The organism is Streptomyces sp. NBC_01474, from assembly GCF_035918215.1.
Lineage (GTDB): Bacteria > Actinomycetota > Actinomycetes > Streptomycetales > Streptomycetaceae > Streptomyces > Streptomyces aureus.
The window spans coordinates 2,915,808-2,973,478 of the sequence record NZ_CP109449.1 but is presented as its reverse complement, the minus strand read 5'-3'; the positions used below and the strand labels follow the sequence as shown (position 1 = coordinate 2,973,478).

Below are 57,671 nucleotides of genomic sequence, written 5' to 3'. Positions count from 1 at the left end.
CCCGCTCACCCGGCCGGACCGAGATAGGCGTCCCGTACGGCCGGGTCGGCACGGACCGCCGCCGGGGTGCCCTCGGCCAGCACGGTCCCGAGGTCGAGCACGACTATGCGGGAGCAGAGGTCCATGACGAAGGCGACGTTGTGCTCGACGAGGAGCACGGCGCAGCCCTGTTGGTCTGACAGATGACGGATGACGGATTTCAGCTGACAGATTTCATCATCTGTCATTCCTGACGCGGGCTCGTCGAGCAGCACCACCCGCGCCCCCTCCACCCCCGCCCGGGCCAGTTCCACCATGCGTGCCTGGCCTACCGGGAGCGCCCCCGCGTACTCCCCGGCCAGCGCGTCGAGGCCGCACGCGTGCAGCATCGACGACGCCTGCTCGCGACGCCGGCGCTCGTACGTCCGTCTGGTCGGCGCCGCCAGCAGATCGGCGGCGAGCCCGCCCCCGCCGCCCCGCCACTCCTGCGCCACCAGCAGGTTGTCCGCGACCGTGAGCTGGCCGAAGAGCTGCTGGCGCTGGAACGTGCGGCGCATCCCGTGGCGGGCCCGCCACACGGGGGAGCGGCGCGTGATGTCCTCGCCGTCCAGGAGGACGCGGCCCTCGTCGGGGCGCCGGATGCCGGAGACGACGTCGAAGAAGGTGGTCTTGCCTGCGCCGTTCGGGCCGATGAGGCCGCACACCTCGCCGGCGCGCAGCGTCATGCCGACCCCGTCGAGCGCGTGGATCCCGCCGAAACGGACGCCGACTCCGGCCGCTTCGAGCACGGGTCCCCCGGTGGTCCCGGTCATGGCCGCACCGCCCCTTCCTCTTCCGCGTCCTGCGCCGTGCCCGGTCCGCTCGCGGCGAGCCCCAGGTAGGCCTCGGTGAGCCGGTCGGCCCGCACTTCGGCGCGCGGGCCGCACCACGAGACGCGGCCCCGGTCGAGATACGCGACGGTGTCGGCGACGCCGAGGATCTCGGTGGCCTTCTCCTCGACGAGGAGCAGCCCTGTTCCGGCGTCGCGGAGTTCGGTGAGCAGCCGGAACACGTCCTCGACGATGCGCGGCGCGAGACCGAGGGACGGCTCGTCGGCGATGAGGACCCGGGGCGGCTCCTGGAGGAGCGGGGCGAGGGCGAGCAGCTGCTGTTCACCGCCGGAGAGTGCGCCCGCGGTGACGTTGCGGCGGGCGGCGAGCCCGGCGAAGCGCTCGTACACGGCCTCGCGCGCGTGCTTGTCGGGGAGGTGCAGGGTGAGGTTCTCCTCGATGGTGAGGGCGGGGAAGATGCCGCGTCCTTCGGGGGCGAGGAGTACGCCGGCCCGCGCCCGGCGGACGGGGCCCTCGCGTGTGACGTCCCGCCCGGCGACGTACACCTGCCCCCGCAGGGGTGTGAGGAGTCCGGCGGCGGTACGGCACGTCGTGGACTTCCCGGCGCCGTTGGGGCCGAGGAGGGCGACGATCTCGCCGGGGTGCACGGTGATGCGGACTCCGTGCAGGACGGGCGCGCCGTCGTATCCGGCGTGCAGGCCGCGCAGTTCGAGGGCCGGCGGGGTGCCGCTTTCGGGGGCGGGCGTGGGGGCCGGGCCCGTTGCTTCGGAGGTAGTGACTCCTGCCCCCGTCTTCGTACTTCTGCGTCTGTGCCGTCGTACGGAGATCGCCGCGCAGTAGCCGTCCGGGTCGTTGGCGAGTGCGAGGCCCGCCAGGCCGAACAGGACGACCGGGAGATGGACGGAGTCCGTGACGTGGTCCGCGACGAGGTGCGGCACGATCGCGTAGACGAGGCCCGCTACGACCGCGAACTGCGGGCGCCGTACCCCTGCCGCGACGACCACCGCGAGCCAGATCAGACCCGTCATCGCGGTGAAGTCGGTAGCGGTGATGCGGGTGTTGTACGACGCGTACATCACGCCCCCGAAGCCCGCGAGGCCGGCCGAGAGGGTGAAGAGGAGGAGTTTGGTGCGGATGACGGAGACTCCGGAGGCCATCGCTGCGGCGGGCGCCGAGCGCACGGCGAGCATCGCGCGGCCCGAGGGGGAGTTGCGCAGTGCGCCGAGGGCGGCCACGGCGGCTGCGCACAGGACGACCATCGCGACGCCCATCGCCCGGTCGTCGCTCAGGTCGACGGGTCCGAAGACGGGGCGCGGGATTTCCCAGCCGGTGTCGCCGTTCCTCAACCAGCCCATCTGGAAAAGGACTTGGTCGGCGAGGAAGGCGAGGGCGAGTGTGGCGAGGGCGAGGGTGCGGCCGCCGAGGCGCAGCGCGGGCAGTGCCACGAGCGCCCCGAGGACGGCCGCGACGCAGGTGCCCACGAGCGCCGCCGCGATGAACGGCCAGCCGTGGCTCATCAGGAGCCCGGCCACGAGCGCCGCGCCGGTGACGAAGGTGGCCTGCGCGAGGGACACCATCGCGCCGAGCCCCGTCACGACGGTGAAGGAGACGAAGACGAGCGAGAGGGCGAGGCCCTGGGCGAGGATGCCGCTCCAGAACGGGGTCGTCACGGTGTAGAAGGCGGCCGCGAGCAGCGCGGCGGCCACCGCCCACGGGCCCCATTTCCGTGCCCAGGGGCGGCCCGCGAGGTAGTCGACGGGCGGGGCGTCGGCGGCGGCCGTCCCCGCCATGCGCTGTCGCCGGGTGAGCAGCAGCAGTCCGGCGAAGAGGATCAGGAACGGGACGGCGGTGCGGAACCCCGTGACGCGTTCGGCGAAGGAGGAGTAGCCGGCGACGAGGTTCTGCAGGACTCCGAGGCCGAGTCCGCCCGCGAAGGCGAGGGGTACGGAGGCGAAGCGCCCGAGGACCGCGGCGGTCGCCGACACGAACAGGAACAGGGTGAAGTCGTGTGCGGACAGGCCGAGCAGCGGGGTAGCGAGGACGCCGGCGAGGCCCGCGAGCCCGGACGACAGCATCCACGCCACGGTGGAGAGCCGGTCGGCGCTCATGCCGCGCAGTTCGACGAGTGAGCGGTTGTCGACGGCGGCCCGCAGGCGCAGGCCGAGGGTGGTGTGGCGCATCAGGATCCACAGGCCGAGCGCGACCGTGGCGGTCGCCACCCATGTGATCAGCTGGTCGGAGTCGATGCCGACGCCGTCCATCAGCTGCCAGTTCTTCGCGGGGCTCGGGCCTACGCCCGGCAGCCCGAACTGGTTCTCGGCGGGCTTGACGGACACGCCCGCGTCGTCGAGCAGTTCCACCACCCACAGGCCGAGCGCGGGCAGTGCGACGAGGAGGCCGATGGTCGCGACGATCTGCGCGGTCTCGCCGACGCGCGCCAGCTTGCGGAACATCAGCCTGTCAAGTCCCCAGCCCAGCAAGGGAGATGCGACACAGACGAGGAGGAGCGCGGTCGGTACGGCGGGCCAGCCGAGGCCGGAGTGCAGTTCGTAGAAAGCGAGCGCGCACAGGTAGGCGGTGGCGCCATGGGCGAAGTTGAAGAGGCCGGAGGCCGAGTACGACAGGACGAGGCCGGTGGCGAGGAGCGCGTACAGCGCACCCGACACGAGCCCGCTCAGCACGAAGGCCAGCAGGTCGGACATGCGGGGCGCCCCCTACTTGAACGGGATGGGCTCGTAGCACTTGAAGGGTGACGAGACGTGGTACGCCCCGTTCTTGAGCTGGACGAGGGCGCCGCAGCCGAACGACTCCTTCTGTCCCTTGGGCAGGGCGCGGTCGCCGACCATGGTGCCGGTGTCGGAGAACCCGTTCGCGGCCTTCTGGAAGGAGGCGACGGTGAGGTTCCGGCCCGCTTTCTGCGCGATGGAGAGGAACAGGTCGGCGGACATGTAGCCGGTCATCATGTGCATGTTGAGGGGCACGTCCTTTCCGCCCGACGCCTTCTTGATGTCCGCCTTGAACTGCTTCATCGTCGCCGAGCGCGTCTCGAAGGGCTCGAAGGTGAGCAGGATGTGCACCCCGTCGAGTGCCTCCTTCGTGGCGCTCTTGGCGAGCAGCCCCGGGTCGTAGTCGGTCGGGTCGGTGAGGACGCCGCGGTACCCGGAGCGCTTGACGGCGGTGAACAGGCCGATGTTGTACGGGGTCTGCATGACGGAGACGACGATGTCGGGCGCCTTGCCGCCGTCGCTGCGCAGGATCTCCTTGGTGTACGCCGACCAGTCGCTCGGCACCGAGGTCGCGGGCACGGACGACTTGGCGAAGGTGACCTTGTATCCGGCGGACGCGAAGCTCTGCTTGTAGGTGCGGATGGCGAAGGTGCCCGCGTCGTTGTCGTTGGCGAGGATGGCGACGGTCTTCCCCTTGGCGCCGTGCGTGACCTGCTTGAGGCCCTCGGGCCAGGTCTGCGAGATGGTGCCGCCGGGCATCGGGACCATGCAGCCGCCGAAGCCGTAGATGTAGGTGGGTCCGCAGAAGGACGGGATGGTGCCCCAGCCGAACGTGGGGACCTTCTGCTTCTGGAGGAAGTCGGCGCCGGAGAAGGTGACCGAACTCATCGGCGAGATCGCGAACACCTTGTCCTGCTGGACGAGTTTGCGGGCCGCGGCGAGGTTCTTGGCCGGGTCCTGGCCGTCGTCCTCCGCACCCAGGTAGTCGATCTTCCTGCCGTTGATCCCGCCTTCGGCGTCGGCACGGGCGAAGCGGGCCCTCGCGCCGAGGTCGGTGTCCTTCTTGCTGTAGCCGCTGGCGGTCGTCATGGAGACGATGCCGCCGACCTTGATGGCGTCATCCGTCACTCCGCGTACCGAACTCCCCTTGCTGTCAGGGGAGTTGCCGGTTGCGGCGGAGTTGCAGGCGGTGGCGAGCAGCAGTGCCGCCACAGTGGCGGTGATGGCGCGGACATTTCGCGACACGATGGGCCCCCTCCGTCGGGTGAGGGTGATTCTGTGCGCGACCTGATGAACCGTCAATAACTGACGCATCGGTAATTGATGAACCGTCAGAAACGGCTCACGCCCGGGTCAGGGCCTTGTGGCGGGGTTACCGTCGGGAACGTACCGGCGCGCGATCAGCCCCGGTACAGCGCCTCGACCTCCTCCGCGTACGCCGTCTCGATCGCCTTCCGCTTCAGCTTCAGGGACGGTGTGAGCAGCCCGTGCTCCTCGGTGAACTGGTAGGCCAGTATCCGGAACGTACGGATCGACTCGGCCTGCGAGACCAGGGTGTTGGCCGCCACGACGGCCCTGCGCACCTCGGTCTCCAGGTCCGGGTCGTGGACCAGCTGGGCGGGCTTCAGCGGCGGCTTGCCCCGCATGCCCAGCCAGTGCTCGACGGCCTCGGCCTCCAGCGTGACGAGCGCGGCGATGTACGGGCGGTCGTTGCCGACGACGATGCACTGGGCGACCAGCGGATGGTCGCGCACCCGTTCCTCCAGCTGCTGCGGCGAGACGCTCTTGCCGCCGGAGGTCACGAGGATCTCCTTCTTGCGGCCGGTGATCGTCAGGTAGCCGTCGTCGTCCAGCGAGCCGAGGTCGCCGGTGGCCAGCCAGCCGTCGTGCAGGGTGGCGTCGGTGGACTTGGGGTCGTTGAGGTACCCCTGGAACACATTGCCGCCGTACAGCCAGATCTCGCCGTCGTCGGCGATGTGGACCGTCGTGCCGGGGATGGCCTGGCCGACCGTGCCGTAGCGGGTCTGCTCCGGCGGGTTCGCGGTCGCCGCGGCCGTGGACTCGGTGAGGCCGTAGCCCTCGTAGATCGTGACGCCGGCGCCCGCGAAGAACAGGCCGAGGCGGCGGTCCATGCCCGAGCCGCCCGACATGGCGTGCCGCACCCGGCCGCCCATCGCCTCGCGGACCTTGGAGTAGACGAGCTTGTCGAAGATCGAGTGCTGCATGCGCAGCGACGCGGACGGTCCGGGGCCGGTGCCGAACGCCTTGGCCTCCTGTGCGTCCGCGTACTTGACGGCGCACTCGACGGCCTTGTCGAACGGCCCCGACTTGCCGTCCTTCTCGGCCTTGCGACGGGCCGCGTTGAAGACCTTCTCGAAGATGTACGGCACGGCGAGGATGAACGTCGGCCGGAACGACTGCAGGTCGGGCAGCAGGGCCGCCGCATTGAGCTGCGGCTGGTGGCCGAGCTTCACGCCGCCGCGGATCGTGGCGATCTGCACCATGCGCCCGAAGACGTGCGCGAGCGGCAGGAACAGCAAGGTCGAGGCCTCGTCGCCGCGCTTGGAGTGGAACACCGGCTCCCAGCGGGTGATCATCGTGTCCGCCTCGAACATGAAGTTCGCGTGGCTGATGACGCAGCCCTTGGGGCGGCCCGTGGTGCCCGAGGTGTAGATGATTGTGGCGATCGCGTCGGGGGTGACGGCGCGCCGGTGACGGTGCACCACCTCGTCGTCGATGTGCGCGCCGGACTCGATGAGATAGGGGACGGGATCGGCGTCCAGCTGCCACATCCGGTTGAGCGTGGGCAGGCGGCCGATGACGGTGGCGATCGTCATCGCGTGGTCCTCGTGCTCCACCATCGCGGCCGACACCTGAGCGTCGTGCAGGGTCCAGAAGACCTGCTCGGCGGAGGCGGTGGGGTAGATCGGCACGACCTGGGCGCCGATCGTCCACAGCGCGAAGTCGAAGAGGGTCCACTCGTAGCGGGTCCTCGACATGATTGCGACGCGGTCGCCGAAGCGGACGCCCTGCGCGAGCAGCCCCTTGGCCAGCCCGAGCACTTCGTCACGGAATTCGGCGGCCGTCACGTCCTGCCAGCGGCCCGCATCGTCCTTGCGGCCGAGCGCGACGCGCAGCGGATCCTCGAGGGCATGGTCGAACACAGCGTCGGCCAGGCCGCCCACCGGCGGCGCCGACGCCAGAGGAGGATTGGTGAACTCGCGCATGTTGCTCCTTGTGGCGCTCCGCACAGCGCCGGTGACGGTACCCCACCGCGCGCCCCGGCGGGAGGGGTCCAAATGGGCCGGAGCGCGCGGAATATGCACTGGTCAGCCGGTGAAATACGGCCACAAGGGGAAGGGCGGGACAGAATTCTTACGGTTCAGTAAGTTTCGGTGGCGTAATCTCCACGGAATCTGTACGGGGTGGTTACCGGGGGTCCGCTGAGGGCTTTTTGGGCGGACTGGTCGCTTCCGATTTCTCCACGGACGGTTCACGACCATCCCTGGCGGCGGCCGACGCGGTCGCTCCCTGCGGACGGCGGGCCCGCCCTGCGGCGGGCGAAAGACCCTAATGGCTGCGGTGCAGCCGGTCGCCCCCGTCGAGGATCGCCTGGGCCAGCGCCTGCGCCGCGTCGCCCTGGGCGCTGGCGTGCCGCGGCCCGTGCAGCAGGACGAAGTCCACCTCGCCCAGCTCCGGCAGCCCCGCCCGCTCCGGTACGCGGACCAGGCCGGGCGGGATCAGGCCACGCGAGTGCGCCATCACGCCGAGGCCCGCCCTGGCCGCCGCGATCAGGCCGTTGAGGCTGCCGCTGGTGCACGCCACCCGCCAGGCGCGGCCGTGCCGCTCCAGGGCTTCGAGGGCCAGGGCCCGCGAGATGCCCGGCGGCGGGTACACGATGAGCGGCACCGGACGGTCCGGGTCCAGGCGCAGCCGCTCGGCGCCGATCCACACCAGCCGGTCGTGCCACACGGACTCGCCGCGCGGGTCCTCCGGGCGCCGCTTGGCGAGGACCAGGTCGAGCTTGCCCGCGTCGAGCTGCTCGTGCAGCGTCCCGGAAAGCTCGACCGTCAGCTCCAGGTCCACCTCCGGGTGGTCGTGCCGGAACGCCTCCAGGATCTCGGTGAGCCGGGTCAGGACGAAGTCCTCCGACGCCCCGAAGCGCAGCCGCCCCCGCAGCCGCGTGCCCGTGAAGAACGCCGACGCCTGCTCGTGCACCTCCAGGATCCGGCGCGCGAAACCGAGCATCGCCTCGCCGTCCTCCGTGAGCTCCACGGTGTGCGTGTCCCGCGTGAACAGGGTCCGCCCCGTGGCGTCCTCCAGGCGCCGCACATGCTGGCTGACCGTGGACTGGCGCAGGCCGAGGCGGCGGGCGGCCTGCGTGAAGCTCAGCGTCTGGGCCACCGCGAGGAACGTACGCAGCTGCGAGGGGTCGTACATGTCCCCGACCCTACCCGTGCTCATCGCGAAACGTGATGACAGTCAGTGCGGTATGCAGGATTCCCGATCGCGGTGATCAGGAGGACGATGGAGAGGGCACGACCTGAACCGACAGCAAGGAACATGGAACCCGTGAAACGCCTGACTTGGCCGTCCTGGATGCCGGTCGACCCCTACATCATGGCGCTCATAGGGACGGTGGGCCTCGCGGCGCTCCTGCCCGCGCGTGGCGGTGCGGCCGATGTCGCGTCCGGCGCCTCGACCACCGCCGTCGCGTTCCTCTTCTTCCTCTACGGGGCGCGCCTGTCGACCCGCGAGGCGCTCGACGGGCTCAGGCACTGGCGGCTCCATGTGACCGTCCTCGCCGCCACGTTCGTCGTCTTCCCGCTCCTCGGCCTCGCGGCCCGCGGCCTCGTCCCCGTGATGCTCACGCCGTCCCTCTACGACGGGCTGCTCTTCCTCACCCTCGTCCCCTCGACGATCCAGTCGTCGATCGCCTTCACCTCGATGGCCCGCGGCAACGTGCCCGCGGCGATCTGCGCGGGGTCCTTCTCCTCGCTCGCCGGCATCGTCATCACGCCGCTGCTCGCGGCGGGGCTGCTCGGCAACAGCGGCGGCGGGTTCTCCGCGGACTCGCTCGTCAAGATCGTGCTGCAGCTGCTCGTGCCGTTCCTCGCCGGGCAGTTCCTGCGCCGCTGGGTCGGCTCCTTCATCACGCGGCACAAGAAGGTCCTGAGCTACGTGGACCGCGGCTCGATCCTGCTCGTCGTCTACACCGCGTTCAGCGAGGGCATGGTCCAGGGCATCTGGCACCAGGTCAGCGCCGTGCGCCTGGGCGGGCTCCTCGTCGTCGAGGCGGTGCTGCTCGCCGTGATGCTGGCGGTCACCTGGTACGGCGGCAAGGCGCTCGGCTTCGGGCGTGAGGACAGCATCGCGATCCAGTTCGCCGGGTCGAAGAAGTCCCTGGCGGCCGGACTGCCCATGGCGAGCGTCCTGTTCGGGGCGCACGCGTCCCTCGCCGTGCTGCCGCTGATGCTGTTCCATCAGATGCAGCTGATGGTGTGCGCCGTGATCGCCAAGCGCCGGGCGCTCGACCCCCTGGAGCAGGTCAGCGCAGGGGAGCGAGCCGCAGAGCCACGAACCGCGGCCGGTACAGCGACACGTTCCCGCTGACCTGCGCCTGCGCGGTGGCGGGCGCCGCGTCCAGCCAGTTGACGTCGTAGCTGAGCAGCAGACGCCCGTCACCACCCCCGAGCGCGGGGTGCGCCTGCGGGTTGTACGCGGCCGTGCCCTGCGGGAGCGCCCCGTCCCGCGGCAGCGGCGCATCGAAGCCCTTCGCGGGGCCGTGCCAGGGCCCGGTCGGCGTACATGCCCAGTAAGAGGAGACACGGGTCAGGCCCGCGGTCCCGGCGGCCATCGTGAACAGGACGTAGGTACCGCCGTCGCGCACGACGGTGAACGCGCTGCCGACCCCGCGCCGTTCACTGTCGCCGAGGACCGGCCGTGGCCGTGGAGCCCGCGTCCAGTCCGAGCCGTCCCAGTAGCGCCACGCCCCCGGCTCGGCGAGCCGGCCGTGCGGCACCCGCGCGACATAGGCGTGGCGCGTGGCCCCCTGCCCGTCGTCACCGCCGAACACATACGTCCATCCGCCCCGGTCGAGCGCCGTCGTGCCGAACAGGACGCGCCGCGCCGGGTCCGGCACACCCCGCTGGTCGAGGACCGTGACGACGCTCTCCACGCGCAGGCCGGGCAGCGACAGCGTGGCGACCTCGGTGGCGGCGGGCATGCCGTAGATCCAGGGACCCGTCCCCGTCGTACGGGTCCACAGCAGGACGCGGACGACCTGCTCGGCGGAGCCGGGGGAGCGGGGCTCGACGCGGGCCGCGACGGGCCAGCGCCACTGCTGCGGCGCCGGGTCGGGGAACAGGGGCGCGGGGAGCGTGCGTTCCAGGGCGCCCGAACGGCCCATCACCACGGCCGAGTTGCGCACCAACGGCGCCGAGATGTCCCGCCAGGCGTGGGGCCGGCCCGCCGGGTTGGGCGGCGCGTGCACCTGCCCGAGATAGGTGTCGGAGAACAGCCACAGGACCCGCCCGTCCGGGAGCCGCGCCGAGTGCGTGCCGTCGCCGCCGGTCCAGTCGTCGCCCCGCGACGCGTCGTCGCCGTAGCGGGCGAACGCGCCCGTGAGGCCGGGGTCGGCGGACCACGAGGCGACGGTGCGCGCCGCGCACGGGCGACCGCCCTCCCGGTCGTCGTCCGGGAGGGTGGTCAGCAGCGCGGCGGCGCACACCAGGGCCAGCAGCAGGCCGATCCCCGCCCTCATGCTCCTGCGGCGCACCGCCTCCGTGTCCGCGGGCACCTTTCGGACGCTAGTGGCCGCCGCGTACGCGGTCCATGGGCAGCCACAGGACGGTGTCAGGGGTCACAGTGGTGATCGGGGTGTCGAGCTCCTCGTCGCTCAGCGCCCGGTCGTGGACGCGGACGTCGTCGATCGCGCCGGTGAAGTGTGCCCGGCTGTCCATCCGTTCGCCCACGTGCACGCCGAACGGCGAGTTACGGCTGACGGAGCCCGGCACGTCGGGCGTACCGACCGACGTCCCGTCGACGGTGAGCGTCAGCTGTCCTCCGCCGCGCCGCAGTACGGCGTGGTGCCACTGGCCGTCGTTGTACGCGGCGGTGGTGCGCACCGAGGCCGTTCGCGGGGCCGCGGCTCCGTCCCGCGTGGTGATCAGGCCCGTGATGCGGTTGCTCGCGGGCTCGGCGCGCAGCCACACCTGCGGCTGCGTGGTGCCGATGCCGCCCATCCACAGCAGGGGCTGCTCACCGGTCGTGGCGGAGTAGCGGAACCACAGCGACGCGGTGAAGTCCTTAGTGCCGAGCGGCAGCCGGTCGCTGTACGGGAGCCGTACGGCGTCGTCCGTGCCGTCGAAGGAGAGCGCCCCGCCGAAGCGGCCGGCGGTCGGGGAGGCGCCGCCGAGCACGGCCGCGTCGCGCGCGTGGCGGGCCCGGTCCTCCGTCGTCGGGTCGGCGCCGCGGCGTGGCGTCAGCCAGCGCTCGGTGAAGCGAGCGAAGCGGATCTCGTCGCGGGCGTCGACCGCGCCGCCCTCGTACATGAGGCCCACCTGGTCGCGGGTCGCCTGCACGAGGTCCGAGTAGCCGGACCAGTCGGTCGTCACCACGGTCGAGCGGTCGAAGCTGTCCCAGGTCCGCCCGCCGTCGTACGAGGAACGGACGGTCATGGTCCGGCGCCGGTCGGGGTCGCCGGGGCAGGCCAGCAGGAGCCGGTTGCCGGCGCGCAGGACCGAACCCTGCACCTGCGGGGTGTAGAGGTCGGGGATCGCCGTGAAGCGCCGCGTGAACGAGTCGCCGCCGTCCCGGCTCCACGTGTGTGTGCGGTGACCGAGGTCGGTGCCGTCCTGCTCGCGCCCCGACACGTACAGGGTGCCGCCGGGCAGTTCGGCGACGGTCATCTCGGACGGCTTCTGCCGGAAGGTGCCGTCGTCCGCGATCGGCCAGGAGTCCTTCGCGCCGACCCGCCAGTGGCTGCCGCCGTCGTCGCTGACCATGAGCGCGGCGTGGTTCGCGGTGACGCGACTGCCGTTCCAGGTCTCGGCGTTGACGGTGAAGACGAGCCGGCCGCGGTGGCGCCCCTGGGTGAGCTGGATGCCGTGCACGGGTCCGGTCGCGTACCAGGAGTTCCAGTCCTTCGGCAGGATCTCGTCGCTCAGGTCGCGCGGCGCCGACCAGGTGCGGCCGTCGTCGTCGCTGTACTGGAGGTGCGGGGTGCGGTCGCACGGCACGTCGCAGTTCTTCCCGTCCGTGCGGCCGGTGTTGTACGTCTCCGCGAGCAGGATGCGGCCCGTCCTGAGGTCGACCACGGGGGCGGGGTTGCCGTGGGTGTCACCTGCGCCCTCGTTGACGACCTGGAGCGGGCTCCAGGTCCGGCCGCCGTCCTCGGACCGCTTGACGACGATGTCTATGTCGCCCGCGTCGGAACAGTCGTTCGTCCGCCCCTCGGCGAAGGCGAGCAGCGTCCCCTGCTTCGTCTTCACGACGGCGGGAATGCGATAGCAGGCGTACCCGGGATCCTGGGAAGCCTTGAAGAGGACCTGTTGCTCGAACGGCGGTTGCGTCGCGGCTGCTCGGGCCGCCTGCGCCGCGCCGGCCGGTTCGGCGGCGTGCGCGGGCAGTGCGGCTCCCGCGGCGACGGCGAGCAGCGCGACGACGGATGTGCCCAGGGATCTCAGACGTACGCGGAGACTTGACGGCATGGTGCGGCCACCCTTTCAACGGCTCATGTCAAGGCTGATGTCACGGCTCATGCGTCTGGACATCCAGACATCCCACGTCCAATGTCCGGATCACAGACGCTACTTGGGACGCTCGGCACGCCACAAGCACCGTGCATCAGGGGATCAGGACGACCTTGCCGAGATGGGCTCGGCCCAGGTCTCGGCGCCGTAGATCATCACGTCGTCGGCGCGCGGCGGAGCGCGCCGCGTTCATGGACATGCTGGGGCGGATATCCGGCGAGCCGGGCACGTAGGAAACAGTGATGCCGGGGCGTCGGCGCGTGGGGCCCGGCCGGCGCAGGGGGCGCTCCCCGCCGGATCCGGGCCCCGTCGCCGTGCCGCGGGGAATCCGGTCAGCCCTGGGCGGCCGCGGCCCGCAGGGCGATGCGGTGTTCTCCCGCGTACACGTTCATGTTGGGCCCGCGCAGGAAGCCGACCAGCGTGAGGCCGGTCTCGGCGGCCAGGTCGACCGCGAGCGACGACGGCGCGGACACGGCCGCGAGGACCGGGATGCCCGCCATCACCGCCTTCTGCGCGAGCTCGAAGGAGGCGCGGCCCGAGACGAGCAGGATCGCGCGCGAAAGCGGAAGACCGCCGCTCTGGAGGGCGCGCCCGACGAGCTTGTCCACCGCGTTGTGCCGGCCCACGTCCTCGCGGATGTCGAGCAGTTCCCCGGCCTCCGAGAACAGCGCCGCGGCGTGCAGACCCCCGGTCCGGTCGAAGACCCGCTGGGCCTCGCGCAGCCGGTCGGGGAGGCTCGCCAGGAGCGAGGGCTCGATCCGGACCGGGGGAGTGTCGTCGATCGCGAACCGGGTCTGCGTACGCACCGCGTCCAGGCTCGCCTTCCCGCACAGGCCGCACGACGACGTCGTGTACACGTTGCGTTCGAGCGTGATGTCGGGCAGCACCACACCGGGAGCGGTCCGCACGTCCACGACGTTGTACGTATTCGACCCGTCCTGAGTAGCCCCCGCGCAGTACACGATGCTCTGCAGTTCCTCCGTCGCGCCGAGGACGCCCTCGCTGACCAGGAACCCCGCCGCGAGCGCGAAGTCGTCGCCCGGGGTGCGCATCGTGATGGCGAGGGGCTTGCCGTTGAGCCGGATCTCAAGCGGCTCCTCGGCGACGAGCGTGTCGGGCCTGTTGGAGACCTGCCCGTCCCGGATGCGGAGCACCTTGCGTCGTTCCGTGACTCGTCCCATGTGTCGATCAGTCCCGGTTCTGTACGTGCTGATAGCCGAAGCGGCCCTTGATGCAGAGGTTGCCGTGGGTCACCGGGTTGTCGTGCGGCGAGGTGACCTTGACGATCTCATTGTCCTGCACATGGAGAGTGAGGTTGCAGCCCACTCCGCAGTACGCGCACACCGTCGTCGTCTCCGTCCGCTCGGCCTCGTTCCAGGTGCCCGCGGCCCGCATGTCGAACTCCGACTTGAAGGACAGCGCGCCCGTCGGGCACACCTCGACGCAGTTGCCGCAGTACACGCACGCCGAGTCCGTCAGCGGCGCGTCGTGCTCCACGGCGATCCTGGCGTCGAAGCCACGCCCCACGACCGAGATGGCGAACGTGTTCTGCCACTGGTCACCGCACGCGTCGACGCACTTGTAGCAGAGGATGCACTTGTCGTAGTCCCGGACGTACAGGTCGTTGTCGACGCGCGGCTCCTCGTCGACACGCGCCGCGTCCGGTCCGAACCGGTCGGGCTTCGCCTCGTACTCCTTGATCCACTCGGCGGCGCGCGGCGTCGTCGACAGGTTCACGGACGACGCGAGCAGTTCGAGGACGACCTTGCGGCTGTGCCGGGCCCGCTCCGTGTCCGTGCGCACCTCCATCCCCGCCTCGGCCTTGCGCGAGCACGCCGGGGCGAGGGTGCGGGCGCCCTCGACCTCGACGACACAGACCCGGCACGCGTTCTTCGGTGTGAGGGTGTCGCCCTGGCACAGCGTCGGGATGTCCTTGCCCGCGGCCCGGCAGGCGTCCAGGATCGTCGACCCCTCGGGCACCCGCGCCTCCTGCCCGTCCAGCGTGAACTCGACGAGGCGGCGCGGCACTCCCAGCGGTATGGCGGTCATTCGTACGCCCCCAGGCGGTCGATGGCCGTGCGCCTCCTTGGTGCGCCGGAACCCGTCCGCCGCCCGGGCGAGCGTCTCGTCCCAGGTGGCGGGGCGGAAGGGCTCGTCGCGTGAGTCCCGGACGAGGGGATGGGTGAGGCGGGTGTATGTCTTCGGGGTGCGGTCCCGCTTCTTCATGCCGCGCTCCTCATGCGGTCGGCGAGCAGATCCGAGATGGCGTGGACGGTGCGGAGCGTCGGGACCGGGACGCCGGTGATCTCCGCGAGTTCCACGACGGCCGCGAGCAGCACGTCGAGTTCGAGCGGTTTGCCGCGCTCCAGGTCCTGGAGTGTCGAGGTGCGGTGGTCGCCGACGCGCTCGGCCCCGGCCAGGCGCCGTTCGACGGAGATGTCCGGCCGGCAGCCCAGTGCCCCGGCGACGGCGAGCGTCTCGGTCATCATGATCTCGATGACCCGGCGCGTGCCGCCGTGCAGACACATCTGCCGCATGGTCGCCCGGGACAGCGCACTGATCGGGTTGAACGAGATGTTGCCGAGCAGCTTGATCCAGATGTCACCGCGCAGCTCGGGTTCGACCGGGCACTTGAGGCCCCCGGCGTGCATCGCCTGGCTGAACGCGAGGCACCGGTCCGACACCGAGCGGTCGGGCTCCCCGATGGAGAATCTGGTTCCTTCGAGGTGGCGTACGACGCCGGGGCCTTCGAGCTCCGTCGCCGCGTAGACGACACAGCCGATGGCCCGCTCGGGCGCGAGCACCGCACTGACCGCGCCGTCCGGGTCCACGCTCTCGATGCGTTGCCCGTCGTGCGGGCCGCCGTGCCGGTGGAAGTACCACCAGGGGATGCCGTTCTGGGCCGCGATCACGGCCGTCGAGCTGTGCAGCAGCGGCTCGATGAGCGGCCCGCACGCCGCGTACGAGTTCGCCTTGAGGCCGAGGAAGACATAGTCGACCGGGCCGATCCCCGAGGGGTCGTCGGTCGCGTGGGCCCGGGCGGTGAAGTCACCGCGGGGGCTGCGTACTTGGACGCCGTGCTGCCTCATGGCCGCGAGGTGCGGTCCACGGGCTACGAGATGCACGTCGGCGCCGGCGCGGTGCAGCGCGGCTCCGACGTAGGCGCCGATCGCACCGGCGCCGAGGACTGCGACTTTCACGATGGCGAGCTCCGTTCGGTCGAGGGCTCCTGCTCTCACGGGAGGAGAGTGCGGAGGACCGTCGGACTGTCGATGGAATATTGTCTACAGTGTGGAAGATGGGCCGACAAGAGGTGGCGCATCGCATACCGTGTACGGATTCCGGTGCGTACTCTTCCCAACTCCCGTACGGCTCCCTAACGTTCGGGATCATGAGGCCCCCCGTCGCGCCAACCGGCTGGAGCCGCTGGCTCGTTCCGCCCGCCGCTCTGTCCGTCCATCTCTCCATCGGCCAGGCCTACGCCTGGAGCGTCTTCAAGCCCCCGCTCGAGTCCGCCATGCACCTCAGCGGCACCGAGAGCGCCCTACCCTTCCAGCTCGGCATCGTGATGCTCGGCCTCTCCGCGGCCTTCGGCGGCACGCTCGTCGAGCGCAACGGCCCGCGCTGGGCGATGACCGTCGCCCTCGTCTGCTTCTCCTCCGGCTTCCTGCTCTCCGCCCTCGGCGCCGCCACCGGACAGTTCTGGCTGATCGTCTTCGGCTACGGCTTCGTCGGCGGGATCGGCCTCGGCATCGGCTACATCTCGCCCGTGTCGACCTTGATCAAGTGGTTCCCCGACCGGCCCGGCATGGCCACCGGCATCGCGATCATGGGCTTCGGCGGCGGCGCGCTGATCGCCTCGCCCTGGTCCGCGCAGATGCTGGAGTCCTTCGGTGCCGACTCCTCGGGCATCGCCCTCGCCTTCCTCGTGCACGGACTCGCGTACGCCGTGTTCATGTCGCTCGGAGTACTGCTCGTACGGGTGCCCCGCACGGAAGGGGCGCCCAAGGCAGGGGTGCCCGCGCCGCTCGAAGGGGTGCAGGTCTCGGCCCGCAGCGCCGTGCGCACCCCCCAGTTCTGGTGCCTGTGGCTCGTGCTCTGCATGAACGTGACGGCGGGCATCGGCATCCTGGAGAAGGCCGCCCCGATGATCACGGACTTCTTCAAGGACAGCGGCACCCCCGTCAGCATCTCCGCGGCCGCGGGCTTCGTCGCGCTCCTGTCGGCGGCGAACATGGCGGGCCGCATCGGCTGGTCCTCCGCCTCCGACCTGGTCGGCCGCAAGAACGTCTACCGCCTCTACCTGGGCGTGGGCGCCGTCATGTACCTGCTGATCGCCCGCTTCGGCGACTCCTCCAAGCCCCTGTTCATCGGCTGCGCGCTGGTGATCCTCTCCTTCTACGGCGGCGGCTTCGCCACCGTCCCCGCGTACCTCAAGGACCTCTTCGGCACCTACCAGGTCGGCGCGATCCACGGCCGGCTGCTCACCGCGTGGTCCACCGCCGGAGTGCTCGGCCCGCTGATCGTCAACCGGGTCGCCGACAGCCAGGAAGCGGCCGGCAAGCACGGCCAGGACCTCTACGGCCTGTCCTTCACGATCATGATCGGTCTGCTCGTCGTCGGCTTCGTCGCGAACGAGCTGATCCGTCCCGTCCACGCCCGCCACCACATCCCCGCCCCGAGGGAGGCCACCGATGACGCAGCCGCAGACCGCCGGCAGTCCGCCTAGCCGCCGCGCGCTCACCCTGTTCGCCTGGCTGTGGGTCGGGGTGCCGCTCGTGTACGGCCTGTACGAACTCGTTCAGAAGGCGAGGCAGCTCTTCACGGGGTAGGGCGGTACAGACCCCGGGCGCCGCAGGGTGATGTGGGGCACCCTCCAACCAGGGCGCCCCAATCCTGTCGCTTTACGTGCCCTCGTACCGGTGAGTCGCTCACCAGACTGGTGGATCCGCATCTCGAACACCGAGGGGGCCCCACCCATGACCGGTTCGCGCATCACCGCCGTAGGCCACTACCAGCCCGCCAGGGTCCTCACCAACGAGGACCTGGCGGCCATGGTGGACACCGACGACGCGTGGATCCGCAGCCGCGTGGGCATCCGCACCCGTCATGTCGCGGGTCCCGACGAGCCGGTCGACGAGCTGGCCGCGCACGCCGCGGCGAAGGCGCTCGCGGGGGCGGGTCTGACGGCGAACGACATCGACCTCGTCGTGGTCGCCACCTCCACCGCCGTCGACCGCTCGCCGAACATGGCCGCACGCGTCGCGCACCGCCTCGGTGTGCCCTCGCCCGCCGTGCTCGACGTCAACGTGGTGTGCGCCGGCTTCACGCACGCGCTCGCCACCGCCGACCACGCCGTACGGGCGGGCGCCGCGACGCGCGCCCTGGTGATCGGCGCCGACAAGATGTCCGCCGTCACCGACTGGACGGACCGCACCACCTGCGTCCTCGTCGGCGACGGCGCGGGCGCCGTCGTGGTCGAGGCATGCCCGCCAGGCCACGAGCCGGGCGTCGGGCCCGTCCTGTGGGGTTCCGTGCCCGAGATGGGCAACGCCGTGCGCATCGAGGGCGAGCCGGCGCGCTTCGCGCAGGAGGGCCAGAGCGTCTACCGCTGGGCGACACAGCAGCTGCCGCCGCTGGCCCGCGCGGCGTGCGAGCGGGCCGGATACACGCCCGCGGATCTGGCCGGCGTCGTCCTGCACCAGGCGAACCTGCGGATCATCGAACCGCTCGCCCAGAAGATCGGCGCGGTGAACGCCGTCGTCGCGCGTGACGTCGTCGACTCGGGCAACACATCCGCCGCCAGCATCCCGCTCGCCTTCTCCAAGCTGGTCGAGCGCGGCGAGATCCGCAGCGGCCAGCCGGTGCTGCTCTTCGGATTCGGCGGCAACCTGTCCTACGCGGGCCAGGTCGTCCACTGTCCCTGAGCAGGCGTGATTTCGCGGCGTTCACGGGTGTGACGAGCCCAACTCCCGCCCCTACTGGCCATTGTGCTCGGTAGACTGTAGACGAAAGCCAATTCATACTGGCTTCTCCGTTGCACAGGAGGGGGACCGCGATGTTGTCCACAGGACTGCCGCAGGGGGCGGTGCCCAAGCTCGAGCGCCCCGGACCGCTGCGCGAGCGGGTCTACGAGGCGCTGCTCGAACTGATCACGACGCGTGCACTTCAGCCGGGCCAGCACCTGGTCGAGAGCGAACTCGCCGGGCACCTCGGGGTGTCGAGGCAGCCCGTGCGCGAGGCGCTCCAGCGGCTCAACACGGAGGGCTGGGTCGATCTCCGTCCCGCGCAGGGCGCCTTCGTGCACGAGCCGACCGAGGACGAGGCGGACCAGCTCCTCACGGTCCGTACGCTCCTGGAGGCCGAGGCGGCCCGCCTTGCCGCAGCGAACGCCGGCAAGCCCGGGATCACCGCACTCGAAGAGCTGTGCGCCAGAGGTGAGCAGGCCGTCGCCGACGGCGACGTCGAACTCGTCGTCGCCACGAACGCCGCCTTCCACGCCAAGGTCATGGAACTCGCGGGGAACGTCGTCCTGGGTGAGCTCGCCGGACAGGTCGACCGCCGCGTGCGCTGGTACTACCAGCCGGTGGCCCGCCAGCGCGGCAAGCAGTCCTGGATCGAGCACCGCGAGCTGATCGCGGCGATCGCGCGGCGGGACGAGGCACGCGCGACGGCGGTCATGCGGGCCCACACCGAGCACACCCGCGAGACGTACCACCGGCGCGACCAGTCGTAAGGGCGGCGCCGCACACGGATCACGGTCGGGGCGCGCCCTTGAAAGGGGCGCGGGACCGCTGCATATGCGGCTCCGCCGCGTGGGCGCGACCGGTCACGGACAATCCGTCGCCCGCAGGAACGCCCCGACAGGCCCGCGTCTCCGCGGCCGGCATCGCCACGAGGATCACGACGAGCGCGACGAGTTCCGCCACGGCGGCCACGTGCGTGCCGAGCGGCGCCGCGCCGAGCACCACCGGCACGGCCGCCGCTCTGAAGGCCGGCGGGGAGAGCCGCATCGCGGTCCTGAACGCGACGTCGCCGGCCAGGAACAGCGCGACACCGCCCGCGAGCGCGGGCCCGGTGTGCAGATGCTCACCGAGGTGCCCGAGCGACATCTTCACGCCCGCCGCGAGGAACGCGACGCCGAGCAGCATCGGCAGGAAGGCGTAGGAGTACGCGTTCATCGCGAGGCGGAACCGGCGCGCCGGCGACGTCGCCCGGAACGTCGCCTCGGCGCGACCGTGACCCAGCGTGCTGACCCGCAGTTCCGCGGCGGGCTGATCCGCTCTCCGCGCGGCGGGCGGTTCCTCTCCCTGCTCCGCCGCCGGCGCGCGTGCTCGCCGTCATACCAACCCCCTTGCGACGTCCTTCAGTTGTGCGAGCGACAAGGTGCGCGGATCCTCATTCCCCGCTCTTTGTCCTGTAGCTGGAGAAAGTCATGGGTAATTGCTGCGCAACTTCTTCCCACTCCCGGCAAGCACTGCTACGTTCCCCTCGAAAGCCCGAAGACGGGACGACAGGCGGCCCGGTGAGGCGGTGAGGGGCACGTGAGGCGCATGACGGCTCGACCCGCGAACGCGCACCAGGCGCGTCTGCTACGTCTGCTGCGTGACGGCGGACCCAACTCCCGTGCCCAGCTGGGCGATCAGATCGACCTCTCGCGGTCGAAACTGGCCGTCGAGGTGGACCGGCTCCTGGAGACGGGCCTCGTCGTGGCCGACGGACTCGCCGCCTCGCGCGGCGGGCGCCGCTCCCACAACATCCGGCTCGCCCCCGAACTGCGTTTCCTCGGCGTCGACATCGGCGCGACCTCGGTCGACGTCGCCGTCACCAACGCCGAACTGGAAGTCCTCGGGCACATCAACCAGCCCCTGGACGTCCGCGAGGGACCGGTCGCCGTCTTCGAGCAAGTGCTCGCGATGGCAGCCAAGTTGAGGGCCTCCGGGCTCGCCGAGGGATTCGACGGAGCCGGGATCGGCGTCCCCGGACCCGTCCGGTTCCCCGAGGGTGTGCCGGTCGCGCCGCCGATCATGCCGGGCTGGGACGGGTTCCCCGTCCGCGAGGCCCTCAGCCAGGAACTCGGCTGCCCGGTCATGGTCGACAACGACGTGAACCTGATGGCGATGGGGGAGCAGCACGCGGGCGTCGCCCGCTCCGCGCGCGACTTCCTCTGCGTCAAGATCGGCACGGGCATCGGCTGCGGCATCGTCGTCGGCGGAGAGGTCTACCGCGGTACGACGGGCAGCGCCGGCGACATCGGCCACATCCAGGTCGAGCCCGACGGACGTCAGTGCGCCTGCGGCAACAAGGGCTGCCTGGAAGCCTACTTCAGCGGCGCGGCACTCGCCCGCGACGCCGAGGAGGCCGCCCGCGAGGGCCGCTCCGACGAACTCGCCGCCCTGCTCGAAGCGGCCGGGAAGCTCAGCGCCGCCGACGTGGCCGCCGCGGCCGCCGCCGGGGACGCCACCTCCCTCGATCTCATCCGCGAGGGCGGCAACCGCACCGGGCAGGTCATCGCCTCACTCGTCAGCTTCTTCAATCCGGGCCTCGTGGTGATCGGGGGTGGCGTGACCGGCCTCGGCCACACGCTGCTAGCAGCCCTGCGCACCCAGGTCTACCGCCAGTCGCTGCCCCTGGCGACCGGCAACCTCCCCATCGTCCTGGGCGAGCTCGGCCCCACCGCCGGAGTCATCGGCGCGGCCCGCCTGATCAGCGACCACCTGTTCTCACCGGCGTAACACCGCCCGGCTTAACACCGCACGCGATCACCACACCAGTACGGCGTTCAGCTCCGCCCTGCCCTGACACCGGCCCGTATCCGCCGAGGGGATCACTCATGGCACCGGAACCACCCCTGCTCACCATGTCCGGCATCACCAAGTCGTTCCCCGGCGTGCGCGCCCTCGACGGCGTGGACCTGGAGGTCCTGGCCGGTGAGGTGCACTGCCTCCTCGGCCAGAACGGCGCGGGGAAGTCCACCCTCATCAAGGTCCTCGCCGGCGCCCACCAGCCCGACGACGGCACGATCACCTGGCGCGGCGAGCGCACGGTGCTCAAGTCGCCCATCGCCGCGATGCGCCTCGGCATCGCCACCATCTACCAGGAACTCGACCTGGTGGAGGGGCTGTCCGTCGCCGAGAACATCTACCTCGGACACGAGCCGACCACCGCCGGTTTCGTGGTCCGCGGACGCGAGGCCCGCACCACAACTGCCGCACTTCTCAAACGACTCGGGCACGGAGAGATCGGTCCGGGCACGCTCGTCGGCGACCTCTCGGCAGCCCAGCAGCAGATCGTGTCCATGGCCCGCGCGCTCTCCCACGACGTCCGTCTCATCGTCATGGACGAACCCTCGGCCGCCCTCGACCCGGACGAGGTCGACAACCTCTTCCGCATCGTCGACTCCCTCACCGCCGACGGCGTCGCCGTCGTCTACATCTCGCACCGCCTGGAGGAGATCCGCCGGATCGGCGACCGCGTCACCGTCCTCAAGGACGGCCGGGCGGTCGCGGGCGGACTGCCCGCGAAGGAGACGCCGACCCGCGACGTGGTCGCCCTCATGACCGGCCGGAACGTCGAGTACGTGTTCCCCGAGCGACCCGCGGGACCCCCGCTCGCCGAACCCGTCCTCACTGTCAAAGGCCTTTCCCGACAAGGTGAGTTCGCGCCGCTCGACCTCGAACTGCGGCCCGGCGAGATCGTCGGCCTCGCGGGCCTCGTCGGCTCGGGGCGCTCCGAGATCCTGGAGACGATCTACGGCGCGCGCAAGGCCAGTACCGGACAAGTCGTCGTGGACGGGCAGGTGTTGCGGCCCGGCAGCGTACGCGCCGCCGTCCGCGCCGGGCTCGGCCTCGCCCCCGAGGAGCGCAAGGCGCAGGCCCTCCTCATGCTGGAGTCCGTCACCCGCAACGTCTCCGTCTCCTCCATGTCCCGCTTCTCGTACGGAGGCTGGCTCGACCGCGGCAAGGAACTCGACGCCGCGCGGGCCGCGACCCGCGAGCTGTCCCTGCGCCCCGACAACCCGTCCGCGCCGGTGCGCACCCTCTCCGGCGGCAACCAGCAAAAGGCCGTCCTCGCCCGCTGGCTCCTGCGCGGCTGCCGCGTCCTCCTCCTCGACGAGCCGACACGGGGCGTGGACGTCGGCGCCCGCGCCGAGCTCTACGCCGTCATCCGCCGCCTCGCCGACGACGGTCTCGCGGTCCTCATGGTCTCCAGCGAGGTCCCCGAGGTCCTCGGCCTCGCGGACCGGGTCCTGGTGCTGAGGGAGGGCGCGGTGATCCACGAGTCGCCGGCGGCGGACCTGGACGAACACAGGGTGCTCGACCTGGTCCTCGCAGGGGGCCGATAGGGGCGCGGGGCCGCTACCAATGCGGCTCCGCCGCGTGGGCGCGACAAGCCCCCACCGGCCTGCACCCGGAAAGCCGCCGCACGCACCAGCCACCCACCCGACCAGGGGCGCGGGGGCTCAGCCACAGACAACCCGCACCCGAAGGGAGCCCGGCACCATGACCCAGCCCGCATCCCCCGCCCGGCCCGCCACCTCGAAGACCACGCCCGCCGGCCCCCGCCCGAGAGGGTTCCGCCCGGACGTGCGGACCCTGTCCCTGGTGGGCGTGCTCGCCGTCCTGGTCCTGATCGGCGGCATCACCCAGCCCGACTCGTTCCTCGACATGAACAACGTGCAGCTGATCCTCACGCAGGCGTCCGTCATCGGTGTCGTCACCGTCGGCATGACCTTCGTGATCATCTCCGGCGGCATCGACCTGTCGGTCGGCGCGATCGTCGCCCTCGCGAGCGTCTGGGCGACCACCGTCGCGACCCAGGACTACGGCTTCGCCGGAATCCTGTTCACCGCCGTCGTCGTGGGCGTCGGCTGCGGACTGGTCAACGGGCTGCTGATCGCGTACGGCGGCATGGTCCCCTTCATCGCCACCCTCGCGATGCTCGCGTCGGGCCGCGGTCTCGCCCTCCAGATCACCGACGGCAAGACGCAGACCGTGTCCGTGGACAGCGTCCTCAAGCTCGGGGAGCGCGACGCCTACATCCTCGGCATCCCGCCGCTCGTCCTCGTCTTCGCCGCCGTCACGGTCGTCGGCTGGCTGGTCCTGAACCGTACGACGTTCGGCCGCCGCTCCGTCGCCGTCGGCGGCAACGCCGAGGCCGCGCGGCTCGCCGGCATCGACGTACGCCGCCAGCGCCTCTACCTCTACCTCCTGTCGGGCCTGTGCTGCGGCATCGCGGCCTTCCTCCTGATCGTCCTCGCCGGATCGGGACAGAACACGAACGGCAACCTCTACGAACTCGACGCCATCGCCGCCGCGATCATCGGCGGCACCCTGCTGACCGGCGGCCGGGGCACCATCACCGGCTCCGTGCTCGGCGTACTGATCTTCACCACGATCACCAACATCTTCGCGCTCAACAATCTGCAGAGCGACGTCCAGGAGATCGCCAAGGGGGCGATCATCGTCGCCGCGGTCCTGGTCCAGCGACGCACCTCCACCACCACTTCTTGACTCGGGAAGGGCCCACCGACATGCCAGAGACCACGAGCCGCAGAGGACTGCTCTTCGGGGCGGCAGCCGCCGTCACCACGGGCGGACTGCTCACCGCCTGCACGAGCAACGAGCCCAAGGACGCGAAGCCCGCGGCGAACGACAAGCCCGCCGCGGACGACAAGCCGGGCAAGCACGTCACCATCGGGTTCGCGGGACCGCAGGCCGACCACGGCTGGCTGAACGCGATCAACGACAACGCCACGGAACGCGCCAAGAAGTACTCCGACGTCACCCTGGAGGCGACGGAGGGCTCGAACGACACCGCCGCGCAGATCGGGCAGGTCGAGACCCTCATCAACAAGAAGGTCGACGTCCTGGTGATCCTGCCGGCCGACGGCAAGGCCCTCACCCAGGTCGGCCTGAAGGCGATGCGCGCCGGGATCCCCGTGGTCAACCTCGACCGGATCTTCAACACCCCGCAGGCGTACCGCTGCTGGATCGGCGGCGACAACTACGGCATGGGCCTGAGCGCCGGCAACTACATCGGCGAGCAGCTCAAGGACAAGAAGAACGCCAAGGTCGTCGAGCTCGCGGGCCTCGACAACCTGGAGCTCACCAAGCAGCGCAGCCAGGGCTTCGACGACGCCCTGAAGAACTTCCCGAACATCAGGAAGGTCGCCCGCCAGGCCGCCGAGTTCACCGTCGAGTCGGGCCAGGCGAAGATGGCCCAGCTCCTCCAGGCGCAGAAGAACTTCGACGCCCTGTGGAACCACGACGACGACCAGGGCGTCGGCGCCCTGCGCGCCATCAAGCAGGCCGGACGCAACGACTTCCTCATGGTCGGCGGCGCCGGAGCGCTCTCCGCCATGCAGGCCATCGAGGCAGGCAACAGCGTCCTCAAGGCGACCGTCCTCTACCCGCCGACCATGGCCGCCTCCGCGATCGACCTCGCCCGCGCCCTCGGCCAGGGCAAGGGCGTCAGCGGCATGGCCGAGTTCGAGATCCCGGCCCACGTGACGCTCTTCTCGGCGGTCGTCGACAAGGACAACGTCGCCCAGTACATGCCGACCGGCTTCAAGTGATGGATGCCCCCACAGCGCATCTCGCGGGACCGGCGTCGACGAGGAGGACTACTGCATGGGCACGACTCAGGAGCCCGGGGCCGGACCGCGCCCCCTGGGTGTCGGCATGGTCGGCTACGCCTTCATGGGCGCCGCCCACTCCCAGGGCTGGCGCACCGTGGGCCGCGTCTTCGACCTGCCGCTGCGACCGGTCCTCGCGGCCGTCTGCGGCAGGGACGGGCAGGCCGTCCGAGCCGCGGCCGACCGGCTCGGCTGGGCCGCGGCGGAGACGGACTGGCGGGCGCTGATCGCGCGGGACGACGTCGACGTCGTCGACATCTGCACCCCGGGCGACAGCCATGCGGAGATCGCCGTCGCGGCCCTGGAGGCGGGCAAGCACGTGCTGTGCGAGAAGCCGCTCGCCAACACGGTGGACGAGGCCGAGGCGATGGTCGAGGCGTCCGAACGGGCCCGTGCACGAGGTCAGCTGGCGATGACCGGCTTCAACTACCGGCGCGTCCCCGCCACCGCGCTCGCCCGCCGCATGGTCGAGGAGGGCCGCCTCGGCGCCCTGCGCCACGTCCGCGTCTCCTACCTCCAGGACTGGCTCGTCGACCCCGACTTCCCGCTCACCTGGCGGCTGAAGAAGGAGTACGCGGGCTCGGGCGCCCTCGGCGACCTGGGCGCGCACGCCGTCGACCTCGCGCAGTTCCTGGCGGGGGAGCCCCTCGTCGGGGTCTCCGCGCTCACCGAGACGTTCGTACGGGAACGGCCGATCCTGGAAGGGGCGTCGGCCGGGCTCGCGGCGGGCGGCGGCGGGACCGGGCGCGGCCCGGTGACGGTGGACGACGCGGCGCTCTTCACGGCCCGCTTCGCCTCCGGGGCGCTCGGCTCCTTCGAGGCCACCCGCTTCGCCTCCGGCCGCAAGAACGCCCTGCGCATCGAACTCAACGGCGAGAAAGGCTCGTTGGCCTTCGACCTGGAGCGACTCAACGAGCTCTCGTTCCACGACCACACCGAACCCGGGGTCAGCGCCGGCTTCCGCCGCATCCTCGTCACCGAGCCCGGCCACCCCTACCTGGAGGCCTGGTGGCCGCCGGGTCACGGCCTCGGCTACGAGCACACCTTCGTGCACCAGGCCCGCGATCTGGTCCATGCCATCGCGGCCGGCCGGCAGCCCGAACCGTCCTTCGCCGAGGGCCTGCGCGTGCAGCGCGTGCTCGCCGCCGTGGAGGAGAGCGCGCTCAAGAACTCCGTCTACACCCCCATCCCGGTCTGAGGAGGCACGGCTCATGCCACGCCAGTTCACCCTGTTCACCGGACAGTGGGCCGACCTGCCGCTCGAAGAGGTGTGCAGGCTGGCCCGCGACTTCGGCTACGACGGCCTCGAACTCGCCTGCTGGGGCGACCACTTCGAGGTCGACAAGGCCCTAGCGGACCCCGGCTACCTCGACTCGCGCCGCGCCCTGCTCGACAAGTACGGCCTCAAGTGCTGGGCGATCTCCAACCACCTGGTCGGGCAGGCGGTGTGCGACGCGATCATCGACGAGCGCCACCGGGCGATCCTGCCGGCCCGCATCTGGGGCGACGGCGAGGCCGAGGGCGTACGACGGCGGGCGGCGGCCGAGATGGAGGACACCGCGCGGGCCGCCGCGGCCTTCGGCGTCGACACCGTCATCGGCTTCACCGGCTCGTCCATCTGGCATCTGGTCGCCATGTTCCCGCCCGCGCCCGAGTCGATGATCGAGCGCGGCTACCAGGACTTCGCCGACCGCTGGAACCCCATCCTCGACGTCTTCGACGAGAACGGCGTCCTGTTCGCGCACGAGGTCCACCCGTCGGAGATCGCGTACGACTACTGGACCACGCAGCGCGCCCTCGACGCCGTCGACCACCGGGCCGCCTTCGGCCTGAACTTCGACCCCAGCCACTTCGTGTGGCAGGACCTCGACCCGGTCGGCTTCCTGTGGGACTTCCGTGACCGGATCTACCACGTCGACTGCAAGGAGGCCCGGCGCCGCCTGGACGGCCGCAACGGCCGTCTCGGCTCGCACCTGCCCTGGGGCGACCCGCGGCGCGGCTGGGACTTCGTCTCCGCGGGCCACGGCGACGTGCCCTGGGAGGACGTCTTCCGGATGCTGCGCTCGATCGACTACGAGGGGCCCGTCTCGGTCGAGTGGGAGGACGCCGGGATGGACCGGCTCCAGGGCGCCCCGGAGGCGCTCAAGCACCTCAAGGCCTTCGACTTCGAGCCGCCCACGGCGTCCTTCGACGCGGCCTTCGGCGGCTCCGACTAGCTGCACGGCGGCCACGTTTGTCCTGAACGGGGAAAAAGTCAACGCCTTTGCTGTGCAAGGGCTTTCCGTCCCGGACAAACGTGGCTACGGTCCAATGTTGTACAGGACACGCACAGTTCCGGGGTGACGGCGAACCCCGGCGTACCGATCGCACCCGCAGAGCGCATGCGCGACACGCCCCCGTCCGTACGCACGCCCTTTTCCGGAGGAACCCCGTGCACAGGAAACGCCCGAGATTCCGCAAGGCACTCGCACTCCTCACCGGCTCACTTCTCGCCGGAGCCTCACTCGCGATCGGCGCCCCGCACGCCGGCGCGGCGCCCGCCCCCGACGCCGCGGTCGCCGCCGCGGAGGACTTCCAGCAGGTCACCCTCGCCAAGGGCGCCGAAGAGGTCGGCGAGCCCATGTCGCTCGCCGTCCTGCCGGACCGCAAGGTCCTGCACACCTCGCGCGACGGGGTCCTGCGCCTGACCGACGAGAACGGCACCACCAAGGTCGCCGGCAAGCTCGACGTCTACTCCCACGACGAAGAGGGCCTCCAAGGCGTCGGCGTGGACCCGAAGTTCAGCGACAACCACTTCATCTACCTCTACTACGCGCCGCCGCTCGACACCCCCGCGGGCGACGCCCCGAACGACGGCACGGCCGCGGACTTCAAGCCCTTCGACGGCCACAACCAGCTCTCGCGCTTCGTGCTCAACGCGGACGGCACGCTCGACAACGCCAGCGAGAAGAAGATCCTGGAGATCCCCACCTCGCGCGGCATCTGCTGCCACGTCGGCGGAGACATCGACTTCGACAAGGACGGCAACCTCTACCTGTCGACGGGCGACGACTCCAACCCCTTCTCCTCCGACGGCTACACGCCGATCGACGAGCAGCCCACCCGCAACCCGGCCTACGACGCCCGGCGTTCGGCCGGCAACAGCAACGACCTGCGCGGCAAGGTCCTGCGCATCAAGGTCAACGACGACGCCACGTACTCCATACCCGACGGCAACCTCTTCGCCCCGGGCACGGACAAGACCCGCCCCGAGATCTACGCGATGGGCTTCCGCAACCCGTTCCGGATCAGCGTCGACAAGCCGACCGGCATCGTCTACGTCGGTGACTACGGACCCGACGCCGGCACCGCCGACCCGAAGCGCGGCCCCGCGGGCCAGGTCGAGTTCGACCGCATCACCAAGGCCGGCAACTTCGGCTGGCCGTACTGCACCGGCAACAACGACGCGTACATCGACTACGACTTCGCCACCAAGACGTCCGGCGCCGCCTTCGACTGTGCCGCGCCGAAGAACACCTCGCCCCACAACACGGGCATCGTCGACCTGCCGCCGGCCCAGCCGGCCTGGATCCCCTACGACGGCGGCTCCGTGCCCGAGTTCGGCACCGGCTCCGAGTCCCCGATGGGCGGCCCGGTCTACCGCTACGACGCGGCGAGCACCTCGCCCGTGAAGTTCCCCGAGGCCTACGACGGCGACTTCTTCGCCGGTGAGTTCGGCCGGCAGTGGATCAAGCGGATCGAGCAGGACGGTGACGGCAAGGTCACCTCGATCAACCCGTTCCCGTGGACCGGCACGCAGGTGATGGACATGGCCTTCGGACCGGACGGCGCACTGTACGTCCTGGACTACGGCCTGTCCTGGTTCGGCGGCGACGAGCACTCCGGCCTCTACCGCATCGAGAACGCCACCGACGGCCACTCGCCCGTCGTCGACGCCAAGGTCGACAAGACCTCGGGCCAGGCCCCGCTCAAGACCCGCTTCTCCTCGACCGCGACGGACGCCGACAGTGACGCCCTGACCTACTCCTGGAACTTCGGCGACGGCACCAGCGGCACGGGCGCCGCGCCCAGCCACACGTACAAGAAGAACGGCACCTACACGGCGACCGTCACCGCCAAGGACGCGACGGGCCGTACCGGCAGCGCCGACGTCCACATCGTCGTCGGCAACACCGCGCCCAAGGTGACCCTCGAACTCCCCGCGGACGGCCAGCTGTTCACCTTCGGCGACAAGGTGCCCTTCAAGGTGAAGGTCACCGACCCCGAGGACGGGACGATCGACTGCTCCAAGGTCAAGGTCACGCACATCCTCGGCCACGACAGCCACGGCCACCCGGTCACCTCGGCCAACGGCTGCTCGGGCACCATCCAGACCTCCGCGGACAGCGAGCACGACGCCAACGCCAACGTCTTCGGGGTCTTCGACGCCGAGTACACCGACCAGGGTGCCAACGGCCAGCCCGCGCTGACCACCCACGACCAGAACGTCACCCAGCCCAAGCACCGCCAGGCCGAGCACTACGGCGACTCCAAGGGCGTCACCATCGCCAGCCACACCCCGGCGAACGGCGGCAAGACCGTCGGCGACATCAACAACGGTGACTGGATCTCCTTCAAGCCGTACGTCCTGAGCAACGCCACCTCGTTCACGGCGCGCGTCGCGTCCGCCGGCAGCGGCGGCACGCTGGAGATCCGCAGCGGCTCCGCCACCGGACGCCTCCTCGGCAGCGCCAAGGTCGAACCCACCGGGTCCTGGGAGACGTACAAGGACGTCACCGGCACCATCAGCCGGGCACCCGCCAAGACCACGACGCTCTACCTGGTCTTCAAGGGTGCGGGCACCGACGCGCTCTTCGACGTGGACGACTTCACCTTCACCACCAGCTGAGGAAGGAGCAGGGCTGTGCGCACCTCCACCCGTATCGCGCTCGCGGCCTCCGCGGCCGCCCTGCTCATCGGCTGTGTCTCCGCTCCCGCGTCCTCCTCATCGGGGGACGCGGGGGCGGGGGGCCGGGTCCTGGTCTTCTCCAAGACCGCGGGCTTCCGCCACGACTCGATCCCCGAGGGGATCGCCGCGGTGAAGGACCTGGGCGCGGCCAACGGCTTCGCCGTCGACGCCACCGAGGACGCCGGCGCCTTCACCGACGCCAATCTGCGCCGCTACGACGCCGTCGTCTTCCTCTCCACCACCGGTGACGTGCTCGGCCCCGACCAGCAGACCGCCTTCGAGCACTACATCAAGAAGGGCGGCGGCTACGTCGGCGTCCACTCGGCCGCCGACACCGAGTACGACTGGCCGTTCTACGGCGGCCTCGCCGGCGCCTACTTCCAGAACCACCCGGCGATCCAGCCCGCCACGGTCAAGGTCGAGGACCGGGGCAACCCGGCCACCGCCCATCTCGCCCGGACGTGGAGCCGCACCGACGAGTGGTACAACTACCGCTCCAACCCGCGCGAGCACGCCCACGTCCTCGCCTCGCTCGACGAGTCGTCGTACACCGGCGGCACCATGGCGGGCGACCACCCCATCTCCTGGTGCCAGAACTACCGGGGCGGCCGCTCCTTCTACACCGGCGCGGGCCACACCAAGGAGTCGTACGCCGATCCGGCCTTCCGGCAGCATCTGCTCGGCGGGATCCGCTGGGCGAGTGGTGCCGCGCAGGCCGACTGCCGGCCCGAGAGCGGCTACACGTCCCTGTTCGACGGGACCGCCGAGTCGCTCAAGGACTGGAAGCAGGCCGGACCCGGCTCCTTCGAGCTCTCGGACGACGGCACGCTCACCTCGTCCGGCGGCATGGGAATGCTCTGGTACGCGGGCCGCCCGCTCGGCTCGTACTCCCTGAAGCTCGACTGGAAGATGGCCGGGGACGACAACTCCGGTGTCTTCGTGGGCTTCCCGGAGTCCGACGACCCCTGGTCGGCCGTGAACAACGGCTACGAGGTCCAGATCGACGCGACCGACGCACCCGACCGCACCACCGGGTCCGTCTACAGCTTCCAGTCGGCCGACGTGAAGAAGCGCGACCGCGCGCTGAACCCGCCGGGGGAGTGGAACACGTACGAGATCCGGGTCGAGGGCGAGCACCTGCGGATCTGGCTCAACGGCGTGAAGGTCAACGACTTCACCAACACCGACCCCGCCCGGAGCCTGCGCGACGGGTACGTCGGGATCCAGAACCACGGCAACGACGACCAGGTGTCCTTCCGTGACATCCGGGTCAAGGACCTGCCCGCGAAGCCGGGCGCCGGGTCCGGCCACTAGACGACGGCGGGCGGGGGACGCCGGACCCCGCCCGCCGTCCCGCACCACCACCGCAACTCCGGCTCCAGGTTCGCGTACGACAAGGAGGCTGCCCATGTCCGCCGAACCCACTTTCCCCACCGCCCGCTTCGGAGTCTGGCTCATCGGGGCCCGTGGCTCCGTCGCCACCACCGCGGTCGCGGGCTGCGCCGCCGTCGGCGCGGGCCTGCACCCCCCGACCGGTATGGTCACCGAGACCGAACCCTTCGCCGGCGCCGGGCTCCCCGCGCTGTCGTCCCTCGTCTTCGGCGGACACGACACCGTCGACTGTCCGCTGCCCAAACGCGCCGAACACCTCGCCGCCGGAGGCGTCCTGCCGCACGGCCTGCCGGCCGCGGTCGGCGCCGAGCTCGTTGCCGCCGACCGGGAGATACGCCCGGGTGGCCCCCAGCCGGGGGACTCCCGCTCCGACGACGAACTCATCGCCGACTTCGCCGCCGACATCCGTGACTTCGTCGACCGCGGCGCACTCGCCGGCGCCGTCGTCGTGAACGTGGCGTCCACGGAACCCGCCCCCGACAGCAGCCGCCTGCCCGCCAGCTCCCTCTACGCGGCGGCCGCCCTGCGCGCGGGCTGCCCCTACGTCAACTTCACCCCCTCCACCGGCCTGCACCACCCCTCGCTCGCCGATCTCGCCGCCACCAGCGGCCTGCCCTACGCAGGGCGCGACGGCAAGACCGGCCAGACCCTCCTGCGATCCGTGCTCGCGCCGATGTTCCTCCAGCGCTCCCTGTCCGTGCGGGCCTGGTCCGGCACGAACCTCCTCGGCGGCGGCGACGGTGCCGCACTCGCAGACCCCGGCGCCGCCGCGGCGAAGAACGCGGGCAAGGAACGCGTCCTCGCCGACGCGCTCGGGGCCGCGCCCGAGGGCGAGGTCCACATCGACGACGTGCCCGCGCTCGGCGACTGGAAGACGGCCTGGGACCACATCGCCTTCGACGGGTTCCTCGGCTCCCGCATGATCCTCCAGACGATCTGGCAGGGCTGCGACTCCGCGCTCGCCGCCCCCCTCGTCCTCGACCTGGCCCGCCTCCTCCTGCGCGCCCACGAGAAGGGCGTCGAGGGGCCCCTGCCCGAACTCGGCTTCTACTTCAAGGACCCCGACGGCGACGCGTCCCCCGCGCTCGCCGAGCAGTACGCGGCGCTGGTCGGCTTCGCGGGACGCCTGCGGTGACCGGCCGCGCGCGGCACCTGCGGGCCTGGGCCGAACTCCTGCGCCTGCCCGCCCTGTTCACGGTCCCCGGCGACGCGCTCGCCGGTGCGTCCGCGGTGGGCCTGCGCCCCGGCCGGGGCACCTTCCTCGCCATCGGGTCGTCCCTGTGCCTCTACGAGGCGGGCATGGCCCTCAACGACTGGGCGGACCGCGCCGAGGACGCCGTGGACCGCCCCCACCGCCCGCTGCCGTCAGGGCGAATCCGCCCCGCAGCGGCCCTCGCGGCAGCGGGCGGCCTCACCGCCGCGGGCCTGGCCCTCGCGACCCGGGCGGGCCGTCCCGCCGCCCTGGCCGCGGGTGCGCTCGCGGCGACGGTATGGGCGTACGACCTGGGCCTGAAGAAGACACCGGCGGGACCGGTGGCGATGGCGGCGGCGAGAGGGCTCGACGTGCTGCTGGGAGCGGCGGCGACCGCGGGCCGCCTGCACCGGACGGCTCTGCCCGCGGCCACGACGCTGGCCGCCCACACGCTCGCCGTCACCGCGGTGTCCCGCAACGAAACCCAGGGCGGCGACGTCAAAGCCCCCCTGGGCGCACTGGCCGCGACCCTCGCGCTGACCCGGATCGCCGGGCGCGCCCCACGACTCCCGGCAGGCCGGCGGGTAGCAGCCGCCCCCGGCCTGTCGGGGACCACCACCGCCGCCCTGGCCGCCGCCTACGCGGCCACCGCGGCCCGCCCCTACCTCCACGCCGCCCTCAACCCCTCGCCGCCTCTGACCCAGCGGGCGGTGGGCGGCGGCATCCGCGCCATGATCCCCCTCCAGGCCGCCCTCGCGGCCCAGGCGGGCGCCCCCCTGACCGCCCTGGCCACCGCGTCGCTGGCCCAACTGGCCCGCCTCGCCCCGAAGGTGAGCGTCACATGACCATCCGCTGGGGATACGGCACGAACGGCCTGACCGACCTCCGCCTGGAGGACGCCCTCGCGGTCCTCGCCGACCTGGGCTACGACGGCGTAGGCCTCACCCTCGACCACATGCACCTGGACCCCCTGGTCCCCGACCTGCCCACCCGCACCCGGCAGGTGGCCCGCGTCCTCGACCGGCACGGCCTGAGCGTCACCGTCGAGACGGGCGCCCGCTACGTCCTCGACCCGCGCCGCAAGCACGGCCCCTCGCTCCTCGACCCCGACCCGGACGCGAGGGCCGCCCGCACCCGGCTGCTCATCAGGGCCGCGCAGGTCGCCGCCGACCTCGGCGCCCACGCCGTGCACTGCTTCAGCGGCGTCACCCCGGACGGCACGGACGACGGCACCGCGTGGAAGCGGCTCGCCGACGCGCTCGCCCCCGTCCTCGACGCGGCCTCCGCCGCCGGCGTCCCGCTCGCCATCGAGCCCGAACCCGGCCACCTCCTGGCCACACTCGCCGACTTCCACTACCTCCGCGAGGAGTTCGGCGGCCCCGAAGCGCTCGGCCTCACCCTGGACATCGGCCACTGCCAGTGCCTGGAGCCGATGCCGCCCGCCGACTGCGTGCGCGAGGCCGCTCCCTGGCTGAAGCACGTACAGATCGAGGACATGCGACGGGGCGTCCACGAACACCTCCCGTTCGGCGACGGCGAGATCGACTTCCCGCCGGTGCTCGAAGCCCTCGAAGCCACCGGCTACCAGGGACTGACGGTCGTGGAACTGCCCCGCCACTCCCACGCGGGACCCCGACTCGCCGAGGAATCCCTGCGGTTCCTGCGCGCCGCCGCCGCTGAAGGAGGCACCCCATGACCGACGCACCTCCCGGCATCGCGGCCCTCCGCGCCAGCACCGACGCCTCCCTCGGCGAGACGGCCCGCACGTGGCTCGACAAGGCCGCGGCGGAGGCCGCCTCAGATGACGGTGGCCATCAACAGACGCACACCACATGGGAGTTGCGGTTCGCCGAAGCCGGGCGCCGGTGCGGTGCCGAGCACGCCGAAAGCGCCCGTATCGTCCTCCTGCACGCGGCCCGCGCCGACACCGCCACCCTCACCCGTCTCTACGAACAGGGCGCCGCCGCCGAACGCCGCGCCGTCCTCGCGGCCCTTCCCCACCTCGTCGCGGGACCCGAAGCGCTGCCCCTCGTGGAGGACGCGCTGCGCACGAACGACACCCGGCTCGTCGCCGCCGCCGTCGGCCCCTACGCCGCCGAACACCTCACCGCGCACCACTGGCGGCACGCCGTCCTGAAGTGCCTCTTCACCGGCGTGCCGGTGTCCGCCGTCGCCGAGCTCGCCGAACGCGCCCGCGGCGACGCCGAGCTCGCCCGCATGCTCGGCGACTACGCGAACGAGCGCACCGCCGCGGGCCGTCCCGTCCCCGACGACCTGCACCGCTTGCTGGCCCTGACCACGCCGCCTCCCCACAAGGCCCAGGAGTCCTGATGCGCATCTTCGACCCGCACATCCACATGACGTCGCGCACCACCGACGACTACGAGGCCATGTACGCCGCCGGCGTCCGGGCGATCGTCGAGCCGTCCTTCTGGCTCGGCCAGCCCCGCACCTCGCCCGCCTCGTTCTTCGACTACTTCGACGCACTCCTCGGCTGGGAGCCCTTCCGCGCCGCGCAGTACGGGATCGCCCACCACTGCACGCTCGCCCTCAACCCCAAGGAAGCGAACGACCCGCGCTGCACACCCGTCCTCGACGCGCTGCCCCGCTACCTCGTCAAGGACAACGTCGTCGCCGTCGGCGAGATCGGCTACGACTCCATGACCCCCGCCGAGGACACCGCGCTCGCCACCCAGCTCCAGCTCGCCGCCGACCACGAACTCCCCGCGCTCGTGCACACCCCGCACCGCGACAAGCTCGCCGGACTGCGCCGCACCCTCGACGTCGTACGCGAGTCGGCCCTGCCGCTCGACCGGGTCCTGATCGACCACCTCAACGAGACCACGGTGAAGGAGGCCAAGGACGCGGGCTGCTGGCTCGGGTTCTCCGTCTACCCCGACACCAAGATGGACGAGGAGCGAATGGTCGCGATCCTCACCGAGTACGGACCCGAGCAGGTTCTCGTCAACTCGGCCGCCGACTGGGGCAAGAGTGATCCCCTCAAGACCCGCGAGGTCGCCGACGCGATGCTCAAGGCCGGCTTCACCGAGGACGACGTCGACCGTGTCCTGTGGCGCAACCCCGTCGCGTTCTACGGCCTCAGCGGCCGGCTCGACCTCGATGTCGCGGGGACCGACGCCACCCACGAGGGGAACTCCATCCTGCGCGGCGGGGCGTGAGCGATGCGCTTCCGCCACCCCGACGGGTCCACCGTCCACCTCGCGTACTGCACCAACGTCCATCCCGCCGAGACCCTTGACGGCGTGCTGGCCCAGCTGCGCGACCACTGCGAACCCGTCCGCAAGCGCCTCGGCCGCGACCGGCTCGGGATCGGCCTGTGGCTCGCCAAGGACGCCGCGCGCGCCCTCACCACCGACCCCGTCGCCCTGCGCGGCCTGCGCACCGAACTCGACCGGCGCGGCCTCGAGGTCGTCACCCTCAACGGCTTCCCGTACGAGGGGTTCGGTGCCGAAGAGGTCAAGTACCGTGTGTACAAGCCCGACTGGGCCGACCCGGAGCGCCTCGCGCACACCGCCGACCTGGCCCGCCTCCTCGCCGCGCTGCTCCCCTCCGACATCACCGAGGGCACCATCTCCACGCTGCCCCTCGCATGGCGCACCGCCATCGACCCGGCGCGCCGGGACGTCGCGTACGCCGCGCTCACCACCCTCGCCGAGCGGCTCGACGCCCTGGAGGAGCTGACCGGCCGCTCCATCCGCATCGGCCTCGAACCCGAGCCGGGCTGCACCGTCGAGACGACCGGCGACGCGATCGCCCCGCTCACGGCCGTGGCCCGCGACCGCATCGGTGTCTGCGTCGACACCTGCCATCTCGCCACCTCCTTCGAGGACCCGGCCACCGCGCTCGACGCCCTCGCCGCCGCCGGGATCCCCGTCGTCAAGTCCCAGCTCTCCGCGGCCCTGCACGCCGAGCACCCCGAAAGGGCCGAAGTCCGTGAGGCGCTCGCCGCGTTCGACGAACCCCGCTTCCTGCACCAGACCCGCACCCTCACCCCCGTAGGGCTGCGCGGCACCGACGACCTCGGCGAGGCGCTCGCCGGCGGCGCGCTCCCCGACACCGCGCCCTGGCGCGCCCACTTCCACGTACCGCTGCACGCGGCGCCCGCCGCCCCCCTCACCTCCACGCTCCCGGTGCTCAAGGACACGCTCACGCGTCTGGTCGGCGGCGCGCATCCGCTCACCCGGCACCTGGAGGTCGAGACGTACACCTGGCAGGCGCTCCCGCCCGAGGTGCGCCCCCGCGGCCGCACCCAGCTCGCCGACGGCATCGCCGCCGAACTCACTCTGGCCCGCGACCTCCTGACGGACCTCGGCCTGAAGGAACTCCCATGACAACTCCCGAGACGGACACGACAGCCGACCGGACGGAGTCGGGCCCGAACCCGCTGCTCGTCCTGGACGTCGTGGGCCTCACCCCGCGCCTCCTCGACCACATGCCCCACCTCAAGGCGCTCGGCCGGACGGGTTCCCAGGCCCACCTCGGCACGGTCCTGCCCGCCGTCACCTGCGCCGCCCAGTCGACGTTCCTCACCGGCACGATGCCGTCCGAGCACGGCATCGTCGCCAACGGCTGGTACTTCCGCGAGCTGGGCGACGTACTGCTGTGGCGTCAGCACAACGGACTCGTCGCCGGCGACAAGCTCTGGGACGCGGCCCGCCGCAGCCACCCCGGATACACGGTCGCCAACATCTGCTGGTGGTACGCCATGGGCGCCGACACCGACATCACCGTCACGCCCCGGCCCGTGTACTACGCCGACGGCCGCAAGGAACCCGACTGCTACACCAGGCCGCCGGCCCTGCACGACGAACTCACCGAGAAACTCGGCACGTTCCCCCTCTTCCACTTCTGGGGCCCGGGCGCCGACCTCGTCTCCAGCCGGTGGATCGTCGACGCGACCCGCCACATCATCGCCTCCCGTCATCCCGACCTGGCGCTGGCCTACGTCCCCCACCTGGACTACGACCTCCAGCGCTTCGGCCCCGACGACCCGCGCTCGCACCGGGCGGCGGCCGAGCTCGACGCCACCCTCGCGCCGCTCCTCGACGACGCGAAGGCCGAGGGCCGCACCGTCGTCGCCCTCTCCGAGTACGGCATCACCCGCGTCGATCGGCCCGTCGACATCAACCGCGCCCTGCGCCGCGCCGGACTCCTCGAAGTGCACACGCAGGACGGCATGGAGTACCTCGACCCGATGACGTCCCGGGCGTTCGCGGTCGCCGACCACCAGATCGCGCACATCTACGTGCGCCGCCCCGAGGACCTCGACATGGTCCGCGAGGCGCTGAAGGACGTGCCCGGCATCGAACAGCTCCTCGACGACGAGGGCAAGAAGGCCCACCATCTCGACCACCCGCGCTCCGGGGAACTCGTTGCCGTCGCCGAGCCCGACGCCTGGTTCACGTACTACTACTGGCTCGACGACGACCGCGCGCCCGACTTCGCGCAGCTCGTCGAGATCCACCGCAAGCCCGGCTACGACCCCGTCGAGCTGTTCATGGACCCCCAGGACCCCTACGTCAAGGTGAAGGCAGCCGGCGCCCTGGCCCGCAAGAAGCTCGGCATGCGCTACCGCATGGCGGTCGTGCCCCTCGATCCCTCACCCATCCGCGGCAGCCACGGCCGCCTCCCTTTGAGCGACGACAGCCCCGACGGTCCGCTCATCCTGTGTTCCACCCCCCGCGCCGTCACCGGCCGTGTCGCGGCCACCGACGTGAAATCGCTGTTGCTCGACCTGGCCGGTCTCGCATGAGCCCGGTGCGCACCCGCACACACGCCGCACCCACCCGAGAAAGAGAGAGACCGTGACCGCGTTCAACGATGAATCCGGAACTGGCGACGCCCTGCGCCGCGCTCTCGGCGTCAGCCGCCGCAGCTTTCTGAGCACCTGCACCGCAGTGGGGGCCGCCGCCGTCGCCGCACCCGTCTTCGGCGCATCGCCCGCCCTCGCCCAGAGCGCGCACAACGGCGGCGGGGGCGGCGGCCACGCCCTCGTCCCGGCGTCCAAGCGCGGCATCATCCTCTACACCGTGCGCGACGCCACGGGCAGGGACCCGCTCGCCTCCAACCTGCCGTCCGGGTTCCGGGAGGTCTTCAAGGAGCTGGCCCGTTACGGCTACAAGCAGGTCGAGTTCGCCGGCTACGGCCAGCACGCGAACGCGCCCGGCGGCGCCAACCTCGAAACCGTCGAGGGCGCCAAGCTGCTGCGCTCCTGGCTCGACGAGTACGGCCTGCACGCCCAGGGCAACCACGGCTTCATCCCGGGGTCGTGGCCGCTCAGCCAGCCCGACCTCGACACGTTCAAGAAGCACCTGGAGATAGCCAACATCCTCGGCATGGACCACATGGGCACCGGTGGCGACCCCACCGGCAGCGCCTACCGGTCCGACTGGGACGCCGCCGCCGACAAGTGGAACGCGCTCGGCAAGATCGCCCACAGCGCGGGGCTCAAGCTGTACACACACAACCACGACGCGGCGTACGGGTTCCTGCTCGACGGCGGGCCCCTCGACGCGCAGGGCAAGCCGACCCGCAGCTCCGGCATCCGCAAGCTGGAGTACTTCCTCGAAGTGACCGACCCGAAGACGGTCTGGCTGGAGATGGACATCTTCTGGGCGCACGTGGCCCAGTACAAGTTCCACACCTACACCGCCCACGACGGCTCCCAGCGGGAGAACGTCTTCGACCCGGCGGCGCTCGTACGCCGCAACAACAAGCGCTACCCGCTGTTCCACGCCAAGGACGGCACGGTCAACACGACGAACGGCATGGGCTACGACATGGTGCCGTTCGGCACCGGAGTCATCGACTATGAGAGGTTCTTCACCCGCGTCGGGGCGATGAACTACCACAACCCGATGGTCGAGCAGGACAACGCGCCCAGCGACACCGACCTCGGCCAGTCCCTGAAGCACGCGAAGATCGGCTACGACAACCTGGCCGGGCTGCGCAAGAAGCGCTGACGCCGACACGGCAGAAGTGAGTGGGGCCCGGCCGTACGGCCGGGCCCCACTCAGTAGGTGAACTCCCCCTATGCGCCGATGACCTCCTTCAGGGTCGGAGCCGCCTTCTCCCGGCCGGGCTGCCGCAGCAGCAGCGCGAAGGCCGCGGCCACCATCGATATCCCGCCGGCCAGCGCGTACGCCCCGTTGTAGCCCCACGCGGCGACCACCATCGAGCCGAGGCCACCGCCGAACAGGCCGCTGATGAGCTTGCCGCTGTAGACGAGCCCGTAGTTGGTGGCGTTGTAGTTCTCACCGAAGTAGTCCGGGGTCAGCGCCGCGAACATCGGGTAGAACGCGCCGCCGCCGAAGCCGGACAGGAAAGCGAAGACCAGGAACAGCCACTCACTCTTGATGTCGCCCGCCCAGATCACGCCGAACTGGGCAAGCCCGAGCACGACGATCACGAGCACGAGGCTGAGTTTCCGGCCCCAGATGTCCGACATCCAGCCCACGACGGCACGGCCGACTCCGTTGATGACGGCCATGACGCCCATCGACGACGCCGCGACCAGAGGCCCGAAACCGACCTGCTTGGCGAAGTCCACCTGGAACGAGATGCCGAAGATCGACACACCGGCCGTCAGCACGAGGCTGAACCACATGATCGGCAGCATGCCGGTCCTGATGGCCTCCTTGGGCGTGTACTGGCGCACCGCGGGCGGGTTCTTGGCGAGAGACTTTGCGCTCTTGCCCGTGCCGGAGGTGGCGAGAGGGTCGATGTCGTGCGGCCACCAGTTCTTCGGAGGGTCCCTGAAGTAGAACGCGCAGACCAGCACCACGACCAGGACGTAGGCGCCGATCATGTCGAGTACCCGGTGGTAGTTGGACGTGTCGAACGCGTAGTTGAAGATGAAGATGAACGGCAGGGATCCGTAGGCGAAGCCGCCGTTGACGAAGCCTGTCCTGCCGCCCTTCCGCTCCGGGAACCATTTGCCGACCATGTTGATGCAGGTCGAGTAGACGAGGCCGGAGCCGAGGCCGCCGATGACGCCGAAGCCGAGGATCGCCAGCCACACATTGCTGAGATGGGACAGGGCGAGAAAGCCGAGCATGCACAGGAACGAGCCGGTCATCATGGCCCGCTTCGCGGACAGGATGCCCTTCTCCCGCATCCATCCCGCGGGGAAGGCGATGCCCGCCTGGAAGAACACCCAGATGCTCAGGATCCAGAAGGTGTTCGACTGCGTCCAGCCATGTGCGCTGGACAGTGTGTCCTCCGCCGATCCGTACGCGTACTCGGAAACGCTGATGGCCATCATCGCGACCCATGGCAGGTACACCATGAACTTACGGGAATGGCCGAGGATGTCGCGGTCCGTCTCACCCAGGCGGTAGACGCGGCCGTTCTCGTCGGTGATCTCTCGGTACTTGCTACCAGTGGTCGTCGCTGAGTTTCCTGCGGCGATGGGCTCGGCCGTCATATCAAGCCATCTCCTCACCGAGCGGTTGCGGGTTGGGTTGAATGTCACGGGACTTGGGCCTGCCGGGTTGGGACAGGAAGAGCGCGATGAAGCCGGCGAAGAAGGAGATGCAGCCCGCCAGGACGAAGGCACCGGAGTGCCCCCAGGCCCCGACGACCACGGCGCCCATCCCCGCACCCAGTCCGGAGACGAGCTTGGAGCTGTAGACCATGCCGTAGTTGGTGGCGTTGTTGTTCTCGCCGAAGTAGTCCGCGGTGAGCGCCGCGAACATCGGGAAGATGGCGCCGCCGCCGAAACCGGAGATCGCGGAGAAGATCAGGAACAGCGGCAGGTTCCTGGCCTCGGCCGACCAGAGGATGCCGAACTGGGCGCACCCGAGGATGGCGCACACGGCGAGCAGACACTGCTTGCGGCCGTAGCGGTCGGAAAGCCATCCGATGACGCCGCGCCCGCTGCCGTTGACGAGCGCCTTCAAGGACATCGCGGCGGCGACGATCCCGCCGGCGAAGCCGGCCTCTTCGCCGATGTCCACCTGGAAGGCGATGCCGAAGATGTTCACGCCGGAAGTGCAGGCCAGACAGAACCACATCAGTGCCACCCGGCCGGTCCGCCAGGCCTCCAGCGGGGTGTACTGCTTGACGGCCGGCGGGTTCTTCTCCAGGGAACGCCGGGCGCGCGGGTCCTCCGGCGGGTTGAGCGGATCGACGCTCGCGGGCCACCAGTTCTTCGGCGGATCCTTGAAGAAGGAACCGGCGAACGCGACCATCGCGGCGAGCAGAACGCCCACCGAGAGCAGCACCCAGCGGTAGTTGGTCAGGTCCATGTAGCCGGTGAACAGGAAGACGAACGGCACCGAACCGTAGGCGAATCCGCCGTTGACGAAGCCGGTCTTGCCGCCCCTTCGCTCCGGGTACCACTTGCCCACCATGTTGACGCAGGTGGCGTACACCATGCCCGCGCCCATGCCGCTCAGCACGCTGAAGCCGATATAGGCGAAGACGACGTGTGGTGCCAGGGCCAGCGACAGATAGCCCATGAAGGTGCCCGACGCGCCGATCATCATCGCCCAGCGGGCCGGCAGTCTGCCGCTCTCACGCAGCCTGCCCGCGGGGAAGGCGACCGCGGCCTGGAAGAACACCCAGACGGTCATCATCCAGAAGATGTGCAGGCTGTTCCAGTCGTGCGCGGTGTGCAGGGTGTCCTCGGCGGACGCGAACGCGTACTCGGCGGAGGAGATCCCCATCATGCCCACCCAGGGCAGGATCACCATCCACTTGCGTTTGCGGCCCAGGATGTCGATATCGGTCTCGCCAACCCGGTACACACGGCCGTTGGCGTCCGTCACCTCCCTGTAGGGGACGGAGGTTGATAGATCGGTTGCGGTCATGACGGTCGCACCCCTTGCGTCGAAAGATCTGGCCAGCGCCCTCTGTCCAAATTCCTTTCGCGTGCGCATGGGTCCCGGGGCCGGCCTGCGCGCACCGCCGGCCGGCCCTCAGTCCGGTCACCTCATGAGGCGCCCCCCAACAGCCCCGCCGCACGGGCCCATCGGGCGGTGTTTCGCCCGGGGGCAACCCCCGGACCCCCGGCCGTTTCGTCGGCTGGTCCGGGCGTCACAACAGCCCCGCAGCACGGGCCCACCTGTACTTCGCACCGAGTGCGGCCACCGGCTTCTCGGTCGTGTACGGGTACGCCACGACCCCGCGCTCGTAGAGGTACTGGCAGGCCTCCTCGACCTCGACGTCGCCCGCGAGCGACGCCACCACGGGCTTCTCGATGCCCCGCGCGCGGAACTCCTCGACCACCCGTGCCGTCAGTTCCGCGAAGACCATCGGCGGGGTGACGATCGTGTGCCAGTAGCCGAGGACGAGGGAGTGGATCCGCGGGTCCTCCAGACCGAGCCTGATGGTCGCCTCGTACGTCGACGGCGGCTCACCGCCCGTGATGTCGATCGGGTTGCCCGCGGCGCCGAAGGGCGGGATGAACGCCTTGAAGGCGGCGTCCAGATCCTCGGGGATCTCCATCAGGTTCAGGCCGTTGTCGACGATGGCGTCCGAGAGCAGCACACCCGAGCCGCCCGCGCCGGTGATGATGACGACGTTGTCGCCCTTGGGCGTCGGAAGCACGGGAAGCGCCCGCGCGTACTCGAGCATCTCGTTGAGCCCCGGTGCCCTGATGACGCCGGCCTGCCTGAGGATGTCGTCGTACACCGCGTCGTCGCCCGCGAGGGCTCCCGTGTGCGAACCGGCAGCTTTCGCGCCGGCGCTGGTGCGCCCCGCCTTGAGGACCACGACGGGCTTCTTCGGCACCGTCGCCCGCGCGGCCTCCACGAAGGCCCGCCCGTCCTTGAGGTCCTCCAAGTGCATGGCGATGCACTGGGTGTTGGGGTCCTCGCCGAACCACGTGAGCAGGTCGTCCTCGTCCAGGTCCGACTTGTTGCCGAGCCCGACGATCGCGGAGACACCGGTCTTCGTCGTGCGCGCGAAGCCGAGGATCGCCATGCCGATGCCCCCGGACTGCGAGGTCAGCGCCACCCCGCCCTTCACGTCGTACGGCGTGCAGAACGTGGCGCACAGGTCCTGCCACGTCGAGTAGTAGCCGTAGATGTTCGGCCCGAGCAGGCGTACCCCGTACCGTTCGCCGATCGCCACGATCTCGTCCTGGAGGGCCTGTTCACCGGTCTCCGCGAACCCGGAGGGGATCAGGACCGCGTTCGGGATCCCCTTGCGTCCCACCTCTTCGAGGGCCGAGGCCACGAACTTGGCGGGGATCGCGAAGACCGCCACATCCACCTCACCCGGGACGTCCGTGACACTCTTGTACGCCTTGCGGCCCAGGATGTCATCGGCCTTGGGGTTCACCGGATGGATCTCCCCGGAGAATCCCCCGTCGATGAGGTTGCGCATGACCGAATTGCCGATCTTGCCCTGCTCGTTGGACGCGCCGATCACCGCGACCGAGCGCGGCTGCATCAGCCGGCGCATCGACCTGAGGATCTCCTCGCGCGAGTACGTGCGCCGCTGCTTCGGCGCACCGTCGGCGAGGATCACACGGATGTCGGCGGCGACCGCGCCCTCCGGCGTCGCGATCACCGGATTGAGGTCTACCTCGGCGATCTCCGGGAAGTCGGTGACCAGCTGGGACACCCGGCGGATCTGCTCGGCGAGCGCCCACCGGTCGACCGGCTGCGCGCCGCGCACCCCGCGGAGCACCTCGGCCGCCCGGATCGAGTCCAGCATCGACACGGCCTCGTCCGCGCCGACCGGCGCGAGCCGGAACGTCACGTCCTTGAGCACCTCGACCAGCACACCGCCGAGCCCGAACGCGACGACCTTCCCGAACGTCGGATCGGTGACAGCTCCGACGATGACCTCCTGGGAGGAGGGCCTGGTCGGCAGCAGCTCCTGCACCTGGACGCCCTTGATCCGGGCGTCCGGCGCGTAGGCCCGCGCGTTCTTCACGATCGTGCAGAACGCGGCCCGTACGTCGGCGGCGCCCTCCACGCCCACGATCACGCCGCCCGCGTCCGTCTTGTGCAGGATGTCGGGGGAGACGATCTTCATCACGACGGGTCCGGCGAAGCGCGCCGCGTACGCGACCGCCTCGTCCACGTCCGTCGCCAGTTCCTCGCCGGGCACGGAGATCCCGTACGCGTCGGCGATCACCTTGCCCTCGGGGGCGGTGAGAGCGCTGCGGCCCTCAGCGCGGACGGATTCGAGCAGCGCCCGTACCGTGAGCTCACGGTCCTCGGCCATCAATCAGATCACTCCGTTCGACTTGAGCAGGCGCAGTTCCTCGTCCCCGAGCCCCAGCTCCCCGACGAACACCTCGGCGTTGTGCTCGCCGAGCAGGGGTGAACTGACCACTTCCACGGGGGAGTCGGAGAGCTTGAGGGGGGAGCCGACCGTGGTGAACGTGCCGCGCTCCGGGTGGGCCACCTCGACGACCATCTCGTTCGCGACGAGCGACTCGTCCTCGATGATCTCCTTGGTGGACAGGATCGGCCCGCACGGGATGTTGTGCGCGTTGAGCCGCTCGAGCACCTCCCACTTGGGCAGGGTCGAGGACCACTCCTCGATGAGCTGGAACATCTTGTTGAGCTTGGGCAGGCGCGCCTCCGGCGTCGCCCACTCGGGGTCGCCGGCCAGCTCCGGCCGCCCGATCAGCTCGCTCAGCGGCTGCCAGCCGACGGGCTGCACGATGACGTACACGTAGTCGTTCGGGCCGCCGGGCGCGCACTTGACCGCCCAGCCGGGCTGCCCGCCGCCGGACGCGTTGCCCGAGCGCGGCACCTCGTCCGCCTCGGCGGTGTCCTGGGAGTTCGGGTACTCGGCCAACGGGCCGTGTGTCAGGCGCTGTTGGTCACGCAGCTTGACCCGGCACAGGTTGAGCACGGCGTGCTGCATGGCGACGTTCACGCGCTGGCCGCGCCCGGTGTTCTCGCGCTGGAACAGCGCCGCGAGGATGCCGGCGACGGCGTGGATGCCGGTGCCGGAGTCGCCGATCTGCGCGCCGGTGGCCAGCGGTGGACCGTCCTCGAAGCCGGTGGTCGCCATCGAGCCGCCCATGGCCTGCGCCACGACCTCGTACGCCTTGAAGTTGGTGTATGGGCCGTCGCCGAAGCCCTTGATGGAGGCGTAGACGATGCGCGGGTTGATCTCCTGGATGCGCTCCCAGGTGAAGCCCATGCGGTCGACGGCGCCCGGGCCGAAGTTCTCGACCATGACGTCGGAGCGCCGGATCAGCTCGGTGAGGAGCTCCTTGCCGCGCTCGGTCTTCGTGTTGAGGGTGATGCTCCGCTTGTTGCAGTTGAGCATCGTGAAGTAGAGCGAGTCGACGTCCGGCAGGTCACGCAGCTGCTTGCGCGTGATGTCCCCGGTCGGTGCCTCCAGCTTCACCACGTCCGCGCCGAGCCAGGCGAGGAGCTGGGTCGCGGAGGGCCCGGACTGCACATGGGTCATGTCGAGGACACGGACGCCCTCAAGAGCCTTGGTGGTCATGGCAGGGCTCCTCACTTGTACATGGTCTGGTTCATGGTTCCGGGGGCGTACGCGTCCGGATCGACCCACACGTTGATCAGCGAGGGCTTCCCGGACTCGCGGGCCCGCTGCAGCGCGGGCGCGATGTCGGCGGGGTCGCGGACCTCTTCGCCGTACCCCCCCAGCATCTGGGCGAACTTGTCGTAGTGGACGTCGCCGAGGGTGTTGCCGACGCGCTCGCGCTCGTCGCCGTACTTGGCCTTCTGGCCGTAACGGATCTGGTTCATCGACGAGTTGTTGCCGATGATCCCGACGAAGGGCAGGTTGTAGCGGACGAGGGTCTCGAAGTCCCAGCCCGTCAGCGAGAACGCCCCGTCGCCGAAGAGCGCGACGACCTCCTTGTCGGGCCGCGCCTGCTTGGCGGCGAGGACGAACGGGATGCCGACGCCGAGCGTGCCCAGCGGCCCCGGGTCCATCCAGTGGCCCGGCGACTTGGGCTGCACGACCTGCCCGGAGAAGGTGACGATGTCGCCGCCGTCCCCGATGTAGATCGAGTCCTCGGTGAGGAAGTTGTTGATCTCGCTGACCAGGCGGTACGGGTGGATCGGCGAGGCGTCGGAGCGAAGGCTCGGCAGGCGCTTGTCGATGGCGGTCTGCTCGGCGGCCCGCAGCTCGTCGAGCCACTCCTTGCGCTTGGCGCCCCCGCCGTTCAGCCGTCCTGAGGCGGCCTCGGTGACCGACTTCAGGACGAGGCCCGCGTCGCCGACGATGCCGAGGTCGATGTCGCGGTTCTTGCCGACGGTGCGGTAGTCGAGGTCGATCTGCACGACGGTCGCGTCGGGGGAGAGGCGCTTGCCATAGCCCATGCGGAAGTCGAAGGGCGTGCCGACGATGATGATGAGGTCGGCGTTGGAGAAGGCGTAGCGGCGCGAGAGCTGAAAGTGGTGCGGGTCGCCGGGCGGCAGGGTGCCGCGGCCGGCGCCGTTCATGTAGGCGGGCACGTTGAGGGCGCGTACGAGCTCGATGGCGTCCTTGGTGGCACGGGTCGTCCACACCTGGCTGCCGAGCAGGATCGCCGGCCTCTCGGCGTGCACGAGGAGGTCGGCGAGCTTCTCGATCGCCTCGGGGTCACCGGCCGAGCGGGTCGAGGCCCGGTACTGCCCGGCCTGCGGTACGCGGGCCTTGTCCACCGGCACCTTGGCGTCGAGGACATCGCGCGGGATCTCCAGGAAGGACGGGCCGGGGGCGCCGTGGTAGCACTCGCGGAACGCCATCGACACCATGTCGGCGGCGCGCGCGGTGTCCGGCACCGTCGCGGCGAACTTGGTGATCGGCGTCATCATGTCGACGTGCGGCAGGTCCTGGAGCGAGCCCATCTTGTGCTGGGTGTGCGCGCCCTGACCGCCGATGAGGAGCATGGGTGACTCCGCGCGGAACGCGTTCGCGACGCCGGTGACGGCGTCGGTGGTGCCCGGGCCCGCGGTGACGACGGCGCAGCCGGGCTTGCCGGTGATGCGCGCGTACCCGTCCGCCGCGTGGGCGGCGACCTGCTCGTGACGGACGTCGACGACTTCAATGCCTTCGTCGACGCAGCCGTCGTAGATGTCGATGATGTGGCCGCCGCACAGGGTGTAGATGACCTCCACACCTTCTGCCTTGAGTGCCTTGGCGACCAGATGACCACCGGAGATGAGTTCCTGGCTGTCGTCGGGCATGAGGAAGTCCTGTCCCTTCGTAGGGGAGTCGTGCGGTGTCGCAGTACATTGCATACAGTCGACGAATACTGTATGAAGTTTGTTATCCCGCATCCGGTGGGTGGTGTCCAGGGGGCGTGCGGCACTTTTACGGCAGGAGCCGAGATGGACCTGTACGAGCACCAGGCAAGGGAACTCTTCGAAGAACACGGCATCTTGGTGCCGAAAGCCGAGGTCACGGAGTCGCCCAGGGAGGCCCGCGAGATCGCGCGCAGGCTGGGCGGCCGCGTCGTCGTCAAGGCTCAGGTGAAGACCGGGGGCCGCGGCAAGGCGGGCGGCGTCAAACTCGCCGCCGACCCGGCCGCCGCCGAACTGACGGCACGCCAGATCCTCGGTATGGACATCACGGGCCACATCGTCGGCAAGGTGATGTTGGCCCAACCGGTCGACATAGAGAGCGAGTTCTACGTCTCCTACGTTCTCGACCGCGCGGCCGGACGCTTCCTCGCCATCGCCTCCGCCGAGGGCGGCATGGACATCGAGGAGGTAGCGGCGAACCGGCCCGAGGCCGTCGCCCGCATCCCGGTCGATCCGGCCGAGGGCGTCACCACGGCGAAGGCCGCACAGATCGCCCAGGCCGCCGGCCTCCCCGACCGGACCGTCGACGTCCTGGTCCGCCTCTGGGACGTCCTCACCCGCGAGGACGCCGTACTCGTCGAGGTGAACCCCCTCGTCCGCACGAGCGGCGGCCAGATCCTCGCCCTCGACGGCAAGGTCACCCTCGACGACAACGCCCGCTTCCGCCAGGAGCGTTGGGGCACCCGGGAAGCCGCCCACGACGACGCCCTCGAAGCGGCCGCCGCGGCCAAGGGCCTCAACTACGTCAAGCTCGACGGCGAGGTCGGCATCATCGGCAACGGCGCCGGGCTCGTCATGTCGACCCTCGACGTGGTCGCGGGCTGCGGCGCCCGCCCCGCCAACTTCCTCGACATCGGCGGCGGCGCCTCCGCGCAGATCATGGCCGACGGCCTCTCCGTCATCCTCTCCGACCCGGCCGTGAAGTCCGTCTTCGTGAACGTCTTCGGCGGCATCACCGCCTGTGACGCCGTCGCCGACGGCATCGTCCAGGCCCTGGAGTCCGTCCGGCTGACCAAACCGCTCGTCGTCCGCCTCGACGGGAACAGCGCCGTGGAGGGCCGCGCCATCCTCGACGGCCGGGCCCACCCCCTCGTCGAACAGGCCACCACCATGGACGGCGCCGCGCGCCGGGCCGCCGAACTCGCCGACGCGCACTGAGGAGCCGGGACATGGCGATCAACCTGACCAAGGAGTGCGGGACATGGCGATCTATCTGACCAAGGAGAGCAAGGTCCTCGTCCAGGGCATGACCGGCGCCGAGGGCATGAAGCACACCCGGCGCATGCTCGCCGCCGGCACGAACGTCGTCGGTGGCGTCAACCCCCGCAAGGCCGGCCGCAGCGTCGACTTCGACGACCGCGCGGTCCCCGTCTTCGGCTCCGTCGCCGAGGGCATCGCGGCCACCGGCGCCGACGTCAGCGTCGTCTTCGTACCGCCCGTCTTCGCCAAGGCCGCCGTCACGGAGGCCGCCGACGCGGGCATCCCCCTCGCCGTCGTCATCACAGAGGGCATCCCCGTCCACGACGCCGTGACCTTCCACGCGTACGCTGCCGCGAAGGGCACCCGCATCATCGGCCCCAACTGCCCCGGCCTGATCACCCCCGGTCAGTCCAACGCCGGCATCATCCCCGCCGACATCACCAAGGCGGGCCGCATCGGCCTCGTCTCCAAGTCCGGCACCCTCACCTACCAGCTCATGTACGAACTGCGCGACATCGGCTTCTCCACCTGCGTCGGCATCGGCGGCGACCCCGTCATCGGCACGACACACATCGACTGCCTCGCCGCGTTCCAGGACGACCCGGACACCGACCTGATCGTCCTCATCGGGGAGATCGGCGGCGACGCGGAGGAGCGCGCCGCGGCCTACGTGCGCGACCACGTCACCAAGCCCGTCGTCGCCTACATCGCCGGGTTCACCGCCCCCGAGGGCAAGACCATGGGGCACGCGGGCGCGATCGTCTCGGGCTCCTCCGGCACGGCGCAGGCCAAGAAAGAAGCCCTGGAAGCGGCCGGGGTCCGCGTCGGCTCCACCCCGACGGAAACGGCCCGCCTGGTCCTCGACCGCTTGGCGCAGTAACGCCGTACAGCGGGAGTGGGGAGCGAGCCCACCGGGCAACCTCCCCACTCCACCCCGCACCAGCCATGCACCCCCCGCCCCGACTGTGCACCGTGAGCGGAGAACCCGAAATGGCGAACAACCCAGGCAATCCCACTGACCGCACCCCCGGCCCCGACGCCCCCGGCCCGGACACCCCCGTGGCGACCACTCTCAAGGCCGGCACCTCCTGGCACGACGCCTGGCAGCGCTGCCTCGCCGTCGCCCCCGAGGCGTTCCGCGACGACCGCGTACTCAACCTGTGGAACGGCACCTGGCAGGCCGACGGCCGCGCCCTGCCCGCCAGTACCCCCGTCGACGGCAGCCCCATCGCCGGACCGCCCCGCCTCGACGCCGCCACCGCCCACCAGGCGGTGCGTGCCTCCCTCGACCAGCACCGCGCCTGGCGGCACATCCCGCTCGACGAGCGCCGCGCCCGCGTCGGCGCCACCCTCGACGCCCTCACCCAGCACCGCGAACTCCTCGCGCTCCTTCTCGTCTGGGAGATCGGCAAGCCCTGGCGCCTCGCCCAGGCCGACGTCGACCGCGCCATCGACGGGGTGCGCTGGTACGTCGACGGCATCGAGCCCATGGTCGAGGGCCGCGCCCCGCTCGACGGCCCCGTCTCGAACATCGCCAGCTGGAACTACCCGATGAGCGTCCTCGTGCACGCGGTCCTGGTCCAGACACTCGCCGGCAACGCGGTCATCGCCAAGACCCCCACCGACGGCGGCGTCGCCTGCCTCACCCTGGCCTGCGCCCTCGCCGCCCGCGAGGGCATCCCCGTCACCCTCGTCAGCGGCAGCGGAGGCGAACTCTCCGAAGCGCTGGTGCGGGCCCCCGAGATCGGCTGCGTCTCGTTCGTCGGCGGCCGCGACACCGGCGCCGCCGTCGCCACGGCCGTCGCCGACCTCGGCAAGCGCCACATCCTCGAACAGGAGGGCCTCAACACCTGGGGCATCTGGAACTACTCCGACTGGGACAAGCTCGCGGCCGTGATCCCCAAGCTCTTCGACTACGGCAAGCAGCGCTGCACCGCGTACCCGCGCTTCGTCGTCCAGCGCAGCCTCTTCGACGACTTCCTCGCCGCGTACCTCCCGGCCGTACGCACCCTGCGCATCGGCCACCCCCTTGCAGTGGCGAACCCCCAAGACCCCTACCCTCAGCTCGACTTCGGCCCGCTCGTCAACGCGACCAAGGCGAAGGAGATCGCCGACCAGGTCGCGGAGGCCATCGACCGCGGCGCCGTGCCGCTGCACCGCGGCGCCCCGGACCCCGCCCGCTTCCTGCCCGGCCAGGACACGAGCGCGTACGTCCACCCGGTCACGCTCCTGAGCCCACCCCCCTCCTCGCCCCTCCACCACGCCGAACCGTTCGGCCCCGTCGACACGATCGTCCTGGTCGACACGGAGGCGGAGCTGCTCGCCGCGATGAACGCCTCCAACGGCGCGCTGGTCGCCACCCTCTCCACGGACGACGACGCGACGTACGACCGCCTCGCCCCCCAGATCCGCGCCTTCAAAACAGGCCGCGGCAAGCCCCGCTCGCGCGGCGACCGGGACGAGCTCTTCGGGGGCTTCGGAGCGTCGTGGCGCGGAGCGTTCGTCGGCGGCGAGCTACTGGTGCGCGCGGTCACCAGAGGCCCCGACGGCGAGCGCCTCCCGGGCAACTTCCCGGACCACCATCTGATGCCGTAGGCGACCCGGCATCACCGAGCGGCACACCTCCGTAACGGCGGGTGGTGTGCCGCTCACGTGTGCGCTCACGTGTGTGCCCACGACAGATACGCAGGTGAAAGGCACTCCGAAAGCTTGGTATTGTTGTCCATGTCGCCGCGGGGAACACCCCCGCCTGGCGACAGACACCTTGTCCGGGTGGCGGAATGGCAGACGCGCTAGCTTGAGGTGCTAGTGCCCTTTATCGGGCGTGGGGGTTCAAGTCCCCCCTCGGACACCAGAAGTAATAACGCAAGCGAGGGCCCCGACCAGACGGTCGGGGCCCTCGCTTGTGCGGATGTGAGCGGAGTGACGCCGCGTCAGCCGGTCGCGCCTCCCGCGACCCACTCGCTCCACGGCATGTTCCAGTCGCTGAGGCCGTTGCCCGGGGCCAGCTTGGTGTGGTCCGTGGAGTTCTTGATGATCACGACGTCGCCGGTCATCGAGTGGTCGAAGAACCATGCGGCCGGCTGCGTGCCGTCGTCGCCGGCCCTGGCGTCCTTCAGGCCCACGCACCCGTGGCTGGTGTTGACCTTGCCGAAGACCGAGTCGGCACCCCAGTAGTTGCCGTGGATGAACGTGCCCGAGTCGGTCAGGCGCATGGCGTGCGGTACGGCCTCGATGTCGTACGAGGGCTTGCCGTCCTTCTCCGTGAGGCCGACGCTCGCACCGTTCATGTGGATCTGCCGGTACTTCTCGGAGATGACCATCGGGCCGTTGTACGTCGGGTGCTCATCGCTGCCGGACGAGATCGGGATCGTCTTGATCGTCTTGCCGTCCCGTACGACGGTCATCTGCTTCGTTTTGGCGTCGACCGTGCTGACCTGGCTCCGGCCGACCTTGAACGCGACCGTCTTCTGGATGCCGTGGTCGGTGAGCTTGACGGTGACGGTGGAGCCGGCCTTCCAGTAGTTCTGGGGGCGGAAGTCCAGGCGGCCGTCGTTGAGCCAGTGACCGGCGACGCGCTGGCCGCTGCTGGAGCTCACCTGGATCTTCGACGCCATGGCGGCCTTGTCGCTGATCGCCCTGTCGAAGGTGACCGTCACCGGCATGCCCACGCCGACGGTCGAGCCGTCCTCGGGGGAGACGTGCCCGATGAAGTCGCCCGCCGGGGAGACCGTGGTGATCGAGGCGTTCTCGGTGGCGGAGCGGCCCTTGGCGTCCGCGGCCTCCGCGGCGATCTGATACCTGGTGGCTCGCTCCAGCGGCTTGTCCGGCTGCCAGGACGTGCCGTCCGCGGCCAGGGTGCCCGGAATCTCGGTACCGGTCGCGACGGCGGTCATGGCCACCTTGGTGAGCTTGCCGTTGCTGACGGTGACCTTGACGGGGTGGTCGATCCCGACCTGGGAGGCACCTTGCCCGGGCGTGATCTTTATTCGGGCGTCGGAAGCGTCCTGGGCGCCGGCCTGCCGTTCCCACGCCTGCGAGTGAGGGTGATCGCCATGGCCGTTTCCTCCGGTGGCGGCCTGGCTGGTCCCGCCGAGGGCCGTGAGAGCGAGTACGCCGCCGAGCACGCCGGCTGTAGCCGTCAGAGCGGTGGTCCGCTTACGTACCGTGATCAAACCGTCTCCCGTCCACTGGTCGTCGAATGCCTGGGGCCGGTCGCCAGTGGAGAGCGACCAGCCCCGAGTGAGCCATTTATCCATTTATTCAATAGAAAATGGGCAAATTGTGGCGAATGCAACACATCGTGCCGGACACGTTCTCCGGCAGGGACGAGGACAGGGGGCAGGGGCAGGGACAGGGCACTCAGCCTCCGCGGGAACCCGACGTTGAAGTCCCGCTGCGTCGGCGAGAACGGGATGTTCTTGACCCGCCCGTCCGACAGGACGGTGATCGCCGGGTAGGCGATGTAGAGCAGGGCGTGACCGGCGAGGATCTTGTTCTGGGCCTGGGTGAAAGCCGCACACGCCTTGCTCGCGGTCGGGGCGGTGTTCCCTTCTTTCAGGCACCGGTCGACCTGCCGGTCGGAGTACCAGGTGTAGTTGGTCGACCCGGCGAAGGCCGAGTTGTACTCACGGTTCAGCTGCGGACCCGCCTCGGGGTATGAGGCGAAGTCCCACGCGAGCGCGATGTCCGGCATGGTGGACTGCTTGGAGACGCGCTCCGAGTACTGAGGGAACGTCACCGCCTGGAGCTCCGCCTTGAGGCCGATCTTCTTCAGGGAGTCCTGGAGGATGGTCCCGGCCACGTTGAACTCGTCGACGGTCGGCTGATAGGCGATCGTGACGGTCTTCCCCCCGGCGCCGGCCTCGCGGATGAGGGCCTTCGCCCGGCCGAGGTCCTGCTGCGGCTTTCCCGCGTCGGCGCGGCAGGCGATTCCCTCGGGGAGGATGGAGTCCGCGAGGCCGCGTGTCCCCCGGCGGTCGTCGCGAGCTCGGCGGTGGGGTAGGAGAAAGAGGCCCACAGTTCGTCGTGGCCCGGTGGCACGGGCGGCGTTCGTCGGCCAGGCAGCGCGCTGAGCACTACGCGTGATCGGATACGCTGCGGCGCGAAGTATGACGTGTACACCACTGGTGTGCGAGCCCCCTGAAGAGGAGAACTGTCCGTGAAGCAGCGCCCGGTACTCGCCGGCCTGACATTGATGCTCGTGGCCGTTCTCAGTGCGTGCGGCGGTGGTGCGGACAAGGGTGACGCCCACGGTGGCGGCAAGGGTGGCGGCATGGGCGGCGGTGCGTACTCCAAGCCGCACTCCGATCAGGTGCGCGGGCTCTACGACGCCGTGCGGCATCTTCCGCGCAAGACCGTCAAGGGCACCCGCGCGCACATGGTCAAGGAGTGTGATCCGGCCACCCGGAAGGTCAAGCACACCTCGCGCAGCGGCAGTGGCAAGCGTAAGAGGACCCGTACCTGGTACACCACCGAGCGCTACGAGCAGTGCCACAAGGTCCGCAAGGGCAGCGAGACGTACACGCGCGTCGTGCGGACCGAGCGGTGGTGTGTGCGGCTCGACGACGTGAACGGGAAGGCCGCCAAGGACAACCTCTGGTTCCGGGTCAGCCCCGCCACGTACAGCGACGTCCACGGCAAGGCCGAGCACGCGCGCGTGAAGTTCGAGCCGCGGGCGCGCGGCTGCTGACGCGGTCGGCTCAGGTTCGGCGCGCGGCGGCTCCAGCTTCGTGCGAGGGGAAAACCCCAGGTCCCCGCCCCCGCGCCCATGGCATCCTGAGCCGATGAACGGACCGGAGATCTTCGTCAGCGTCGTGCCCGAGCTGGAGCTGTTCGTTCCGCATACGCGGCGCGGGGGCGCGGCCGTCCCGCTCGTCACTGACGGCGTGTCCACACTGGGGCATGTGATCGAGTCGCTCGGCGTGCCGCTGACGGAGGTCGGGGCGCTGGTCGTGGACGGGCGCGAGGTGGCCGTCGGCCACATTCCCGTCGCCGGGGAGCGGGTCGAGGTGCGGGGCGTCGTCCGGCCGCAGCGCGTCGAGGGCGCTCCAATGCGGTTTCTGCTTGATGTTCATCTCGGCACGCTGGCACGGCGGTTGAGGCTGCTGGGGGTCGACTCCGCGTACGAGTCCACGGACATCGGCGACGCCGCGCTGGCGACCCGCTCCGCCGACGAGCGGCGCGTCATGCTCAGCCGGGACCGCGGGCTGCTGCGGCGGCGGGAGCTGTGGGCCGGCGCGTACGTCTACAGCGACCGGCCCGACGAGCAACTACGCGACGTACTGGGTCGGTTCACGCCCGAGCTGCGCCCCTGGACCCGGTGCACCGCCTGCAACGGGCTGCTGAAGGAAGCACGTAAGGAAGACGTCGCCGACCGGCTCGAAGGCGGGACACGCGGCACGTACGACGTGTTCGCCCAGTGCCGCGCGTGCGGGCGCGTGTACTGGCGGGGTGCCCATCACGACCGGTTGGAGGGGATCGTGGAGCGCGCGGTCGCCGAGTTCGGGGGCTGAGGGGCCGCCTCGTCCTCCGGCATCAGCGGCGGTTCGATGCGCCAGGCGATCCGTTCCCCGTCCTGGACCACCCTGCGGTACGCGTACAGGACCACCGAGATCAGCAGGATGCCGACCGCGAGGAAGGACTCCGTGGCGCCGCCGTAGCCCGCGAGGGACGGATGCGTGACGCCGACCGAGACGATCACGATGTTGAAGGCCAGGATGGCCCAGGCGACCGGGATCCAGGCGCGGGCGCGGCGGATCGGGCGGGGCCAGTCGGGACGGTCCTTGCGCAGGAGCAGGAAGCCGGCGACCGCGAGTGTCATGGCCACCAGATAGCCGAAGTTGCTGGCGATGAGGATGCTCAGGGGCTCTCCGAGCAGGACCACGATCGCCGCGTTGACGAGCGCGTCCAGCGTGAGGGCCCGGCCCGGCACGCCCCAGCGGTTCACCTTGTCGAGCTGCCGGACGGTCATGCCCTCCCGCGCCAGGCCGTACAGCGCCCGGCCCCCGTCCGCCGTGCACGACACCATGCCGAAGAACATCGAGACGATCAGGATGAGGACGCCGACGTCGGAGAAGCCGCCCAGCGCCTGGGTGAAGGCGGTGGCGAACGCGCCGACCGGGTCCGAGCGCAGCGTCTCCTCGCCGACGCTGCCGACCGTGGCGAGCGGGACGACGAAGAAGACGCCGAGCGAGATGAGGGACGTCAGCCGCAGCGCCTTCGCCGTGTCGCGCGCCGTGTCCCGGTACTCGGGCGCGAACGACGCGCAGATCTCGGTGCCGTACGTCGTCCAGGCCGTGACGTAGAACCACACGATCAGCGTCATCCAGCTGCCGCCGTGGTACCAGGTCAGACGGGACGCGTCCCAGCTCCCCGGGTGCAGGAACGGGGCTATGACGACCACCGCGAGACCGCACATCACCAGGGCCGCGACGGCCTTGGAGACGCTCGCCGCCAGCCGCGCGCCGAAGTAGTTGCAGGCCCAGCCGCCGGCGATCGCCAGGACCGCGAGCGCTTCCGGAAGACCGATGCGGTGGCCGGGGAACGGGATCGACGGTGCGTGCGGGAACCACTGGGCGGTGATGAGGTGGCCGATCGCCGCGCCGTTGACCGCGATGCTGAACGACCAGCCGATCCAGTAGCCGTACGACGCCACGGCGCCCAGCGGGGCGAAGTAGCGCTTCCAGCCCTCGGTGGCGTACCTGCTGATGCCGCCGGACATTCCGGGGAACATCGCGGCGGTCTCGGCGAACAGCATGTTCTGCGCGAACGCGACGAGCGCCCCGACGCACCAGATGGTGATCGCCGTCCAGCCTCCGATCGCGCCCACGGTGTAACCCACCGTCAGGAGCAGGCCGTTCGGGATCACCATGGCGATGGCGAGGCCGTCGCGCCAGGTCAGGGACTTGTGCAGCTGTTGGCTCAAGGGGGCCACCTGTCTCGGTCGGGGGGACTGACGGGAGAAGGTCCGGTGCGGCGGAAAGTGATGCCGCTGCGGTGTGTCGGCGGTCACAATAATTCGTTATTGTTGGCCGGGATAGGGGTTCGGCAGTGGCCAATTCCAGGGGCCGGGCTACCGGCTCCCGACCGACAGAGAGACGAGGGGCGGGTATGGGGGAGAAGGAGAGCGGTGGCGACGCGGGCGAGGCGCAGCGCGAGCGGATTCTGCGGGCGGCCGCCCTGGTCATGGCGGAACGCGGCTTCGACGCGGCGCGCATGAGGGATGTGGCGCGCGGCGCCGGCGTGTCCATCGGGCTGCTCCAGCACTACTTCGACACACGCGACCTGCTGTTCCGTGAGGCCTTCGAGTGGTCGATCGGCGAGCTCATCGCCCGCTGGCGCAAGGGCGCGTCCGCCGAGCCCGACCCGTGGCGCCGCTTCGAACTCCTCGTACGCGAACTGGCCGACGACCCCGACCTCCAGCGCCGGTGCGCGACCTGGACCGAGTTCTGCGCGAGCGCCGCCCGCAGGCCCGAGCTGCGCGACGGGGTGCGCCGCGCCCACCAGGACTGGCGTGATCTCGTCCTCGGCATCGTCGAATCGGGGGTCGCCGCAGGGAAGTTCGTGCCCGTCGTGCCCACCGACGTCGCGGTGCGCTCCGTGCTCGCCGCCGTCGACGGCTGCGACATGGCCGTGGCGTCGGGCAGCGGCATGGGGGCGGAGGGCTACGCCGCCGTCATCCTCGCCACCGCCCGCTCGGTCCTCGGCGTACGCGACTGAGCTGTTTCCCTCTCAACTCACTCCATCCGAGCCGCA

46 protein-coding genes and 1 tRNA gene are annotated in these 57,671 nt (G+C 70.6%); 28 read left to right on the top strand and 19 right to left on the bottom strand.

The features are described 5' to 3' along the window. Positions 1–5: 5 nt before the first annotated feature. From OG758_RS13885 to OG758_RS13865, 5 genes are all read right to left on the bottom strand, one after another. Complete coding sequence (locus tag OG758_RS13885; RefSeq protein ID WP_326710285.1) at positions 6–791, bottom strand: ABC transporter ATP-binding protein; 786 nt, start codon at positions 789–791, stop codon at positions 6–8. After that, positions 788–3,511, bottom strand: coding sequence for an ABC transporter permease subunit (locus OG758_RS13880; RefSeq protein ID WP_326710284.1), 2,724 nt, complete (start codon positions 3,509–3,511; stop codon positions 788–790). The genes OG758_RS13885 and OG758_RS13880 overlap by 4 nt, the downstream gene beginning before the upstream one ends. Positions 3,512–3,523: 12 nt before the next feature. Next, positions 3,524–4,780: an ABC transporter substrate-binding protein gene (locus OG758_RS13875; RefSeq protein ID WP_326710283.1), complete on the bottom strand. Its 1,257-nt coding sequence runs from the start codon at positions 4,778–4,780 to the stop codon at positions 3,524–3,526. A gap of 155 nt (positions 4,781–4,935) precedes the next feature. After that, complete coding sequence (locus OG758_RS13870) at positions 4,936–6,762, bottom strand: AMP-dependent synthetase/ligase (protein ID WP_326710282.1); 1,827 nt, start codon at positions 6,760–6,762, stop codon at positions 4,936–4,938. Positions 6,763–7,105: 343 nt separating this feature from the next. Continuing rightward, a complete protein-coding gene (locus OG758_RS13865; protein ID WP_326710281.1) occupies positions 7,106–7,975 on the bottom strand; it encodes a LysR substrate-binding domain-containing protein in 870 nt (289 codons plus the stop codon). A gap of 132 nt (positions 7,976–8,107) precedes the next feature. Between OG758_RS13865 and OG758_RS13860 the strand changes: the two genes are divergently transcribed. After that, positions 8,108–9,148 (top strand): bile acid:sodium symporter family protein, encoded by a 1,041-nt coding sequence (locus OG758_RS13860; protein WP_326710280.1) that lies wholly within the window; start codon positions 8,108–8,110, stop codon positions 9,146–9,148. Here the strand turns inward: OG758_RS13860 and OG758_RS13855 are convergent. The 5 genes from OG758_RS13855 to OG758_RS13835 form a co-directional block, all read right to left on the bottom strand. Further along, positions 9,084–10,334, bottom strand: a complete 1,251-nt coding sequence (locus tag OG758_RS13855; RefSeq protein WP_405655162.1) for a DUF4185 domain-containing protein — start codon at positions 10,332–10,334, stop codon at positions 9,084–9,086. The two genes, OG758_RS13860 and OG758_RS13855, sit on opposite strands and share 65 nt — an antisense overlap. 10 nt (positions 10,335–10,344) lie before the next feature. Continuing rightward, on the bottom strand, positions 10,345–12,246 hold the full coding sequence (locus OG758_RS13850) for an exo-alpha-sialidase (protein ID WP_326710279.1): 1,902 nt from the start codon (positions 12,244–12,246) through the stop codon (positions 10,345–10,347). Between the two features lie 374 nt (positions 12,247–12,620). Next, the gene (fdhD, locus tag OG758_RS13845; RefSeq protein ID WP_326710278.1) at positions 12,621–13,469 is read right to left on the bottom strand and encodes a formate dehydrogenase accessory sulfurtransferase FdhD; all 849 of its coding nucleotides are present in this window, start codon (positions 13,467–13,469) and stop codon (positions 12,621–12,623) included. A gap of 7 nt (positions 13,470–13,476) precedes the next feature. Then, entirely contained in the window at positions 13,477–14,337 is an 861-nt protein-coding gene (locus OG758_RS13840) for a 2Fe-2S iron-sulfur cluster-binding protein (protein ID WP_326715902.1), read from the bottom strand. Positions 14,338–14,510: 173 nt separating this feature from the next. After that, a complete protein-coding gene (locus OG758_RS13835; RefSeq protein WP_326710277.1) occupies positions 14,511–15,488 on the bottom strand; it encodes a 2-dehydropantoate 2-reductase in 978 nt (325 codons plus the stop codon). 191 nt (positions 15,489–15,679) lie between these two features. Here OG758_RS13835 and OG758_RS13830 point away from each other — a divergent pair, with 191 nt between their 5' ends. The 4 genes from OG758_RS13830 (at position 15,680) to OG758_RS13815 (ending at position 19,024) form a co-directional block, all read left to right on the top strand. Further along, complete coding sequence (locus tag OG758_RS13830; protein WP_326710276.1) at positions 15,680–17,017, top strand: OFA family MFS transporter; 1,338 nt, start codon at positions 15,680–15,682, stop codon at positions 17,015–17,017. After that, the gene (locus OG758_RS13825; RefSeq protein WP_326710275.1) at positions 16,983–17,120 is read left to right on the top strand and encodes an MFS transporter small subunit; all 138 of its coding nucleotides are present in this window, start codon (positions 16,983–16,985) and stop codon (positions 17,118–17,120) included. Before OG758_RS13830 ends, OG758_RS13825 begins: the two co-directional genes overlap by 35 nt. Before the next feature lie 147 nt (positions 17,121–17,267). Next, positions 17,268–18,215 (top strand): beta-ketoacyl-ACP synthase III, encoded by a 948-nt coding sequence (locus tag OG758_RS13820; protein WP_326710274.1) that lies wholly within the window; start codon positions 17,268–17,270, stop codon positions 18,213–18,215. A gap of 131 nt (positions 18,216–18,346) precedes the next feature. After that, positions 18,347–19,024, top strand: a complete 678-nt coding sequence (locus OG758_RS13815; RefSeq protein WP_326710273.1) for a GntR family transcriptional regulator — start codon at positions 18,347–18,349, stop codon at positions 19,022–19,024. Between the two features lie 19 nt (positions 19,025–19,043). On the opposite strand, the gene OG758_RS13810 is transcribed toward OG758_RS13815, so the two are convergent. Continuing rightward, the gene (locus OG758_RS13810; protein ID WP_326715901.1) at positions 19,044–19,535 is read right to left on the bottom strand and encodes a low temperature requirement protein A; all 492 of its coding nucleotides are present in this window, start codon (positions 19,533–19,535) and stop codon (positions 19,044–19,046) included. A 306-nt stretch (positions 19,536–19,841) separates the two neighbouring features. Between OG758_RS13810 and OG758_RS13805 the strand changes: the two genes are divergently transcribed. From OG758_RS13805 to OG758_RS13730, 16 genes are all read left to right on the top strand, one after another. Then, the gene (locus OG758_RS13805; protein WP_326710272.1) at positions 19,842–21,023 is read left to right on the top strand and encodes an ROK family transcriptional regulator; all 1,182 of its coding nucleotides are present in this window, start codon (positions 19,842–19,844) and stop codon (positions 21,021–21,023) included. Positions 21,024–21,121: 98 nt separating this feature from the next. Further along, complete coding sequence (locus tag OG758_RS13800) at positions 21,122–22,633, top strand: sugar ABC transporter ATP-binding protein (RefSeq protein WP_326710271.1); 1,512 nt, start codon at positions 21,122–21,124, stop codon at positions 22,631–22,633. A gap of 157 nt (positions 22,634–22,790) precedes the next feature. After that, positions 22,791–23,801, top strand: coding sequence for an ABC transporter permease (locus tag OG758_RS13795; protein ID WP_326710270.1), 1,011 nt, complete (start codon positions 22,791–22,793; stop codon positions 23,799–23,801). 20 nt (positions 23,802–23,821) lie between these two features. Continuing rightward, the gene (locus OG758_RS13790; protein WP_326710269.1) at positions 23,822–24,865 is read left to right on the top strand and encodes a substrate-binding domain-containing protein; all 1,044 of its coding nucleotides are present in this window, start codon (positions 23,822–23,824) and stop codon (positions 24,863–24,865) included. A gap of 55 nt (positions 24,866–24,920) precedes the next feature. Beyond that, positions 24,921–26,123, top strand: a complete 1,203-nt coding sequence (locus OG758_RS13785; RefSeq protein ID WP_326710268.1) for a Gfo/Idh/MocA family protein — start codon at positions 24,921–24,923, stop codon at positions 26,121–26,123. A 13-nt stretch (positions 26,124–26,136) separates the two neighbouring features. Beyond that, positions 26,137–27,141: a sugar phosphate isomerase/epimerase family protein gene (locus OG758_RS13780; RefSeq protein WP_116507835.1), complete on the top strand. Its 1,005-nt coding sequence runs from the start codon at positions 26,137–26,139 to the stop codon at positions 27,139–27,141. A 215-nt stretch (positions 27,142–27,356) separates the two neighbouring features. After that, positions 27,357–29,813, top strand: a complete 2,457-nt coding sequence (locus OG758_RS13775) for a PQQ-dependent sugar dehydrogenase (protein ID WP_326710267.1) — start codon at positions 27,357–27,359, stop codon at positions 29,811–29,813. A gap of 15 nt (positions 29,814–29,828) precedes the next feature. After that, positions 29,829–31,187, top strand: a complete 1,359-nt coding sequence (locus OG758_RS13770) for a ThuA domain-containing protein (RefSeq protein WP_326710266.1) — start codon at positions 29,829–29,831, stop codon at positions 31,185–31,187. A 94-nt stretch (positions 31,188–31,281) separates the two neighbouring features. Next, positions 31,282–32,400, top strand: a complete 1,119-nt coding sequence (locus OG758_RS13765; RefSeq protein ID WP_326710265.1) for an inositol-3-phosphate synthase — start codon at positions 31,282–31,284, stop codon at positions 32,398–32,400. Next, the gene (locus OG758_RS13760) at positions 32,397–33,302 is read left to right on the top strand and encodes an SCO3242 family prenyltransferase (protein WP_326710264.1); all 906 of its coding nucleotides are present in this window, start codon (positions 32,397–32,399) and stop codon (positions 33,300–33,302) included. Before OG758_RS13765 ends, OG758_RS13760 begins: the two co-directional genes overlap by 4 nt. Continuing rightward, positions 33,299–34,153 carry a sugar phosphate isomerase/epimerase family protein gene (locus OG758_RS13755; RefSeq protein WP_326710263.1) on the top strand — a complete coding sequence of 285 codons (855 nt, stop codon included), beginning with the start codon at positions 33,299–33,301 and terminating at the stop codon, positions 34,151–34,153. Before OG758_RS13760 ends, OG758_RS13755 begins: the two co-directional genes overlap by 4 nt. Beyond that, positions 34,150–34,788 (top strand): EboA domain-containing protein, encoded by a 639-nt coding sequence (locus tag OG758_RS13750; protein ID WP_326710262.1) that lies wholly within the window; start codon positions 34,150–34,152, stop codon positions 34,786–34,788. The genes OG758_RS13755 and OG758_RS13750 overlap by 4 nt, the downstream gene beginning before the upstream one ends. Then, complete coding sequence (locus OG758_RS13745) at positions 34,788–35,636, top strand: TatD family hydrolase (protein ID WP_326710261.1); 849 nt, start codon at positions 34,788–34,790, stop codon at positions 35,634–35,636. Before OG758_RS13750 ends, OG758_RS13745 begins: the two co-directional genes overlap by 1 nt. Before the next feature lie 3 nt (positions 35,637–35,639). Beyond that, positions 35,640–36,809, top strand: coding sequence for a metabolite traffic protein EboE (gene eboE, locus OG758_RS13740; RefSeq protein ID WP_326710260.1), 1,170 nt, complete (start codon positions 35,640–35,642; stop codon positions 36,807–36,809). Beyond that, on the top strand, positions 36,806–38,230 hold the full coding sequence (locus OG758_RS13735) for a nucleotide pyrophosphatase/phosphodiesterase family protein (protein ID WP_326710259.1): 1,425 nt from the start codon (positions 36,806–36,808) through the stop codon (positions 38,228–38,230). The genes eboE and OG758_RS13735 overlap by 4 nt, the downstream gene beginning before the upstream one ends. Positions 38,231–38,282: 52 nt before the next feature. Next, positions 38,283–39,440: a sugar phosphate isomerase/epimerase family protein gene (locus OG758_RS13730; protein ID WP_326710258.1), complete on the top strand. Its 1,158-nt coding sequence runs from the start codon at positions 38,283–38,285 to the stop codon at positions 39,438–39,440. A 68-nt stretch (positions 39,441–39,508) separates the two neighbouring features. On the opposite strand, the gene OG758_RS13725 is transcribed toward OG758_RS13730, so the two are convergent. The 5 genes from OG758_RS13725 to OG758_RS13705 all read right to left on the bottom strand — a co-directional run bounded on the left by OG758_RS13725 (position 39,509) and on the right by OG758_RS13705 (position 47,597). Continuing rightward, positions 39,509–40,903, bottom strand: coding sequence for an OFA family MFS transporter (locus OG758_RS13725; RefSeq protein ID WP_326710257.1), 1,395 nt, complete (start codon positions 40,901–40,903; stop codon positions 39,509–39,511). 1 nt (position 40,904) lies between these two features. Continuing rightward, positions 40,905–42,290, bottom strand: coding sequence for an OFA family MFS transporter (locus OG758_RS13720; RefSeq protein WP_326710256.1), 1,386 nt, complete (start codon positions 42,288–42,290; stop codon positions 40,905–40,907). Between the two features lie 226 nt (positions 42,291–42,516). Then, entirely contained in the window at positions 42,517–44,658 is a 2,142-nt protein-coding gene (locus tag OG758_RS13715; protein ID WP_326710255.1) for an acetate--CoA ligase family protein, read from the bottom strand. Between the two features lie 3 nt (positions 44,659–44,661). After that, on the bottom strand, positions 44,662–45,903 hold the full coding sequence (frc, locus tag OG758_RS13710; protein WP_100591602.1) for a formyl-CoA transferase: 1,242 nt from the start codon (positions 45,901–45,903) through the stop codon (positions 44,662–44,664). 11 nt (positions 45,904–45,914) lie between these two features. After that, the gene (locus OG758_RS13705) at positions 45,915–47,597 is read right to left on the bottom strand and encodes a thiamine pyrophosphate-binding protein (protein WP_326710254.1); all 1,683 of its coding nucleotides are present in this window, start codon (positions 47,595–47,597) and stop codon (positions 45,915–45,917) included. A 144-nt stretch (positions 47,598–47,741) separates the two neighbouring features. On the opposite strand from OG758_RS13705, the gene sucC reads away from it, so the two are divergent. From sucC to OG758_RS13685, 4 genes are all read left to right on the top strand, one after another. Further along, positions 47,742–48,872 (top strand): ADP-forming succinate--CoA ligase subunit beta, encoded by a 1,131-nt coding sequence (gene sucC / locus OG758_RS13700; protein ID WP_326710253.1) that lies wholly within the window; start codon positions 47,742–47,744, stop codon positions 48,870–48,872. Positions 48,873–48,915: 43 nt separating this feature from the next. Next, positions 48,916–49,794, top strand: coding sequence for a succinate--CoA ligase subunit alpha (gene sucD / locus OG758_RS13695; protein WP_326710252.1), 879 nt, complete (start codon positions 48,916–48,918; stop codon positions 49,792–49,794). A gap of 110 nt (positions 49,795–49,904) precedes the next feature. Continuing rightward, complete coding sequence (locus tag OG758_RS13690) at positions 49,905–51,509, top strand: aldehyde dehydrogenase family protein (RefSeq protein ID WP_326710251.1); 1,605 nt, start codon at positions 49,905–49,907, stop codon at positions 51,507–51,509. Between the two features lie 171 nt (positions 51,510–51,680). Then, a tRNA-Leu gene (locus OG758_RS13685) sits at positions 51,681–51,768 on the top strand. A 79-nt stretch (positions 51,769–51,847) separates the two neighbouring features. Here the strand turns inward: OG758_RS13685 and OG758_RS13680 are convergent. Together OG758_RS13680 and OG758_RS13675 are read right to left on the bottom strand one after the other, a co-directional pair. Then, a complete protein-coding gene (locus OG758_RS13680) occupies positions 51,848–53,086 on the bottom strand; it encodes a L,D-transpeptidase (RefSeq protein WP_405656726.1) in 1,239 nt (412 codons plus the stop codon). Next, positions 53,086–53,934 (bottom strand): ABC transporter substrate-binding protein, encoded by an 849-nt coding sequence (locus OG758_RS13675; protein ID WP_326710249.1) that lies wholly within the window; start codon positions 53,932–53,934, stop codon positions 53,086–53,088. Before OG758_RS13675 ends, OG758_RS13680 begins: the two co-directional genes overlap by 1 nt. A 141-nt stretch (positions 53,935–54,075) precedes the next feature. Between OG758_RS13675 and OG758_RS13670 the strand changes: the two genes are divergently transcribed. After that, positions 54,076–54,606, top strand: a complete 531-nt coding sequence (locus tag OG758_RS13670) for a hypothetical protein (RefSeq protein ID WP_326710248.1) — start codon at positions 54,076–54,078, stop codon at positions 54,604–54,606. Between the two features lie 94 nt (positions 54,607–54,700). Next, positions 54,701–55,429, top strand: coding sequence for a Mut7-C RNAse domain-containing protein (locus OG758_RS13665; RefSeq protein ID WP_326710247.1), 729 nt, complete (start codon positions 54,701–54,703; stop codon positions 55,427–55,429). On the opposite strand, the gene OG758_RS13660 is transcribed toward OG758_RS13665, so the two are convergent. After that, positions 55,375–56,841: an APC family permease gene (locus OG758_RS13660; protein ID WP_326710246.1), complete on the bottom strand. Its 1,467-nt coding sequence runs from the start codon at positions 56,839–56,841 to the stop codon at positions 55,375–55,377. The two genes, OG758_RS13665 and OG758_RS13660, sit on opposite strands and share 55 nt — an antisense overlap. 185 nt (positions 56,842–57,026) lie before the next feature. Here OG758_RS13660 and OG758_RS13655 point away from each other — a divergent pair, with 185 nt between their 5' ends. Continuing rightward, entirely contained in the window at positions 57,027–57,635 is a 609-nt protein-coding gene (locus OG758_RS13655) for a TetR/AcrR family transcriptional regulator (RefSeq protein WP_326710245.1), read from the top strand. Positions 57,636–57,671: the final 36 nt, after the last annotated feature.

Excerpts from the sequence above, each read along its gene's own strand:
- OG758_RS13885 (WP_326710285.1), bottom strand. The coding sequence starts at position 791 with ATGACCGGGACCACCGGGGGACCCGTGCTCGAAGCGGCCGGAGTCGGC.
- OG758_RS13880 (WP_326710284.1), bottom strand. The coding sequence starts at position 3,511 with ATGTCCGACCTGCTGGCCTTCGTGCTGAGCGGGCTCGTGTCGGGTGCG.
- OG758_RS13870 (WP_326710282.1), bottom strand. The coding sequence starts at position 6,762 with ATGCGCGAGTTCACCAATCCTCCTCTGGCGTCGGCGCCGCCGGTGGGC.
- OG758_RS13865 (WP_326710281.1), bottom strand. The coding sequence starts at position 7,975 with ATGTACGACCCCTCGCAGCTGCGTACGTTCCTCGCGGTGGCCCAGACG.
- OG758_RS13850 (WP_326710279.1), bottom strand. The coding sequence starts at position 12,246 with ATGCCGTCAAGTCTCCGCGTACGTCTGAGATCCCTGGGCACATCCGTC.
- fdhD (WP_326710278.1), bottom strand. The coding sequence starts at position 13,469 with ATGGGACGAGTCACGGAACGACGCAAGGTGCTCCGCATCCGGGACGGG.
- OG758_RS13840 (WP_326715902.1), bottom strand. The coding sequence starts at position 14,337 with ATGACCGCCATACCGCTGGGAGTGCCGCGCCGCCTCGTCGAGTTCACG.
- OG758_RS13830 (WP_326710276.1), top strand. The coding sequence starts at position 15,680 with ATGAGGCCCCCCGTCGCGCCAACCGGCTGGAGCCGCTGGCTCGTTCCG.
- OG758_RS13825 (WP_326710275.1), top strand. The coding sequence starts at position 16,983 with ATGACGCAGCCGCAGACCGCCGGCAGTCCGCCTAGCCGCCGCGCGCTC.
- OG758_RS13820 (WP_326710274.1), top strand. The coding sequence starts at position 17,268 with ATGACCGGTTCGCGCATCACCGCCGTAGGCCACTACCAGCCCGCCAGG.
- OG758_RS13815 (WP_326710273.1), top strand. The coding sequence starts at position 18,347 with ATGTTGTCCACAGGACTGCCGCAGGGGGCGGTGCCCAAGCTCGAGCGC.
- OG758_RS13805 (WP_326710272.1), top strand. The coding sequence starts at position 19,842 with ATGACGGCTCGACCCGCGAACGCGCACCAGGCGCGTCTGCTACGTCTG.
- OG758_RS13800 (WP_326710271.1), top strand. The coding sequence starts at position 21,122 with ATGGCACCGGAACCACCCCTGCTCACCATGTCCGGCATCACCAAGTCG.
- OG758_RS13795 (WP_326710270.1), top strand. The coding sequence starts at position 22,791 with ATGACCCAGCCCGCATCCCCCGCCCGGCCCGCCACCTCGAAGACCACG.
- OG758_RS13790 (WP_326710269.1), top strand. The coding sequence starts at position 23,822 with ATGCCAGAGACCACGAGCCGCAGAGGACTGCTCTTCGGGGCGGCAGCC.
- OG758_RS13785 (WP_326710268.1), top strand. The coding sequence starts at position 24,921 with ATGGGCACGACTCAGGAGCCCGGGGCCGGACCGCGCCCCCTGGGTGTC.
- OG758_RS13780 (WP_116507835.1), top strand. The coding sequence starts at position 26,137 with ATGCCACGCCAGTTCACCCTGTTCACCGGACAGTGGGCCGACCTGCCG.
- OG758_RS13765 (WP_326710265.1), top strand. The coding sequence starts at position 31,282 with ATGTCCGCCGAACCCACTTTCCCCACCGCCCGCTTCGGAGTCTGGCTC.
- OG758_RS13755 (WP_326710263.1), top strand. The coding sequence starts at position 33,299 with ATGACCATCCGCTGGGGATACGGCACGAACGGCCTGACCGACCTCCGC.
- OG758_RS13750 (WP_326710262.1), top strand. The coding sequence starts at position 34,150 with ATGACCGACGCACCTCCCGGCATCGCGGCCCTCCGCGCCAGCACCGAC.
- OG758_RS13745 (WP_326710261.1), top strand. The coding sequence starts at position 34,788 with ATGCGCATCTTCGACCCGCACATCCACATGACGTCGCGCACCACCGAC.
- eboE (WP_326710260.1), top strand. The coding sequence starts at position 35,640 with ATGCGCTTCCGCCACCCCGACGGGTCCACCGTCCACCTCGCGTACTGC.
- OG758_RS13735 (WP_326710259.1), top strand. The coding sequence starts at position 36,806 with ATGACAACTCCCGAGACGGACACGACAGCCGACCGGACGGAGTCGGGC.
- OG758_RS13725 (WP_326710257.1), bottom strand. The coding sequence starts at position 40,903 with ATGACGGCCGAGCCCATCGCCGCAGGAAACTCAGCGACGACCACTGGT.
- OG758_RS13720 (WP_326710256.1), bottom strand. The coding sequence starts at position 42,290 with ATGACCGCAACCGATCTATCAACCTCCGTCCCCTACAGGGAGGTGACG.
- OG758_RS13715 (WP_326710255.1), bottom strand. The coding sequence starts at position 44,658 with ATGGCCGAGGACCGTGAGCTCACGGTACGGGCGCTGCTCGAATCCGTC.
- frc (WP_100591602.1), bottom strand. The coding sequence starts at position 45,903 with ATGACCACCAAGGCTCTTGAGGGCGTCCGTGTCCTCGACATGACCCAT.
- OG758_RS13705 (WP_326710254.1), bottom strand. The coding sequence starts at position 47,597 with ATGCCCGACGACAGCCAGGAACTCATCTCCGGTGGTCATCTGGTCGCC.
- sucC (WP_326710253.1), top strand. The coding sequence starts at position 47,742 with ATGGACCTGTACGAGCACCAGGCAAGGGAACTCTTCGAAGAACACGGC.
- sucD (WP_326710252.1), top strand. The coding sequence starts at position 48,916 with ATGGCGATCTATCTGACCAAGGAGAGCAAGGTCCTCGTCCAGGGCATG.
- OG758_RS13690 (WP_326710251.1), top strand. The coding sequence starts at position 49,905 with ATGGCGAACAACCCAGGCAATCCCACTGACCGCACCCCCGGCCCCGAC.
- OG758_RS13665 (WP_326710247.1), top strand. The coding sequence starts at position 54,701 with ATGAACGGACCGGAGATCTTCGTCAGCGTCGTGCCCGAGCTGGAGCTG.
- OG758_RS13655 (WP_326710245.1), top strand. The coding sequence starts at position 57,027 with ATGGGGGAGAAGGAGAGCGGTGGCGACGCGGGCGAGGCGCAGCGCGAG.